Source organism: Oceanidesulfovibrio marinus, from assembly GCF_013085545.1.
GTDB lineage: Bacteria > Desulfobacterota > Desulfovibrionia > Desulfovibrionales > Desulfovibrionaceae > Oceanidesulfovibrio > Oceanidesulfovibrio marinus.
This window is the reverse complement of the sequence record NZ_CP039543.1, coordinates 3,208,008-3,264,234: the sequence shown is the minus strand read 5'-3', so window position 1 is coordinate 3,264,234 and position 56,227 is coordinate 3,208,008. Positions and strand designations below refer to the sequence as shown.

The window sequence follows — 56,227 nt, the reverse complement described above, 5'->3', positions numbered from 1 at the left end:
TCCGAGCGTCGGCTCTTCAAGTTCGCGTTCCTTCTGTACGCCGTGGCCTGCGCACTCATGGCGCATATGGACGGACTCTGGTGGTTCGTGCTGCCCATTGCGCTCTTTGGCCTGGGCCAGGGGCTCAACCTGCCCTCGGTCCAGTCCCTGCTCACCTCTTACGCGCCCATGGAGCAGCGCGGCGCGTTCATGGCGGTCAACGGCATGGCCCTGCGTCTCGGCCAGACTCTCGGCCCGCTTGTCATGGGGGGGCTCTACGCGTTTTTTGGCATAAACGGTGTCTTCTATGGCGGCTCCGTCGTGGCGGTGGTCATGTTCGTCACCGCCGTCATCCTCGTACGGTGAGGGGAGGACGGAGCGCCGTCTTGATTTGGCCTGTTTGGCGGTTGGATGAAGACTTCTCCCTATCGAGTACACCAGAGTAGAAACGAACGAGCAGTTATAGTATTAATACATTAGGAAGGTTTATTATTCTTATTAGGGCGGTGCGAATGTTCATAATCAGGATAACATAGTGATTCAAAAAGATAATTTATGAACATTGCCGGTCATCAATAACGAACACGACGCACACGTTTCTGACGTCGGGCATCACTCTGCCACGTTATGAACATTCTGCGAACATGCTCAGGAACACCAAAGCGACATCGCCTGATGGAGGAAGCGAACAGGCGGCAGAGTGGATGCTATCCAAGCTTTCTTTTCCGGAGCTACGCGTCAGAATCCTTGAGTTGTCATATACAACAATGCCGGGGGTGCGATCCACGCGGTTTCCAATGAGCCTTTTCAAGACGCAACGCTTCCTATATGTTGGTCTGCTCGTAAAACGAGTTTCACCTATCACTTCAGCATATCTTACTATTTAAGTGAGCCCCATGAGTATGACAGCCATTCCTGCTCCCGCGGACCTGAAGCAACCAACACTCAATCCCAACGCCGAGACCGTTCTGGTCAAGCGTTACCTGCGAAAAGACGAGGAGGGCCTCGTCAAGGAGTCGCCCACCGACATGTTCTGGCGTGTGGCGTCCTCCATCGCCGCGGAGGAGGAGAAGTACGAGAAGAGCCCCTGGGAGCCGGAAGAACTGGCCAGGACGTTCTACGATCTGATGATCGAGGGCGTGTTCCTGCCCAACTCGCCCACCCTGATGAACGCCGGCACGCCCCTTGGGCAGCTTGCCGCGTGCTTCGTGCTCCCGGTGCCGGACTCCATCGAGGAGATTTTCGACGCCCTGAAGCACGCCGCGCTCATCCACAAGTCTGGCGGCGGCACGGGCTTTTCCTTTTCCCGGTTGCGCCCTGCCGGTGCGCGCGTGGGCACCACGGGCGGCATCGCTTCGGGTCCGCTCTCGTTCATGCGCATATTCAACACCGCCACCGAGCAGATCAAGCAGGGCGGCGTGCGCCGCGGCGCCAACATGGGCATCCTGCGGGTGGACCATCCGGACATCATCGAGTTCATCCGCGCCAAGGAGACGGAAGGGGAGTTCAACAACTTCAACCTTTCCGTGGCCCTGACCCAGGAGTTCATGGAGCAGGTGGAGGCCGGCGAGTCCTATGATCTCTTCGATCCCCGCGACGGCAGGATCCGCGGCAGGCTGGAGGCGGCACAGGTCTTCGATCTGCTGGTGAACAAGGCCTGGGCCAGCGGCGATCCCGGCATCATCTTCCTGGACCGCATCAATCGCGACAACCCCACGCCGACACAAGGGGAGATCGAGGCCACCAACCCCTGTGGCGAGCAACCGCTGCTGCCGTATGAGGCGTGCAACCTGGGCTCCATCAACCTTTCTAGGTTCGTCGAGATTGGTGACGATGGCGTTCGCACTCTGAACACGAAGCGCCTCGGTGAGATCATCCACCTCGCTGTCCGTTTCCTGGACGACGTCATCGACGCGTCCATCTACCCCCTGGACGAGATCGCGGACATGGTGCGCACCAACCGCAAGATCGGCCTGGGCGTAATGGGTTGGGCCGACGCCCTGTATGCGCTCGGCATTCCGTATGATTCCGATGAGGCGCTGGCTCTGGGCAAAGAGGTCATGAAGATGGTGCAGGATGAGAGCCGAGCCGCATCCGCCGCCCTGGCCAAGGAGCGCGGCCCTTTCCCGGCGTACGAGGAAAGCGTGTTCGGCAGAACCGGCGAGGGCCCGTACCGCAACGCCACTACCACGACGATTGCCCCCACCGGCTCCTTGTCCATCATCGCCGGCTGCTCCTCTGGCATCGAGCCGTGCTTCGCCCTCTCGTTCACCCGCAACGTGCTGGACGGCGAGAAGCTGGTGGAGGTCAACCCGGTGTTCGAGCTGGTTGTCAGCGAAACCGTGACCGACGAGGCCGAGAAGATAACCATCCTGGACCACGTGCGCCGCATTGGCCGCCTGCACAACTGCCCCAATGCGCCGGAGGAGCTTCTGCGCGTCTTCCGCACGGCCATGGATGTTTCGGCCAAGTCCCACCTGGCCATGCAGGCCGCCTTCCAGAAATACACGGACAACGCCGTGTCCAAGACCGTGAACCTGCCCAACGAGGCTACCGAGGACGACATCCGCGAGATTTATCTGGAGGCGTACCGCCAGGGCGTGAAGGGCGTCACCGTGTATCGCGATGGCAGCAAGACCGGCCAGGTGCTCTGCACGGGCGACGGCGCTGAAAAGAAGGAATCTGCCGCAAAAACAGCGAAGGAACGGGGCGTGCGCTCCAGGCCGGACATGGTCTTCGGCTTTACGCAGAAGATCCAGACCGGTCTCGGCGTGCTGTACCTGACCATCAACGAAGTGGACGGCAAGCCCTTCGAGGTCTTCGCGACCATCGGGAAGTCCGGGCGCTCGGTCACGGCCAAGGCGGAGGCCATCGGCCGGCTAGTCTCCCTGGCCCTGCGCTCCGGCATCGACGTGGAAGACATAGTGGTCCAGCTTGAGGGTATCGGTGGCGAGCGGCCCGTGTTCCGCGAGAAGGGCTTGCTGCTGTCCCTGCCGGACGCCATTGCCTGGGCGCTGCGCAACCGCTACATGGGCGGAGAGGCCAATCGTCCGCACGACGACAACGCTTTGGACGAGCAGCGCTGCCCGGACTGCGGCGGCGAGCTCACGTTCCAGGAAGGGTGCCTGCTCTGCCAAGCCTGCGGCTTCACCAAATGCGGTTAGAAATGCGGGCAGGGACCTGCATTGACGGCCCCCGACGCAACCTGCCGGGGGGACTGCTCTTATGCTTTGACGTGCGGAGCAGCCGCCGTTAGATTGGCCGTCGGCATACACTACCGCCAGCCGGCTGCGGCAACTCGTGGAGCAAGACGTGTCTATCCTCAAGGTCAACAGGCTGTCCTACAACTTTGGCTCCAACTGGGCGCTCAAGGACGTCTCCTTTTCCGTGGAGAAGGGCGACTTTCTGTATGTGACCGGCCCGTCCGGCGCAGGAAAGACCACGTTGCTGCGGCTGCTCTTCGGCCTTCTGCCGGTCACGAGGGGCAAGGTGGAGGTCTGCGGCTTCACCATGAACGGCATTGGCCGATCCGCCATGCCGCTGCTGCGGCGCAACGTGAGCTTTGTGTTCCAGGACTTCAAGATTCTTCCGTACCGCACGGTGGCGGAGAACGTGGCCCTGGCGCTGCAGGCGCGGCTTATGCCGGAGCAGCAGATTCGCAAGCGCGTACGCGCCGTGCTGCGCGGGCTGGACATGGAGCGCAAGGCCGACACCCGCTGCGAGGTGCTTTCAGGCGGCGAGCAGCAACGCGTGGCCGTGGCGCGCGCCGTGGTCACCAATCCGCAGCTCCTCCTGGCCGATGAACCCTCCGGCAACCTGGACCCCGAGCTCTCCTTGCGCTTGATGGACGTGTTCAAGCATTTCAACAGCTTCGGCACGACGGTCATTCTCGCCACCCACTCGCGCGAGCTGCTGTGCCACCACCGCGGCGCCAAGCTGATGCATCTGGAGAGCGGTCAGATCGTCGATACGCATGTGACCGATGGCGGCCCGCTGGACGGCTGCTCGCAATCTGCGCCGGGAGGCCGGATATGATTGTCCTGCGCCGGCTTCTCCAGGGGGTGAAGGATCTCAGGATCAACCTGTGGGCCCAGCTGCTCACGCTGGCCGCGGTCACGCTCATAGCTTTTCTGGGCGGGCTGTTCCTGCTGCTGCTGCACAACTTCAACGCAGAGCTTATGCGGGTACGTGGCGACGTGCTCTTTCAGGTCTACTGGGAGCCCGGCCATAATCTGAGCGAGATAAAGAAGCAGTGGGAAGGCTTCACCTCTCTACCAAATCTTATGGATGTGCAGACGTATACGCCGTCTGAAGCCATCGACGCCTTGTCCAAAAGTCTGGACAACGATCTGCATCTGAACTGGAAGCAGAGCGAGAGCCCGCTGCCGGCCACGGCGCTGCTCTCCTTTGCGCCGCCGTCCGCCCGGGAGGGCAAGAACGGTGAGGCCGAGACCATGGTCTGGACCAAGGAGATGCTCGACTATCTCCAGGCCCTGCCCGGCGTGCAGTCCGTCCGCTACAACCCCATGCGCACGGAGCTTTCCGGCGCGTGGTCCAAGCTTTCGCGCAACCTTCTCTGGCCGCTTGTGGGCTTTTTGCTCATTGTGCTGGCCCTGGTGGTGGGCAACACCATCAAGCTGTCGCAGCTTTTCCGCCGCGACGAGATCGAGATATTGCGCATCGTGGGCGCGCGCGAGTGGTACATCAACCTGCCGCTCATTGCAGGCGGCACGGCGCAGGGCTTCCTGGGCGCCGTGCTGGCCCTCGGCATGCTCAAGATCGTTCAGATTTCACTGGAAAATGTTTTGAACTTCCCTCCCTACTTTTTCCGCCTCGCCTTCCTGCCGTTTTCGCAGGTATTGCTCCTGGCAGGCGTGCTCACCGGCGTGGGTATGCTGGCCAGCTTCGTGGCGGTAAAGCGTTAACATTCTGATGCCAGGGGCTTGCGCCCCGGCGTCCCCTGAAGAAGGAGTCCTTTCCATGCGCAGCAAAACCATGACCGGCGGTATCGAAAAAGCGCCGCACCGTTCCCTGCTCTATGCCCTGGGCCTGACCCGGGAGGAGCTGAACCGTCCTCTCATCGGCGTGGCCAACTCGGCCAACGAAATCGTGCCCGGCCATGTACACCTGGACACCATCGCCAAAGCCGTGAAGGACGGTGTCCGCACGGCAGGCGGCATTCCCATTGAGTTTCCGGCCATCGCCGTGTGCGACGGTCTGGCCATGAACCACGAAGGCATGCGCATGAGCCTGCCCAGCCGCGAGGCCATTGCCGACTCCATCGAGATTATGGCCACGGCCCACCCCTTTGACGCGCTGGTGCTCATTCCCAACTGCGACAAGTGCGTGCCCGGCATGCTCATGGCCATGCTGCGCCTCGATATCCCGGCCATTCTCGTGTCCGGCGGCCCCATGATGGTGGGCTCCTACGAGGGCAAGAACGCCGACCTCATCACCGTGTTCGAGGCTGTGGGCCGGGTGAAGCGCGGCGAGATGGACGAGGAGCAGCTCGAAGAGCTGACCAGCTGCGCCTGCCCTGGCTGCGGCTCCTGCTCCGGCATGTTCACGGCCAACTCCATGAACTGCCTGTCCGAGACCATTGGCCTGGCCCTGCCCGGCAACGGCACCATTCCGGCCGTCACGGCCGAGCGCGTCCGCCTGGCCAAACACGCCGGCATGCAGGTCATGGAGCTTCTGGAGAAAAACATCACCCCGCGCACCATTGTGACGGAAAAGAGCGTGCGCAACGCCGTGGCTATGGATATGGCCCTGGGCGGTTCGTCCAACACGGTGCTGCATCTGCCATCCGTGTTTTACGAGGCCGGCCTGAACATTGGTCTGGACGTTTTTGACGAGCTTTCGCGCACCACGCCGAACCTCTGCCGCCTCTCTCCGGCCGGACCGCACCCCATGCAGGAGCTTCATGCGGCCGGCGGCGTGCCCGCCGTGATGGCCGAGCTGGCCAAGAAGGACATGCTGCACCTGGACGCGCTGACCGCCACCGGCCTCACCGTGGGCGAGAACCTTGAGGCGCTCAAGGCCGCGTCCCGCAACCCCGAGGTTATCCGGCCCATCGACAACCCCTATGCTAAGGAAGGCGGCATCGCCATACTCAAGGGCAACCTGGCTCCGGATGGCGCCGTGGTGAAGCAGTCCGCAGTGGCGGAATCCATGCTGCGCCACACTGGCCCGGCGCGTGTCTACGATTCCGAGGAGGAGGCCTCCGTGGCCATCCTTTCCGGCAAGATCAACCCTGGCGACATCGTGGTTATCCGCTACGAAGGCCCTAAGGGCGGCCCCGGCATGCGCGAGATGCTTTCGCCCACGTCCTCCATTGCCGGCATGGGCCTGGGCGGCCAGGTGGCGCTCATTACGGACGGCCGGTTCAGCGGCGGCACCCGCGGCGCAGCCGTGGGTCACGTCTCGCCGGAAGCAGCTGAGGGCGGCCTTATCGGTCTGGTGGAGGAGGGCGACGAGATCGCCATCGACATCCCGGCCCGCTCCATCGAGCTGAAGGTGGACGAGGCAACGTTGGAAGCCCGCCGCGCCAACTGGAAGCCCAAGCAGCGCGAGCTGAAATCGTCATTCCTCAAGCGTTACCGCGCCCATGTCCGTTCCGCAGCCTATGGCGCGCGTCTTGACGACGCCGCCACGGACTGACGGGTCAGAGAGGTATTGCATGCGATGGGAAGCAGCAGACGTCCGCCGGTATCTGGCCTGGTTTGAGACGCCGCGCGGCCGTTTTGCTGTTTCCCAGGAAATGCGGCTGCTCGACTACCTGGTATCAGGCTGGCCGCGGCGCAATCAGAAGCTCCTGGAAGTGGGCTGCGGACCGGGCGTGTTTCTCGAACGGTTCTGGCATCTCGGCTTCGACATCTCCGGCCTGGACATCTCGCCGGCCATGATCGACGCGGCCAGGACGCGTCTGGGCAAGCACACCGATCTCCACGTGGGCAATGCCGAGCATCTGCCCTTTGGAGACAACGACTTCGACTTCGTGCTGGTCATCACGCTGCTGGAGCTGGCCGACGATCCGGAAGCAGTGCTCCGCGAGGCGGTTCGCGTGGCTCGCAAGGGTATCCTCGTGGCCTATCTGAACCGCTATTCTTTGTATCATCTTGAGGTCTTGCGGAAAAAGCGGTTCGCTAAAAACAAGCCTGACGGCAAGTCTTCGCATACAACGCTTGGCGATGTGCGTTGGCTGGATTCGTGCACGGTGCGGAGTATGCTGTACAATGCAGCCGGCAGCAGAACCATGCAGCGCGGCTCCTGCCTTTTCGGGCCGCCGGCCACATGGCGCAGCGCCTTTCCCTGGACCAGGCTGAACGGCATCCTGCCCAACAGTCTGGGCAGCTTCGCCGCCGTGCGGCTTGATCTTCTCGACGATCCGCCGCTCACGCCCCTGTTGTCGTTCAGCGCGAAATCCGCCGGCCCCGCCGCCTGATGCAGCAACGTTGCGCCTGCTGCTTTGACAATCGCCAATCATTGGTTTACGCAAACTTTCTTTTCACTTTTTCCTGCGCGTTTCGCGCCTGCACTCATAATTTGGACCAATGAGCAAGATCACCCGAATCAAGGGCTTTGCCGACTATTTTCCGCCGGAGAGCGAAGCGTTCACCTTTATGGAGAACGCGGCGCGCGACGTCTTTTCCCGCTACGGATACCGCGAGCTGCGCACGCCGGTGCTGGAGAAGACCGAACTTTTCGCCCGTTCCATCGGCGAGGAGACCGACGTGGTCAAGAAGGAGATGTATACATTTCCTGACCGCAAGGACCGCTCCCTGACGCTCCGGCCGGAAGCCACGGCCGGCGTCATGCGCTCGTACATCGAATCCGGCCTGGCCACGCGCGAGCCGTACTCCAAGCTGTTCACCTTCGGCCCCATGTTCCGCTACGAGCGGCCGCAGAAGGGCCGCATGCGCCAGTTCCACCAGATCAACGCCGAGTGCCTGGGGCTGACCGAGCCGGCTGTGGACGCCGAGGTGGTGGCCATGCTTTGGCAGTTCCTCTCCAGCATCAGGATTCCCAATCTTTCCCTGGAGATAAACACCCTGGGCTGCCGCGAGTGCCGTCCCGCCTACAATGAGGCGCTCAAGGCGTATCTGGACTCCGTGCCCGAGGACGGCTGGTGCGAGGACTGCCTGCGCCGCAAATCCACCAACCCCCTGCGCGTGCTGGACTGCAAGGTTCCCGGCTGCAAGGCGCTGGTGGACGATGCCCCGGCCCTGGTGGACTCCGTGTGCGAAGAGTGCTCCGACCACTTCGGCCAGGTGCTGGCCCACCTCGATGCCATCGAGATTCCCTACACCGTGAACAAGCGGCTGGTGCGCGGCCTGGACTACTACAACCGCACCACCTTCGAGGTCACCTCCGGCGAGATCGGCTCCCAATCCGCTGTGGCCGGCGGCGGCCGTTACGACGGCCTCATCCGCGACCTGGGCGGTCCGGACCAGCCGGGCATCGGTTTTGCCTGCGGCATGGAGCGTCTGCTGCTGCTTCTTCCGGAAGAGGAGGCTCCCAGGCCGGACGCTTACCTCGCCATTCTCGACGAGGCCGGGATGGCGCGCGGATTCCTTATTCTTCAGGCTATGCGCGCCCGTGGCGTAATCGCCGAGATGAGCCCTACGCCCAAGAGCGTGAAGGCCATGATGCGACAGGCCAACCGGCTGCGCTCTCGTTTCTGCCTGCTCATGGGGCCGGACGAGATCGCCCGCGACGTGGTTCAGGTCAAGAACCTGGACTCCGGTGATCAGAACGATTTTTCAGTGACGAGCGAGTCCGACCTGGACGCCCTCGCCGACTTTCTTCGCTAGGAGCGATATTTCATGACCGACGAGCAATCTTTCGAGCAATCCGCCGATATTCAGCGCGAGCACGCCAAGTATATTGTCCCGCTGGGCGACTGGCAGCGCACCCACACCAACGAGGCCATGCGCAAGGCCAACGTGGGCGACGAGGTCTGCCTGGTGGGCTGGGTGCAGTTCCGCCGCGACCACGGCGGCCTCATTTTTGTGGACCTGCGCGACCGCCGCGGCCTGACCCAGATTGTGTTCAGCCCGGAGGAAAATTCCGACGCTCACGAAAGCGCGCACATTCTGCGCACCGAGTACGTGCTGGCCATCAAGGGCCGGGTTCGCGAACGGCCCGACGGCATGGTCAACCCGAACCTGCCCACCGGCGAGATCGAGGTTGTGGTTACGGACTGGAAGCTCCTGAACACGGCCAAGACCACGCCGTTCCTCATCGAGGACCGTGTGGACATCAACGAGAACCTGCGCCTCACGTACCGCTATCTGGACCTGCGCCGGCCCTCCATGGCCAAGAACTTCCAACTGCGGCACCGTGCTTCCCAGGCCACGCGCAACTTCCTGGACGAGCAGGGCTTCCTGGAGATCGAGACGCCCGTGCTGACCAAGTCCACGCCGGAAGGCGCACGCGACTTCCTGGTGCCCAGCCGCGTGAACCCCGGTGAGTTCTTCGCCCTGCCGCAGTCGCCGCAGCTGTTCAAGCAGCTCTGCATGGTCGCCGGTATGGACCGCTACTACCAGATCGTGCGCTGTTTCCGCGACGAGGACTTGCGCGCAGACCGCCAGCCCGAGTTCACGCAGATCGACATCGAGATGAGCTTTGTGGACGAGGAGCGCGTCATGGAGCTGGCCGAGGGTCTGGTGGAGCGCATGTTCGCCGAGACCCTGGACGTCACGCTGCAGCGTCCCTTCCCGCGCATGACCTACGACCGCGCCATGGAGCTCTATGGTGTCGACAAGCCGGACACCCGTTTCGAACTCTTCCTCACCGACGTGACCGACGTTGTCCGCGGCTCCGAGTTCCGCGTTTTCGGCCAGGCCGAGCTGGTCAAGGGCCTGCGCGTGCCCGGCGGCATGGAGCTGACCCGCAAGGAGATCGACGACTACACCGAGTTTGTGAAGATCTACGGCGCCCAGGGCCTGGCCTGGATCAAGGTCAAGGAGGACGGCTGGCAGTCTCCGTTCGCCAAGTTCCTGAGCGATGCTGAGAAGGAGGGCCTCAAGGAGCGCCTGGGCATGCAGCCCGGCGACATCGTCTTCTTCCAGGCCGGCGCTTCGGAGATGGTCAACGCCGCTCTCGGCGCGTTGCGTCTCAAGCTGGGCGAGCGCTTCGAGCTTATCGACCACTCCGTTTTCTCTCTCACCTGGGTCACGGACTTCCCGCTTTTCGAGTACGACGAAGAGGACAAGCGCTTTGTGGCGCGGCACCACCCCTTTACCTCGGCGCAGGAAGCTTCCAAGGACAAGATCCTTTCCGATCCCGAGAACGCCAAGGCCCGCGCCTACGACCTGGTCATCAACGGCTACGAGGTCGGCGGCGGCTCCATCCGCAACCACACGCCCCAGGCGCAGATGGAGATGCTCAACGCCCTGGGCATGGACCCGGAGGAAGCGCGCCTGCGCTTCGGCTTCCTGCTGGACGCCCTGGAGTACGGTGCGCCGCCCCACGGCGGCATCGCCTTTGGTCTGGACCGCCTCGTGATGCTGTTGGCCAAGGCCAGCTCCATCCGCGACGTCATTGCCTTCCCCAAGACGCAGAAGGCCACCTGCCTGATGACCGAGGCGCCCAGCCGTGTTTCGGCCAAGCAGCTTCGCGAGCTTCATATCCGTCTGCGCGAGCAGGCCAAGGAAGAAAAGTAGCTATTTGAAGACAAGAGGCACATCGGCCCTTCACGTTCCTATTCACCGTGTTTATTTTAGGTGAATCCGATCAACACGAGACCGATGGAAGAGATCATGACTTTGGAAATTTGCACATATCCTCACCCGGTGCTTTCGCAGACTGCGCAGACCATCGAGGAAATCACACCCGAGCTCGTGCAGCTGGCCAGGGACATGGCCGACTGCATGTACATGAATGACGGCGTTGGCCTTGCCGCGCCCCAGGTGGGCGAGTCCATCCGTATGATTGTGGTGGACATAACCGGCCCGGAGAAGCGCGAGGAGCTCATCACCCTCATCAATCCCACCATTGTTTCCTGCGAGGGTGAGGTTGAGAGCGAGGAGGGGTGTCTGTCCCTGCCGCTGTTCCGAGGCATGATCGACCGTTCCGAAAAGGTGCACGTCCGCGGGCTGGACCTGGACGGCAACGAGATCGCTATCGACGCCGAGGGTCTGCTGGCGATATGCCTGCAACACGAGATCGACCACCTGGAGGGCACCTTGCTGCTCAACAGGGTGGGACGGCTCAAGAAATCGCTGTACGACAAGAAGGTCAAGAAGCGCGAAAAGCGCCGGCAGGTTGAGGGAGAATAACTGGTGCGTATTGTATTCATGGGTACGCCGGATTTTGCGGCCACGATTCTTGAAGCATTGCTTACGTTCGAAGGCGGCGAAGTCGTTGGCGTGTACACTCAGCCGGACCGGCCGGCCGGACGGGGCAAGAAGGTTCGCTTTTCCGCGGTGAAGAATCTCGCCATGGCCCGGCGTCTGCCCGTGTATCAGCCCGTTAACTTCAAGAAGCCCATCGCCATAACCGAGCTCTCCACGCTCCGGCCCGATGTCTGCGTTGTTGCCGCCTACGGCCTCATTTTGCCGCAGGCCGTGCTGGACGTGCCGCGCTACGGCTGCCTCAACGCCCACGCCTCCCTTCTGCCCAAGTACCGCGGCGCCGCGCCCATCCAGCGCGCAATCATCGACGGCGAGCCTGTCACGGGCATGACCATCATGCAGATGAACGCCGGCATGGACACGGGCGACATCCTGTTGCAGCGCGCCTTGGGCATCGGCATTGACGACACGGCCGCGACCATCCACGACGAGCTGGCGAAGATGGGCGGGCAGCTCATGCTGGAGACCCTGTCCAAGCTCGAATCCGGCGGCTTGACCGCAATCCCGCAGGAAGAATCCAAGGCCACCTACGCAGCCAAGCTGACCAAGGCGGATGGCGAGATCGATTGGCGCCAGCCCGCTCTGGACGTGCACAACCGCATCCGGGGCGTCCACCCCTGGCCCGGCGCATTCTTCATGTGGGGCGGCCTTGATCCAGAAAATCCCCTGCGACTGACCGTGCAGCCGGGCAAGGTGGGGCCGCTCAACGAAGATCATGTCGAGCCCGGCACCATCGTCGGCATGGTGGACGGCCACCTGGCCGTGGCCTGCGCGGACCGGCTCTACCTCACGCCGAACCTCTGCCCGGAAGGCCGCTGTCTCATGGACGCCCGGGCCTTCTGCAATGGCTATCTCAACCGCTGCCCGGCACCCAATCCATAGCTATGACCAGGCTCCGGTGACCCTACACATCGGAGCTGATTTGAGTTAGTAAGGAGGGAATTCAACCAGTTTTTTCCCTCTTTTGTGCAGTGGTTCGAACTCCTCATGAACCAGAACCTACACGAAATCCAACCGGAAAGAGTTACGCGCAAGCGGCTCTTCATCGGTCTCATCTCCGCCACGAGTCTCGTGGTCATTATCGTCTGCATTCTGCTGTGGATTGTTCCGTACGTTGGTTTCCGCTCGCTCCATCCGGCAGCCCCCACCATCTTCGGCGTCATCTTCTGCGCCGCCATTCTGTTCACGCTGTGGGCGTGGTTGTCCTTGCTGGCGAACATCTTTCTTGGCCGGCCCGTGCTCTTTTCGCAGCGCATGCGCGGCCTGACCATCAAATTTTTCCTGCCCCTCATGACTCTGCTCGGCCGGCTCGTGGGTATCTCCAAGGAGGATGTGCGCAACTCCTTTATCAAGGTGAACAACGAGCTGGTGCGGGCCGAGAATGTGCGCTATCCGGCCGACAGAATTCTGCTTCTCATGCCGCATTGCCTGCAGTCCAGCCGCTGCGACATGCGCCTGACGTACGACATCGACAACTGCAAACGCTGCGGCAAGTGCCCTATCAAAAGCTTGCTGGAGATCCGCGACGAGTTCGGCGTCCATCTGGCCATCGCTACCGGCGGCACCATTGCCCGGCGCATTGTGGTGCAGGCCCGGCCCAAGCTGATCATTGCCGTGGCCTGCGAGCGCGATCTGTCCAGCGGCATTCAGGACACCTATCCCATCCCGGTGTACGGCATCCTCAACGAGCGTCCAAACGGGCCGTGCCTGGACACGACGGTGCAGCGCAGCGCCGTAGAGGCCGCCTTGTGCCTCTTCCTGCAATCGCCGCCAATCTCATGCTGTGTGCAGAGCGCAGTCGCTGATACTGCAGCTCCTTCCTCGCACCACGCCGCTATCCAGAATTGATAAGTATGGGATCGAACCCCAGACGTTCCAGCAAGCCGCGTGCGCGGGCTGTGCCTCCGGCGCGGCGCCTGGCGCTTGAAGTGCTGCGCAGCAGCTTGCAGCATCATCTGCCGCTGCAGGAGGCATTGGACAGCGCCATTGCCAGGCACGGGGCATCACTTGATCCACGCGATGTGGGCCTGGCCACGGAGTCCGTGTACGGCGTGTTCCGCTATCTGGGCCGGCTCAACTTCCTGCTGCACCACCGGCTGGCCAGACCCGGCTCCATACCGCAGGGCGTAATGCGCATCCTGCTTCTTGCAACCTACGAGCTGCTCTTTCTGGAGCGCGTGCCGGCCTACGCCACGGTGAACTGGGCTGTGGATGCGGTGAAGGCCGAGTCCCCCAAGCTGGCCAAAGTGGCCAACGGGGTGCTGCGCGGGTTGGATCGCATGCGAGACGAGATTGCGGAGCGAGATTTCTATCTGGATGCGGCGACGGATCGCGACGCCGGCATGGCTGCCTGGTACGGCGTGCCGCAATGGCTCTTCACCCATGTGCGCAAGGCCGTTCCTGAGCTTGCCCACACGGTGTTCCAGGAGCGGCTCAGCCAGCCACCCCTTGGCCTGCGCGCTAATCCAAGATCAGTCAGTGCAGGGCAGGGCGGTGCCTCGCTCGACCAGCTTATCTCCATGGACGGCGTTGTCGCGCATTGCGCCAGTGGCGTGGCCTTTGCGGCCGGTTCCGGACCGGAAGCGTCGGAGCTGGGCGAGTGGATCAGGGAGGGTCGCGTTTCACGTCAGAGCCTGGCCTCACAGGAGGCGTTGCTCGCGCTCAAGCCGGAGACATGGACCGGACCCATTCTGGACTGCTGCGCTGGGCGCGGCGGTAAGACTTTGCTCTACATGGAGCGATGGGACGAAGAAATCTGGGCGAGCGATTTCAATGCGAGACGGCTCTCCGGCATCCCAGTCGAGTGCGCTCGGCTCAATCTGAAAGTGCCGCCCATTTTTCGAGCCGACGCCAGACATGTGCCTCTTGTCTCACGGAATGAGACCGGCAGACATCCGCAGACCATTCTCATCGACGCTCCATGCAGCGGATTGGGGGTGATGAGCCGCCGTCCGGACCTAGCGTGGCGTCTCAAGCCGCATGACCTTGCCAACCTGCGGAAAATGCAGGCAGAAATCCTCGACGCCACAGCAGCCCTTCTCAGCCGTGGGAGCAAGCTTTTGTACCTGACGTGTACGATTGACCCTTTGGAGAACGAGAGGACCATTTCCGGCTTTCTGGAGCGAAATGGACGTTTCGAGCAGCTAGGGGAATTCCGGACCGCAAACTCCGATGTGCTGAAGGAACGATTCTACGCCGCGTCGCTACGCGCGGTCCGATAATTATTTGGTAACTGTACGATCTTCTCAGCGGTCCTTGTCGGGTCGCTTGCCGTACAGTCGAACCCGCTCCACGATCTTCTCGTAGTAGGCGTCTTCCACATCCACTCGGACGGGCGTGGCGCGCGACGCATTGACGCGCGTGACCATAGCGTTGAGCTTGCGCATCTGGCGGTACCGCTCCTGCTCGTCTTCGCAGTTCTCCAGCGCCTCCACCAGATTATTGAGCTCTTTGCGCTCCTCCACCTCTTTGGGGACATGGCCTGAGTTCTTCAGAATCTTGTAGGCCATGCGCAGCTCTTCCGGCACCCAGGAGGTGTCCTCCATCTCCAAGGGCTTGCCCATGCCGGGCAGCTTTTCGAACTGGCCTTCATCGATGGCGCGCTGAATCTTGTCTTCGGCGACCTTTTCCAGGATCCACCAAACTGACTCTGACATTGCTGCTTCCTTCCGGGAACGTCTCGTACGGCGTTATGGCGTGACCAGTCCGCGGTTGGCGTCCAGCCATTCACTGATGGCCAAGGTTGCCTTGGACACAGCCTTGCTCGCAGCACTGGCCGTGGCCTGGGGAGTGATGGCGTCGACAGGCTCGCTGGCCGTGAACGTATTGATGGCGAGCATGCGCGTGTGGCGTGGCCCCCACAGCTCCACGGACAGTCGGATTCGGAACTCGGGCAGGCTGGTATTCACCAGCTGGAACTCACGGACACGGCCGCGCAGTACGGCGGCGTGCTCAAGCTCGCCGAAGTAGGGCCAGGAGACGCGATACGGCCCGGCGCATTCAAGACGGTCGCTCACGGCCTGGGTCATGATCTCCGCCGGGTTGCCCTCCCAGTACCAGACAGTCGAAGGCTGGATGACGTTGTCCTGGGCAATGAACACAGCGGTGCGATCCATGCCGGGCAGGGTGGTGAAGTCGTCGAGCATCAGCACCGGGTCTTCCAGAGTGTGACCGCCGTCCGCGCATTCCGGTGGAGCAAGCTGCAGCAGGTAGCGCTGGTTCGGCGTGCCGCAGGAAGAGAGCATGAGGGCCAGCGTGGCAAGAAGGAGTACGCCCATGACGGGACGGCGAGCGCACGGAAGCTGGCGAGTGGTCATCTGGCGGGCAGAACGATTGTGCTGTGTCATAGTCTTGGGCACCGGCTCAGGGTTTGGGCTTCGGTGGGTAGATCACTTCATAGGGGCGCTCGCGCAGGGATCGGGACAGCATGCGGATGTCGCGAGCCATGGCGTAGACCTCGTCCAGCAGACGTTCCAGTTTCGGTTGATCCACATTGAGGCTTTGCTGCAGTTGCCCGCTCAGTGTGTTGATCGAGTCGCTGACGGATTCGATCTGGGCGCGGAGATCACGGGAGAGCAGGGCGAAATTTTTGTCGACGTTGTCCAGAACCACGCCGCCCTTGTCCAGGGTGTTGGAGGCGACCTTCAGGGTGCTCTTGGCCTCCGGGCCGACGCCTTGGAACTCGGTGCGCAGCATGGTGATGAGCTCGTTCCCCTGGTTCATCAGCCGATCCGCCTTGAACAGCACCTCGCGCACGTTCTCCGTGTTCTGCTCGGAGACCAATCGCTCCAGACCGTCCGCCACGCGGTTGAATTTGGGACGTATTTCTTCGATGAACTCGCCGATGGTCGCGCCGAGCTCATTGAGCGTGGGCGTGGCCTTTGTGGGCAAGGTTGCACCAGGTTCGAGCTTTCCTCCGGCATCGCCGTTCAGGGTCAGCAGCAGGTAGTTGTCACCCACAAGGCCTTTCTGCGTGATGGAGGCCTTTGTCCCTTGGTACAGCGTAAAATCCTTCTGGATACCGAAGCCCACCACGATGATTTCCGGATGCTCGGAGTCCACGCGTATCTCCGTGACCTTGCCTACGCTCAGGCCCTCATACTTTACGGTGCGGCCCGTATCGAGATCGCGGATATTGTCGAACCGGGCGTAGTAGGTATCAAGATTTTCCCAGAACCAGTAGCCGCCGAGGGCGACGACGAAGCTGCCCAGGATGATAAGCCCGAGGACAATGGTGAAGAGCGCCTTGAGGAAGTCGTATGTGGACTGCTTTTTCGATTGCATGCGCAGGACCCCGACCAGCTGTGCAGAAGAGTATCACAGGAAATCAGGCGAATGCCGCTCGCCCGGTTCCCGCCCCAGGAACTGTTTGATGAACTCGTGTTTGGATTTTTTCAGCGCGTCGAGCCCTCCCTGAAAAAGCACGTTGCCATTGTGCAGCATTACCACGAAATCGGCGATGGCGAACAGGCTGTCCAGGTCATGGGTTACAACGACAATAGTCATATTGAATGTATCGTGCAAATCGAGGATCAGCTGGTCCAGCTCTGCGGCCGTAATGGGATCAAGCCCGGAGGTCGGCTCATCGCACAGGAGGATGTTCGGATCGAGCACAAGGGCCCGGGCCAGGCCGGCGCGTTTGCGCATGCCTCCGGAAAGCTGGCTGGGGTAGTAGTCCATGAACTTGTCCAGCCCAACCAGATTGAGCTTGATCCGGACCAGGGTCTCTATGGTTTCCTCATCCAGCTCCGTATGCTCGCGGAGCGGCAGGGCCACGTTCTCGCCCAGGGTGAGCGAGCCGAGCAGGGCGCCGTTCTGAAAAAGCACGCCCATCTCGCCGCGGAGATCGTGCCCCTGTTTCTCGTCCAGATCGAAGATGTTTCTGTCGTTGATCATGATCCGGCCGCGCATGGGGTGCTCCAGCCCCAGGATATGGCGGAGCAGGGTGGACTTGCCACCGCCGGAGCCGCCGAGGATGACCGAGATCTTGCTGGCAGGCAGAACAACATCCACGTGCTCGAGCACGATGTTATCGCCGTAGCCGAGCTTGAGATTGTCCAGAACAATGTCCGGCGCCCGGTTGAGATATGTGGTGGTTTCTTCAGAAGGCATAGCTCAGGGTCGTGAAGTAGAGGTCGAGAAGGATGATGATGAAGATGGATTGGACCACGGACTTGGTGGTCCGTCGGCCCACATCGGCAGCGCCTTCTTTTGCCAGGAATCCCTGCCAGCAGCAGATAATGGTAATGGCCAGACCGAAGCCCAGGCTTTTGACCAGACCAGCGGTGAGATCGCTGAACCGCAGGAAGCTCGCTGTCTGCGCAAAATAGGTTTTGTAGCTGATGCTGAGGAAGGTGCCGGAGTAGAGCATGCCGGAGTTGATGCCCACGAAGTCGGCCCAGACGGTGAGCACAGGCAGCATGATGATCATGGCCAGAAGCTTCGGCACCACGAGAAAGAGAACAGGGTCGATACCGATGACGTTGAGCGCGTCGATCTCTTCCGATATCTGCATGGTGGCGATTTCGGCCGTGAAGGCGGCTCCGGATCTGCCAGTAATGACCACGGCGGTGAGGAGGGGGCCCAGCTCGCTGATGATGATGACGCCGACAAGGTTGGCCACATAGCTGGTCGCACCAAACCGTTCCAGCTGATTGGCGGCGTGCAGGGCGAGGATGACGCCGACGCAGAAGGCGATGATGGTGACGATGGCGATGGAGCCCGCACCCACCTGCGCCATATTTCGCCACACCTGCCACAGGTAGAACCGTTTCTTCTGGGTCAGCAGTCGCGGCGTGCTCTTGAGCAGGCAGTTGATGAGCCAGGAAAGTGTGTGCAGCTCCTCTCGTATGCGGGTCATACGCCGAACAGCCTCGCTACCTGGGTCAGGTCGAAAACTTTTTTCACATCCGGAGTAATCTCTGAGATGATCATCTTCCTGCCTTTTTCGTGGAGCTTCCTGTTGATCTCGATAAGCAGGGCAAGACCGGAGCTGTCGAGGTAGGTAAGCCGGCTCAGGTTGAAGGCAACATCATCGCTGGTGGCTTCCAGGCGGGGAAAGAGCTCTTTTCTGAGCTTAGACGCGATCGTGTAGTCGATCTCGCCAATGATCCAGATGACACCGCTCTTGTCCACTTCCAGGTTCCAGATCTCTTTGCCCTCTGCCGACATTTCCGAGTTCTCCTCTAAAAATGTTTCACGGGAAACATTACCGTCGCCAAATCTCCAGCACCGTCACGTCGTCATTCTGCGTTCCATCGCATGCCCACTCCTCGATGTGGGTCATGACAGCGTGCCCGCGAGGACAGCTCCCCATGCAGCGCAGCGATTCATGAAGCCGATTCGATCCAAAGAACGAACCGTCCGTCTGCCTGGCTTCTGTTACGCCATCCGTGACAAAGACCAGCGATGATTCAGCACCAAGGGTAACGGCCACCTTGGTAAAGCTCGTGTCCTCCTCGATGCCGATGGGGAGACCTCTCAGCCCTTCGATCTCGCGCAGGCCTGTACCATCAACATATATGGGCGGGAGGTGCCCGCCGGAAGACATTATGACGTTTCCGCTATCGGGCCAGAATCTGGCCAGGGCGATGGTTGCGAACAGCTCGCCGTGGAATACGTCTATCATGCGCATATTGAGTTGCGAGAGAATATCCTGGGGTGCATCCACACGTGAGCAGATAGTCCTGAGATGCGTCCACAAGGATGTGGCGACAAGGGCCGCGGGAAGCCCCTTGCCCGAGACATCGACCACGGCGAGAATGAAGCTGCCGTCCTCCATGGGCACGCAGTCGTAGAAATCTCCGCCTACATGGATGGCCGGTCTGGTCTTGGCCCAGATGCCGGTATTTGCACCCAGGTCCGGCAGGCGCGGCAGGAAGTTTTCCTGGATACTGGCGGCCACATCGAGCTGTGCGCGCAGGCGTTCCTCGCGCAGCATGGCCTCCAGCATCTGCGCACGGAGCAGAGCCACAGCGGCCAGGTCGGCAAAGCTCTGCAGCACGTCCAGGTCATCCTGATCAAAGTTATCCCGGTTCTTGGCGTTCACCACCTGCACCACGCCTAGGAGATCGTCTTTGTTGGTAATAGGCACGCAGATCAGGGAGCGGGTGGTAAAGCCGGATGTTGTATCCGACTGCTTGAAAAAGCGATCGTCGCGGTAGGCGTTGTCGATGATTAGCGGCTTGCGCGTTTCGGCCACAACGCCGGCGATTCCCTGGCCCAGCTTGAACTCCATACCACTCTGCATGAGCTCGCGCGCCGTGTCCTGGGAGTCGTTGAGGGCCAGGGTAAACTCCAGCACGCCTTTTTCCGGCTTGTAGAGCAGGATGGAGGCGCCTTCGGCGCAGGTGACGTCCTGTGCCAGGCGGAGCAGGGTGGGCAGCAACTCCTCAAGAGACTCGATATGCGCAAGGGCAGTGTTCGCCTCAATCAGGCCCTTGAGCCTGTCGGCGCGTGTATAGTCGTGAGGAGTCGAAGCCCGGGTCATGACGAAGCGCCTTCCTTCTCGCTCAGCCAGGTAACAATCTCCGGTGCATGGCCGTAGCGGATGGCGTTGATCAGCGCTTCCTGCGTGGTGGTTGCCGTGCCGACCTCGCCGATGACGTTGCCGGCGGCGTAGTTGGCCAGCAAGGCTGCGGTGAGCAGATCGTGCCCGGCCGCGAGGCTGACGCCCAGCGTCGCGATCACGGTATCGCCTGCGCCTGTCACATCGAACACACGCTTTGCCACGGTTGGGAAGTGGAAGACCTCCGAGGGCGTGTCAAACAGCGCCATGCCGTTGGGGCCCAGGGTGATAAGCACGTGCTCGCAGGCAAGCTGGCGGAAGATGGATGCGCCGGTGCGGAGAACATCCACACGGCTTTCGAACTGCAGCCTGTGGGCTGCCTCCAGAGCTTCCTTGGAGTTGGGAGTAACGCAGTAGGCGCCTTTGTAAAGGTTGAAGTTCTTGAGCTTGGGATCGACAAGGACCTTGGGAGGGCGATCCTGCGCCAGCACCAGCGCGCGGAAGGCGTCCATGAACTCCATGGTCACGAGGCCCTTGCCGTAATCCGAAAGAACGATGACCTCGAACTCGTCGATGATCTCGGCGATGGCGTTGAGCACGCCCCTGGTCTGCTCGAGGGTCAGCGGTTTGGATATCTCCTTGTCCACACGGGCCACCTGCTGGTTCTGAGCAATGATACGCGTCTTGATGGTGGTAGGGCGGTCGTCCACGCTGACAAGGCTGCCTTCAAGCTCCTCCATGGCCACAAGCTGGCGCAGGTTCTCGGCGTTGTCATCAGAACCGGTCACCCCGATAAGGTAGGGATCGCCGCCGAGACGCGCGATATTAAGCGCCACGTTGCCGGCGCCGCCCAGGAGCAGATGTTCGGATTTGACAGTAACAACAGGGACCGGAGCCTCGGGAGAGATGCGCTCCACGTTGCCCACCAGGTAGTGATCGAGCATGAGATCGCCGACCACGAGAACCTGACTCCCGTTGAGGCTGCCCAGAGACGCGATAAGAGCATCACGATCGACGTTTTTGCGAGACATCAGGATACTCCAAGTTTTTTCAGGAAGATATCGAGCTGGTCACGGCTGGAGTAACGAATGGAGATACGGCCGGTGTCCTCCGAACCGGATATGGAGACTTTGAACTGGTATTCCTCTGAGATACGGCTGGCGTAGGAGTGCAGCTCTCGCGGTGTTTCTGCTGCTTTCATGGGCTTTTTCTTCTTGCGGGCAGGGGCATGGCCGCCGCCGTCCAGACTGGGCAGCTCGCCGTTCTCCTTCCAATAGGAGACGGCTTCTTCCACCTGGCGAACAGAGACGCCGTACTCGAGAATCCAGGCCAGCAACGCCTCCTGGCTGTCGCTATCCGTGACGCCAAGCAGTGAGCGGGCATGGCCGCCGCTGACCTGGCCTTCCATCACAAGGTTGATGATGTGGTCCGGCAGCTGAAGGAGCCGGAGCGTGTTCGCCACGGCAGGGCGGCTTTTTCCAACCTTGCGCGCAAGGTCTTCTTGCGACAGATTGAGCCTGTCCTGGAGCTGCTTGAGTCCGAGCGCCTCTTCGATGATGTTCAGATCCTCCCGCTGGAGGTTCTCCACAATGGCTATGGTCAGGCTCTGCTCGTCATCAAGCTCGCGGACAAGGCAGGGAATGTCCTGAAGGCCGGCCATCTTGGCTGCACGCAGACGGCGTTCGCCGGCCACGAGCTCGAAGTGTCCGGGGCTGGAGTCCGGTGCGGTTCGCACCAGTATAGGCTGCAGAACGCCCTGGTTACGGATGGATTCTGCAAGCTCTGCAAGCGCTTCCTCGGAGAACTCCTTGCGCGGCTGGAACGGGTTCGGAACAATGGAAGCGACAGGAATAGTTTTAACCTCGACATCAGTGGGTTGCTCGTTGAAACCTTTGAGCAGGGCATCCAGTCCTTTGCCGAGGCCACGTGAAGTATGAGCCATACGGTGCTCCTTGACAGACGAAGTCGAAAGACTACTTGTCAGACATCAGTGAACATAAACCGGAGACTTTCATGAACACAAAGACGACTCCGTTGACCAAGTTATATGATGAAAAAAAACAATTCCTCGGTGTGCTTCTGAGCCCGGAGTTTTGGGAAGAAGCGAAGTCCGTGATACAGCCGCTCCTGGACAAGCAGGACGAGGCGCAGGAATCGGAAGCTCCCGAACCCATTGGCGACTGGAAAATGTTGCTGGATTACTGGGACTTCCAGTATCCGCCGGATACGCGTGTAGAGTGCGAAGCGTGCGGCAATACAACCGAGGATTGGACCAAGCCGGAAGGGAAAACGTTCCGGCTCAAGGCGGCGAATCTTGGCGGGCTGGTGAACTTCCAATGCATGAACTGCCGTGCGCGTGTGATCAAACGTCACTTCAAGGATCATTATCGATTCGAGTGCCATCCGTACGCGCCTGCCAAAGTTAAGCCGTAACCGTCCTCACGCTGCAATCGCGGGCGCCTTGCGCGTTACCACTTCCTTGGCCAGGGAGAGGTACGCCTCGGCGCCTTTTGATTTGATATCGTACGAAAGGATGGTCATTCCGTAGCTGGGGGCTTCGGAAAGCCGGACGTTCCTGGGAATGATCGTCTCGAACATCTTGTCCGGGAAGCATTTCCGCACTTCCTTTTTCACCTGCCGCGAGAGCTTGTTACGCACATCGTACATGGTGAGCAGCACGCCGAGGATGGTGAGTCTCGGGTTCAGTCGTGCGCGGACCTGTTCGTAGGTGTTAAGCAGCTTGGCGATGCCTTCCAGGGCGTAGTACTCGCACTGGAGCGGTATGAGCAGCTCCCGCGCGGCGCACAAGGCATTCAATGTCAGCAGGCCCAGGGAAGGGGGGCAGTCGAGGATGATGAAATCGTACTCATCCTCGATGCTCCGGAGAACGTCCTGCAGAAAGTACTCGCGGCCTATTTTGTCGATGAGTTCGATCTCCGCACCGACGAGGTCCTGCGAGGCGGGAATGAGCCAAACAAACGGCGAGGATGTTTCCATAACAGCTTCAGACGCCTTGTCCGGCTCAAAGAATACCGAGTAGAGTGAGAGCGGCGCGTTATCGCCATCGACACCGAGTCCGCTGCTGGCATTGGCCTGCGGATCGCAGTCGATTACGAGAACTTTTTTTTCCATCACGGCAAGCGAAGCGGCAAGATTGACAGAGGACGTGGTCTTGCCCACTCCGCCTTTTTGGTTTGCTACAACAATTTTACGCGCCACAGAGGCCTCCCTCGTTGTCATGTTTCACATGAAACATGGGTGTGCAGATCAGTACCTGTGCGACTGATGGCAGTAGGTCTGCGCATCGTTCAGGGATTCGACGATCTGTATGGCGTTGCCCAGCTCGCCCTTGTTGACTGCGTGGTGAAGTTGGTTCGCCATGTAGTTGAAGTCTTCAAAATCGTCCGCCCAGTCTTCCCTCGTAAATGTCGACATCCGCTTCACAAGGCGGATAAACTCGTTCACGTCGTCCAAAGAGGGCATCTCGCCGGACTTGGCGCTTTCTTCAATGCTCTGAAAGCATTGATCCATCAAAACTTTAACTTGCTTGAAATTCATACGAGCGGATCTCCGGAATGAAATCGTAGGGCTGTTCGTACATTCACTAGCTAGTTGATGGTTGATAGACGTGTCAACTGCCGGGGCTTATTTGCCGTAGTATTCTCGAAACCACGAAACAAAATTCGAGACCCCGAGGGTCAAGTCCGTATGCGGCCGGAAGCCGACATGGTTGAACAAATCATCAATGTCCGCATACGTCTCGGGAACATCGCCTGGCTGCAGCGGCAGATAGTTCTTTTGCGCCTGCATGCCAAGACATTCTTCGATGGTTGCGATGAAATCTTCCAGGCTGACGCTGTTGTTGTTGCCGATGTTGAAAATCTTGAACGGCGCAGGGCTGGAAGCAGGATCGGGGCTCCGGCCGTTCCAATCCGGGTTGGGCGTTGCCGGCTTTTTGGTGACCCGGGCCACACCCTCCACAATGTCATCGATATACGTAAAGTCGCGGCGCATCTTGCCGTGGTTGAAAACGTCGATGGGATCGCCACGTAATATCTTGTCCACAAAGAGAAAAATAGCCATATCCGGCCGGCCCCACGGTCCGTACACCGTAAAGAAACGAAGCCCGGTGGAAGGAATGCCGTACAGGTAGCTGTACGTGTGCGCCATCAGCTCGTTGGATTTCTTGGACGCCGCGTACAGGCTGATGGGGTGGTCCACATTGTGGCGCACGCTGTACGGCATGAGCGTGTTCAGCCCATAGACCGAGCTGGACGAGGCGAATACGAGATGTTTCAGCTCCTTGGAGTTGCGGCAGCCTTCCAGAATGTAGAAAAAGCCATCCAGGTTGGAGCGAACATAGTCCTCCGGATGGGTGATGCTGTGGCGTACGCCGGCCTGGGCAGCGAGGTTTATGACATGGGTAAACGAAAACTCCTGGAACAGGGCGAGCACATCACCACCGTTGGCCATGTCGATTTTGCGAAAGATAAAGGAATCGTAGAGAGCGAGGCGTTCGAGACGGGCCTGCTTCAAGGCGACATCGTAGTAATCGTTGAGGTTATCTATGCCGACCACTTCGGCGCCTTCACGCAGAAAGTATTCGCAGACGTGGTAGCCGATGAAACCGGCGGCGCCGGTGACGAGAATGCGCATGGCCTATCCTTTGGGAAAAAGCGTGTGGGATAAATATACGTACAGCAGACACCAGAGTTTTTAGAAAAAAAAAGTAAAGAAAGAAAGTAACGGGCGGTCGCAAATGTCGCAAACCGCCCGTTCCAAAGAAAGAAAAAGATCTATTCCGGTTTTTTTACCAGGCTGAGCAGGTCGAGTGGTAGCGGAATAATGGTGGTGCTGCCCTCGGAGCTCATCTCGACCAGGGTTTGCAGGTATCGCAACTGCAACGCCTGGGGATGGGCGGAGATAATCTCGGCCGCCTCGGAAAGCCGCTTGGACGCCTGGAACTCGCCTTCGGCGTTGATGACCTTGGCGCGGCGGTCGCGTTCCGCCTCGGCCTGCCGGGCCATGGCGCGCTGCATTTCCTGCGGCAGGTCGATGTGTTTGACCTCAACGCTGATGACCTTGATGCCCCACGGATCGGTTTGTTCGTCCAGAATGGTCTGGATCTCATTGTTGATCTTGTCGCGATGGGCAAGGATCGTATCAAGCTCCACACCGCCGCAGACTGAACGCAGGGTGGTCTGGGCAAGCTGCGACGTGGCGTAGAGGAAGTCCTCGACCTCTATAATGGCTTTCACCGGATCGATCACCCGGAAGTAGACGACCGCATTCACCTTGATGGAGACGTTATCGTAGGTGATGACGTCCTGATTGGGCACGTCGAGCACAAGCACGCGCAGGCTGGTCTTCACCATACGGTCGATGATGGGAATCAGGATGATGAGCCCGGGACCTTTCGCGCCGATAACGCGTCCCAACCGGAAGACGACGCCGCGTTCATACTCTCGAAGGATCTTGAGCGCAGCGACAAGGAACAGCACGACGATGGCAATGATGATGCCGACACCTGAAAAAGGCATGACGGACTCCTATGGCTTCGGTTCGACAGTGAGCGTGAGGCCATCCACGCGTATAATCTGAACAATATCACCAGTTGAGACGAATATGGGCTCCTTGGAGACGGCGTTCCATATCTCGCCGCGCAGGAAGACCTTGCCTTGTGCTCCGTTCCAGGACCGCACAGTGGCGGCGGTGCCGATAAGCACCTTGTCCCCCTGGCGTGGTTTTCTGAGCTGTGCCTTGCCCACCAGGTACAGCACCACGCTTACAAAGCCAGCCAGCAGCAGTACGGTGGTCAGGATGGAGGAAAGGGGCAAAACAAAGCCCGTGCCCTCCTTGAAGAGGATTGTGGAGCCGATAAACAGGCTGAGGAGGGCGGCGATGCTCAGCAGTCCGTAACTCGTTATGAAGACTTCGAGCACAAGCAGGATGAGCGAGAAAAGGATGAGCAGAATGCCGGCAGCGTTGGTTGGCAGGATGGACAACGCATAGAGCGCCAACAGCAGGAAAAGGCCGCCCACCACGCCGGGGAAGACAGCGCCTGGGTGCGAGACCTCGAAGAACAGGCCGGCGATGCCGCCGAGAAAAAGGAAGTAGGCAATTTGCGGATGCAAGAGCCAGGCAAGGAATGAGTAGCGGAAGCCGGGTTCGTATGGAATGAGGTCGATAGACTCGGCGGTAAAGCGGAGATCGCCTTGATTAGTGCTGATTCCGCGCGCTCCAGCCTGTTGCAGGAAGTCCAGAGGGCTGTCGGCCAGAATCTCCACGACGTGGTCCATCACCGCTTCCGTGGCCGTGATGGAGTCCGCCTCCTCGACAGCCTTGGCGTACCACTCGTAATTGCGGTCCTTGCGCCGGGCCAGGCTGCGCAGCAGGCTGAGTATGTCGTTCTGGACCTTGCGCGCCATGGTGCCGTTGATGTCGCCGCCGCTCATGGAAACAGGTGAGGCGGCGCCGATAGTGGACTGCGGGCTCATGCCGGCGAGATCGGATGCGGCCACGATAAAGACGCCGGCGCTGGCGGCATGGGCTCCGGCCGGTCCTACCCAGACCAGGAAAGGCACCGGCGAGCCGAGCATGCACTTGATCATCGTCCGGGTGGAGCTTACCAGACCGCCAGGCGTGTCCAGACGCACCAGAATCAGCTCGTAGTTGTCGTCTCTGGCGGTTTCGATGGCCTGATCAAAGAGATCGGCCTGGATGGGGCTGATGCCGCCGTCGAGCTCGACGTAGAGGACGCGAGTCTGCGATATGGTTTGGTTAGCAGCGGTGGAGGCGTTTGCCCAAGCGAGCAGCAACACGCACATGCCGAGTAGCGAAGCGCACCAGAAGCATTTTTTGAAGGCGGCGTGACTGCAGTTGGCCATGCTGGAGCCCCGAGCTATGTTCGATGGTGGAAGGGGCTTCAGTATAGCAAATACGGCTCAGGATTCAATGCGTAAGGCGTAACGAACGCGCTGGATCAGAGCGTTGAGGGCGTCGCGGTCCTCCACAAGGCTCTCGCGCAGCGGTGGCAAAAAGTGGAACGTGTAGCCGTGGTACTCTCGAGGTGAAGGGGCATAGACCTCGCCGGGGAACAGTCGTCCGAAAAGCTCCGGTCCGAAGCAGAGCACAGTGGAGACGCCTGCCTGTGCAAGGCCGCGGAGGAACTGCGTCTCGTCGTACACGAGTTGATCGCCCTGCAGGGCGGCAGCCGGCCAGAAGGCCACGGCGCCGGAAGGCATGTTCACCTTGAGCCGCAGCTTCTGCAGAATGGTCCGGCGGTGTCCGGACGACTTGCCGGCCATGTCCAGGCCGAGCTCCCAATAGGTCCAAATGCACTGGGGCGAGGCAGGAAGCTTCTCGGCATAGCAGTCCCAGGGGTGGGGCCACGCCTGGCCGGAGGCCGATGCAGAGCCGGAGGCAGGGGGCGTATTGGGATGAGGGGCAGGCTGCGGTTGTGATTGTGTAGATGCCTGCGGTGATGCCGAACAAGAATCTTGAGTTGAAGAAGCTCGGTTGGTTGTATACTGCGGTTGATCTGCAACCGTATCGTTCACCGCAATATTCTGCGAGCTGTGCGACTGGGCATCCAGGCCGCTGCTCGAAGCCGGAGAAGGTGCGGATTCAGCCCCTCGGCCGGGCTCTGGCTGAAGCTCTGACGCAGGCGCGCACTCGGGTCGGAGCAGGTACTCCAGGCCGGCGTCGTGCCAGGTGCGGTAGCGCTCGGCAAGGGTCAGAGAAGAGAAAGCCAATCGAGCAGCCTCCAGGCAACCTCTGTTTTCGGAAGCGTGGGCCAGCTTTCCTCGCGGCCGTTGGCATCGATGACGGTGACCTCATTGGTGGGCGCGGCAAAGCCTGCCCCGGGCGTCAGAACATGGTTGGCCACGATAATGTCCATGCCCTTGCGCTCGCGCTTCTCACGCGCAAGCTGGGCCAGGTCACCGGTTTCGGCCGCAAAGCCGATAATGCGCTGCCGTACGTGCCGGGTGTTGGACAACGCGGCTATAATGTCCGGATTGGCGGAGAACTCCACCTGCAATGGCTCACCGGTCTTCTTGAACTTCGTCTCGCCGTATGGTTTGGGGGCGAAGTCAGCCACGGCGGCCGTACAGACGGCCACGTCGGCGCTGGGCCAAATGTCCGTTGCGGCCTCGTGCATCTCGACGGCAGAGGTCACGGAGATGCGGTGGATGCCCGGCGGCAGCCACAGGGATACAGGGCCGCAGATGGCCGTGACATCCGCGCCGCGCAGCCAGGCGGCCACGGCAATGGACGCGCCCATGGTGCCGGAGGACGGGTTGGACCAGAAGCGGACAGGGTCGAAGTACTCCCGCGTGGGCCCCAGCGTGACAAGGACGCGCGTGCCGGAAAGGTCCTGCGGGCTCAATGCCTTGAGGCCGTGCAGGAAGATGAGCTCGTGCCGGGCAAGCCGGCCCGTGCCCATGTCGCCGCAGGCGACCTCCCCACTGTCGGGCGCCAGGCAGATCATGAAGCGCTCCTGGAGCTTCTGCCAATTCTCCTGCACCGCCGGGTTCAGCCACATGTTGGGGTTCATGGCCGGTGCGACGATGATGGGACCGGGATGAGCCAGGACCTGGCAGCTCACCACATCATCAGCCAGGCCGTAAGCCAGCTTGGCCAGGATGTTTGCGGTTGCCGGCGCTATGGCGTAGCAATGGGCTCCCTGCCCGGGGGCGAGGTGCGCGTAGACGTTGTCGCCCGCGGGGAAGAGCTTCGTATCGACGGGGTCGGCGCCCAGGGCCTGCATGGACAGGGGCGTGACGAACTCCTGCGCGCTCTCGGTCAGGCTCGCGCCCACCTGGATTCCGGCGCGCTTCCAGTCACGCAGCAGATCAAGCGCTTTGAAGGCGGCTATGCTTCCGGTCACGCCCAGGTGGATGCGGCGGTCACGGAAACCGGTGAAAGTGAGATGGCTGTCCACGATAGTCGCGCCGTTACGGGGTCAGGGGCTGCTCGGAAAAGGACGAGGACGACGGGGAGCCCATGGGGTCGGAGTAGCCGTTGGCGCGGGGCGTAACCCAGATTTCCATCTGCGTGGAGAACTGACCGTCGGTCATGGTGACTATGCAGTAGCGGCCCGGCTTCTCGAAGACCAGGATGGTCCGGGAGCTCTTGATGGCGCTGCGCATGGTCCAGTTTTCGCGGGCCATGTTGTTGATGTAGTAGTTGCGCAGCGACTGGATCTCGACCTTGCCCTTGAAAACCATGACGCCGCTGCGTTCGGTGGGCGTTTCCAGGATAAAGGATTCGTCGCCCTGGAGCGACATCTCCTGCGGGACCGGAATGTCGTCGAAATCGTAGTAGTTATCCATGGTCTGCGGCTGGGGAGCCACCTCGGAAGGTTCGCTAGTAGTAGAGGACGAGCCGGATTTCTGGAAATACGAGCAAGCCGGCAGGGAGAGAAGCAGACCGGCGAGCAACGCGACGAGCAATGGTCCGAAATGGCGATGGTTCATGAAGACCTCCATGGAATCTGCGGGCATGAAAACGACGCATGCGCACGAGAAAAGCGTTTGATTTTTGGACTATATAGTATGGACAACGCTGGTTGGCAACACTCTGACACAGGGCAGATGCTTAAGCGGAGTCTGAAAACGGCTTCAATGAATCAATGTTAATTTGGCGATTATATATGATTTGTATCAGGTTTGGGAATCTGGAGTTTCGAGACAAATGAACGAGTTTGATTTGGATGCGTACGATTTCGAGCTGCCCCAGGAGTGCATAGCCACGCACCCCACGGCAGAACGAAGCGCATCGCGTTTATTGGTTGTGGACCGCGCGAGCAAAGTCCTTACAGATGAGCAAACGAAAGACGTGGCCTCGCTGCTGCCCAAGGGCGCACTGCTGGTGGTCAACGATACCCGCGTGGTGCCGGCGCGTTTGCACGGCCGGCGGGATACCGGCGGCAAGGTGGAGTTCCTGCTGCTCACGCCCATTCCGTGCATGGACGTGCGCGCTATCCATGACGGCTGGTCGGCCGCGGACGTCGAAGGGCTGGTGAAGTCCAGCAAGGGTCCCAAGCCTGGCGAGCGCATCCCGCTGGGCACGGGCGTGGCCATGGTCATGGGCGAGAAGGGCGAGTTCGGCCGAAGCCATGTAACCATGGAGTGGCAGGGCGATCTGGCGGCCAGACTGGAAGAGAATGGGGAGATGCCGCTGCCGCCGTATCTGGGTCGCGCTCCGGAGGACTCGGACAGCCGGCGCTACCAGACCGAGTTCGCCAGGGCGGAGAAGGCCGGGTCCGTGGCCGCGCCTACGGCCGGTCTGCATTTTGACGCCGGCATCCGCGCCAGCCTGGAGGATGCGGGCATCGAGATCGCCACGGTAAGCCTGTACGTGGGCTACGGCACCTTCAGCCCGGTGCGGGCGCAGGATATCCGCGAGCATGTGATGCACGCCGAGTTCGCCGAGCTCACGGCCGAGACGGCCGAGCAGATTCGTCGGGCCAAGGAACAGGGCCGGCCGGTTATCCCTGTGGGCACCACCAGCCTGCGCACACTGGAGGGGGCCTACGCCGCCACCGGCGATATCGCGCCGTTCAGGGGTTGGATAGACATCTTCATCAAGCCGCCGTACACACCCATGGTGGCGGACGGTTTGTTTACAAACTTTCACCTGCCCAAATCATCGCTGTTCATCCTGGTGAGCGCGCTTGCCGGAAGGGAGTTTATGCAACGCGCCTATGCGCATGCCCGCGACAGCGGGTACCGTTTTTTCTCCTATGGCGACGCTATGCTTATTCTGTAACAAAACCGGATGGATAGGCGTGCAGATATGAAAAACTTTGCCGCATGAGTGTTTTTAACGTAATGTTGCGGCCCCGTAAGAATTGGGAATCAACGACCAATGCATGGAGGTAGCATGGCCCGCGTGACCATACTCGATGAACGGTGCAAGGGTTGTATGCTCTGCACCACGGTCTGCCCCAAGGATGTCCTGGCGCAGTCCGATCGCTTCAACCAGCAGGGGTACAAGGTCGTGGAGGTCGTGGACGAGGAATCGTGCACGGGTTGCACAGCTTGCGCCATGATCTGTCCGGATTACGCAATCCGGGTCTACAAGCCGGTCAAGCCCAAGGCGAAAGCCGAATCCAAGGAGGCAGGACAATGAGCTCCGCGCGAGACGGCGAACGTATATTCATCAAAGGCAACGAGGCCGTGGCGCACGGCGCCCTGGCCGCCGGTTGCCGTTGCTACTTCGGCTATCCCATCACGCCGCAGAACGACATTCCGGAGCTGCTCTCCTCGCTCATCCCGGCCGCCGGCGGCCAGTTCGTCCAGGCGGAAAGCGAGGTGGCGGCGGCCAACATGCTGCTGGGCGCGGCTTCGTGCGGCGTGCGCGCGTTCACCTCGTCGTCCAGCCCGGGCATATCCCTCATGCAGGAGGCCATCTCCTACATGGCCGGCTCGCAGCTGCCCGGCGTCATCGTGAACATGGTGCGCGGCGGCCCCGGCCTGGGCGATATCGGTCCTTCCCAGGGCGACTACTTCCAGGCGGTCAAGGGCGGCGGCCACGGCGACTATCGCCTTTTTGTGCTCGCGCCGGCCACCTGCCAGGAAGCATATGATTTCATGATCGAGGCGTTCCACCTAGCTTTCAAGTACCGCAACCCGGTCATGGTGCTGGGCGATGCGATCCTCGGCCAGATGAAGGAGCCCGTGACCACGTGGACGCCGGCTGCCGGTGATCCGCTCTATCACGACGACACCGAGGGCGCCGAGTGGCGCCTGGAAGGCAAGGGCGAACGCCCGGCGCGGCTGCTCAAATCCTTGTATCTGGAGGAGGGCGCCCTGGCGACCCACAACAGGATGCTCGTGGCCAAGCACGAGTCCATGGAGCAGGACGCCCGCGCCGAGGAGTTCCTCTGCGACGACGCCGAGCTGATCGTCGCGGCCTTCGGCTCCATCGGCCGCATCGTCAAGTCCACGGTGCGCAACCTGCGCGCAAAGGGCCACAAGGTCGGCCTGTTCCGGCCCATCACCCTGTTCCCCTTCCCCACGAAGCAGATCGACGCGCTGGCCGCACAGGGCAAGCGCTTCCTGACCATCGAGCACAACACGGGCCAGATGGTCGACGACGTGCGGCTGGCCGTACGTCACCACGCCGACTCCGCGTTCTTCGGCTGCATGCCCGGCGATCTGCCGAGCCCCGAGGACTTCGTGGAACCCATCCTCAACGTTTTGGAGGGCAAGTAGCCATGGCTGAAGTGCTTGAAAAAGAAGCCTTTGTCCTTCCCGAGAATATTGTCGACCGCGGCAGCCACTACTGCCCCGGCTGCCATCACGGCATCGCGCATCGACTGGTGGCGGAGTGCCTGAGCGAGCTCGGCCTGGTGGACGAGACCATCTGCGTCAGCTCCATCGGCTGCTCGGTCTTCATCTACAACTACATCGACATGGACACCATCGAGGCGCCGCACGGCCGCGCGCCTGCAGTGGTCACCGGCGTGAAGCGCGCCCGGCCCGACAAGTTCGTCTTCTCTTACCAGGGCGATGGCGACCTCGCGTCCATCGGCCTTGCCGAGTCCGTGCACTGCGCCAACCGCGGCGAGAAGGTCTCCATCGTGTTCGTGAACAACACGGTGTACGGCATGACCGGCGGCCAGATGGCCCCGACCACCATGATCGGCCAGAAGACCACCACCTGCCCCGGCGGCCGCTGCGAGGACAGGGAAGGTTCGCCCATGAAGATGGCCGAGCTGATGGCCTCTCTGGGCGGCACGGCTTTCTCCGCGCGGGTAGCCACCAACAATATGAAGAACATCGTGAGCGCCAAGCGCGCGATCATGAAGGCCTTCCGCTGCCAGACGGAAGGGCACGGCTTCGGCTTTGTGGAGCTGCTTTCGGCCTGCCCCACCAACTGGCGCATGACCCCGGTGGCGGCCAACGAGCGGGTGGAGAAGGAGATGATTCCCTACTTCCCCCTCGGAACCTACAAGGACTTCGAATAAGGAGCAGCCATGAGCCTTTATCAGGACGTGATCATAGCCGGCTTCGGCGGCCAGGGCGTCATGCTCATCGGCAATCTCTTGGCCTACGCCGCCATGGGAGCGGGCAAGAACGTGACGTATATGCCGGTCTACGGCCCGGAGATGCGCGGCGGCACAGCCAACTGCACCGTGGTAATCTCCGAGGATGAGATCGGCTCGCCGCTGATCCGCCGGCCCAAGAGCCTGATCATCATGAACCGGCCTTCCCTGGATAAGTTCCAACCCATGGTCCAGGACAACGGCGTTGTAGTTATCAACTCCTCGCTCATTGACGAGGATCTGGCCGACAGAATGCGCACCAAGCCGGTGTTCGTGCCGTGCAACGACATCGCGGACAAGATCGGCAACCTGCGCATGGCCAATATGGTGGCCCTGGGCGCGTATACCCAAGCCACAGGCGTGCTGCCTCTGGAGGCGGTGCAGAAAAGTCTGGAGAAGGTCATTGCCAAGCATTACGCGCACCTGATTCCCAAGAACGCTGATGCACTGGCCGCCGGCGCCGAGCATGCGGCCAGGCAGATGGAGACGGCGTAATAGGAGGCATTTACAATGCCCAAAGACGATGGTGACGTTCTTGTTCCGGAACGGGTGTGCGGGCTCATCGGGCACCCGGTGCGCCACAGCATGGGCCCGGCGCTGCACAACTGGGCGCTGCAACGCGCGGACCTGCCATGGGTCTACATGGCCTGGGACGTGGCCCCGGACGACCTGGGCCGGATGATGGACGCCGTGCGCCTGCTGCCGATCGCCGGCCTGTCCGTGACCATCCCGCACAAGGTGGCGGTGATGGAGTATCTGGACGGCGTGAGCGAGCGTGCGCGCAAGGTGGGCGCCGTGAACACCCTGCACTGGCATGGCACCAAGCTGTTGGGCGAGAACACGGATGTAGACGGCTTCCTGGCTCCGCTGGAGGCCATGGGCAAGGCGTTCGACTCAGCCATGGTGCTGGGAGCCGGCGGCGCAGCCCGCGCCGCCCTTACCGCGCTACAACATCTGGGCATCCCGGACATTCGTATTACGAATCGTACACGGAGCAAGGCGGAGGCTCTGGCCGCCGACTTCGGCGTGGATGTCGTGGATTGGGAAGCACGCACCAAGAGCCCGGCGGCCCTGCTCGTGAACACGACATCTTTGGGCATGAGCGGAGACCACGTCGAGGATACGCCGTGGCCGGCCGAGGCGTTTCCGGCGGAGTGCACGGCCTATGACATCGTGTACAACCCGTTGCGCACTCGCTTCCTGCGTGAGGCGCGCGACGCCGGCTGCGCGGTGGTGGACGGCCTCAACATGTTCGTCCACCAGGGCCTTGCCCAGTTCAGACTGTGGACAGGGCAGAGCTTCCCCGCGGACCTGGCCCGGACCCTGCTTCTGGAGCAGCTTCGCGGTTGATCCGGCCGGCAGAATCCGTGGTTTGACCAGCGCGGCGTTAGTGCGGCGCACTACTGAGAGTAAAAACAAAGGGCCGTCGGAAATCCGGCGGCCTTTTATTGTGTCTGGAAGTCGGGATGAATCAATCGGATGTAAGCTGGATGGAGTCTCCGGGCATGAGCGTGGAGCTGCGGTCCAGATTGTTCCAGGCGAGCAGGTCCTTGGGCGAGAGCTTGAAGCGCCGTGCAATGGACCAGATGGTGTCTCCGGAAGACACGGTGTAGGTTGAGCCGGACGAGTTGGTGGCTACGCGGGTGGCGTGCTCTTTCTTGGCCTGGCCGGGAATCACGATCTCCTGGCCGGCGCGCAACGAACGGGCCGACTTCAGGTTGTTGGCGGCCATCAAAGTCTTGACCGGCACGCCGAAGTGGCGCGACAGGGAGTAGAGCGTGTCGCGATGCTGCACGCGATAGGTGCCGCCGCTGCCCGTAGTAACCTTGTTGTCGGAGTCGTTGGAGGCCACCGCGGTGTGGGAGCCCTTGGTGCGCGGCACCCAGAGCTTCTGGCCTATGCGCAGGCGCGCGGAACGGGTCTTGTTGATGCGCATGAGTTCGCGCGTGCTGATGGGATAGCGGGAAGCAATCTGCGAGTAGGTGTCGCCCCTGCGGACCGTGTATCTGGTGTACTTCACGGCGCTGGCCAGCACAGGCTTGCCGCCAAGATAGGCGCTGCAGGCCTGGGCCTTCTGGCCGGGCACGTACACGGTGCAGACGCGGTCCGGCGGGGTCTGGTCGGAGATGAGGGCGGGATTGAGCTTCTTGAACTCGCTCCAGGAGAGGCCGGAGCCTTTGGCCAGGGACTCCAGGTCGAGGTCGGACTTGGCGACCACGGGCTTGCAGTCCAGGGAGCGGTCCATCATGGGGTCGTAGCCCAGGGCCGTGTGGTTGTTGAGGATCTTGACCATGGCCAGGAAGCGGGGGACATAGTGCATGGTCTCCTCGCGCAGACGGTCACTGGCCGGGAGAGTGTCGTTCACGGCGGCTATGTCGAAGAAGTTCTTGGCGCCGGTGGCCTGGACAAGCCGGCCCACGCGGCCTTCGCCGGCGTTGTAGGCGGCCAGGGCCAGGGTCCAGTCGTTGAACGTGCCGTGCAGGAAGCTCAGGTAGTCGGCCGCGGCCTTGGTGGCCTTGAAGACGTCGAGCCGCTCGTCCATGTATTTGTCGCATGAAAGGCCGAACTTGCGGCCGGTGGAGCGGATGAACTGCCAGGAGCCAGCAGCCCCGGCGTGGGACTTGGCCAGGGGGTTGTAGCCGGACTCGATAAAGGGCAGGTAGGCAAGCTCTGTGGGCAGGCCGCGGCTGCGGAAGTAGTCCTTGGCCGCCGGCAGATAGAGCTCGGCGCGGTCCATCCAGGTGACGATGGTGCCGCGGCGCTCCCGGTTGAGGAACAGGAACTGCCGGGTTATGAGCAGCCGCGCCTCGGGCGTTTCAGGATGCTTGATCTCGCCCTCGGAGAGGATGGCGATCTTTTCCTCCTGGGTGAGGTCCACGTTCTCCGGTCCGGCCGCTTCCAGGTCCTGGTCAAAGTCCTCAAGCCCTTCTATGCCGTGGGTTGGATAGGGTTCTATGGCCGGAGCATCGGCCACGTTCATATCCTGTTTGGCGGCGCAGGCGGAGAGGACGAGCAGAGTACCGAGAAGAAGAGGGAGAAGGACGGAACGGGGATGTATCCAGGGGGCGAAGCCGCGCTTTTGGCTGATGCGGCAAATAACTTGGCGGGTCATGATAAAAACGCTCCTTATGGCGGGGTAAGAACACCATATCTCGGTCGCGGAGTTGGAAAACAGACACGTACCGAAGGCGTCGGTTGAGTCATAACTGCATGGACAAGTATCCGCAAGTCGTGCGAAAAAGCACGCATCTGGTGCATCTGTCCATAGTTTTCAATGCGACGCGCGCATCTACTACCATGTAACAAAGCAATTGTACAGTAGTTACAATGCTGTAAAAAGGATACGCATGGCCGTGAAACATACTCAGAAAACCAGCCCGGAAGAAGGCCTGGTTCCTGGCCGGAAACCTGTCCACGAGTACGTGAAACAGCATCCGGAGCGCATCGAGCAAGTGCTTGTGCAGAAGGATAAAAGCACAAAGGAGTTGGCGCCGCTTCTGTACCAGTGCAGGCAGCGCTCCGTACGGTACGTGCTGGTTCCGAGAAACAAGCTGGACGCACTCTATCCGGGCAACCATCAGGGCGTTATCGCCCGTGTCTTCATGTCCGGATTCATGGATGTGAAGGAGTTTCTGCAGAGCGTGGGCGACGCGCCCTTGCGCATGGCCGTGGCCCTGGACCAGGTGCAGGACCCGCACAACGTGGGTGCGCTGGCCAGAACGCTCTACGCCATGGGCGGAGCCGGCATTCTGGTGACCAAGCACAACTCCGCGGCCCTGGGCGCAGGCGCCGTCAAATCCTCGGCGGGCACGTTGCTTGATCTGCCTGTAGGGCGGTGCGTCAACCTGTCGCAGACCCTGGAGACGGCCAAGGAGATGGGGCTGTTCGTGTACGGTCTGGCACGCGGGGAGGGCGCCTTGGACCTCTTTGATGCCGACCCGGCCTTTCCGGCCGTGTTCGTGCTCGGCAACGAGGAGAAGGGGCTGCGTCCGGGCGTTGCCAAGGCGTGCGACGCCATCTACGAAATCCCGTTTGCCAGAAAGGCGGACTCTCTCAACGTGGCTCAGACCGGTGCGCTGGTCGTGGGTCGGATGCATGCGATCACTCGTACGTCCAAAGGGTGATCCCTGCCAGGGCTGCTATCGTATATAGTTGGGAATGTTGATGATGATGTCCTGCGCAAAGGTGATGAGCTTGTCCAGAATCCAGGGGAAGGCGATGAGCAGTGCGAGGAAAGTGGAGACGATCTTGGGGATGAAGGTCAAGGTCATTTCCTGAACCTGGGTGGCGGCCTGGAGAATGGAGACGACAACGCCCACCACCAGACCGACCAGCAGCATGGGCATGGAAACCATGAGCGCCAGCTCGATGGCCTGCCTGGCAAAGCCAATGACGAAATCCTGGGTCATAATCCTGGTCCTTTTCCGGTCATGATAGAAAACTGTTCACCAGAGATCCCGTGAGCAGGCCCCACCCGTCGATCATCACGAACAGCAGAATCTTGAAGGGCAGCGAGACCATCACCGGCGGCAGCATCATCATGCCCATGGAGAGCAGGATGGACGCGACCACCATGTCCAGCACGAGGAAGGGAATGTAGATGAGGAAGCCGATGGTGAAGCCCGTCTTGAGCTCGCTGATGACGTAGCCGGCGGCCAGCATGATGGTCGGAACGTCCTCCTTGGACTCCGGCCGATCCATCTTGGTGATCGAATAGAAAATGGAGAGGTCCTTCTCGCGGGTGTGCTTGAACATGAACTCGCGCAGGGGCACCTGCGCCTTGTTCAGCGCGTCGGTAAAGCCGATCTCCTCGTTGAGGTACGGCTGCAGGGCCTCGTCGTTTATCCGCGTGCCCACCGGCATCATGATGGCGATGGTCATGAAAATGGCGAGGCTGGCGAGCACCTGGCTGGGCGGGAGCTGTTGCGTGCCCAGGGCCTGCCGCAGGAAGTGGAAGACGATGATGATCCTGGTGAACGAGGTCACCGTGAGCATGATGGCCGGAGCCAGGGAGAGGACCGTGAGCAGGAAGAGGATTTCGAGGAGGACGGAGATCTTCTCGGGCTCCGTGGCCCCGCCGGAAAGCCGGAGCTGCAGGTCCGGCATGACAATGTCCTCGGCGGCGTGGCCAAGGTGCGGCAGCAGCAGGATGAAAAGCAGGCTAAGAGCGGGAACTACGAGCTTTGGCCAGCATTTTCGAGAAAGCAGTGCCGCTTTGAGTGGATGGAGTATGTTCAGGAACCTCGTCGTCATCATCGGTCTCCGTCTCGGTAAGCAAAGTGATGTTGGAGTCCGTGACTCCCAACACCAGCCGCTTATTCAAGAACCGGACCACTGCGACGGAACGTCGAGGTCCCAGAGGAAGTTGCGCTTCGAGCTGAAGGGTTCCCCGGCCGAAGACGCCACCTCCAACTGCGCGGGGTCCAAAGCGTTTGAGCAGATAGAAGCCACCGCCGAGCACGGCGAGAATGAGGAAAATGGAGCCGATGGCCTGGAAGTAACCGGACCATCCCAGGGTGGAACCGGGCAGGGGGGGCTCCTTCTTTTCGGCTTCGGCCGCCGGTTTTCCGGCACCTGGCTCGGACGCGGGTTTGGATGCAGATTCGGAAGCGGATTTGGATGGCTCGACAGCGCCGCGCGACTCGGTCTTGCCCACGGCCTGCGACTGCGTCGCGGTCGTGTTGACGGCCTCGCTCTCTTCCGACCCATTACCGGAAACGCCGGCAGGGGCGTTCTGGCGGGCGGCCTCGGTCTCGCCGGCGGCCGTGGCTTCGGCAGGAGCCGCTTGGGATGCATTGTCTGCGGCAGGAATGCTGGCCTGGGCCGCCTCCCCGCTCGTCTCGTTGGCGGATGCCGCCTGTGCGGCGGATTCAGCAGCTGTCTTGTTTGCGGACTCGGCCTGTGCTGCGATCTTTTCGGCAATGGACGCGGTTGCGGTGGCGTTGCCGGTCTGCGCCAGGGCCGGACGCGGCGCTACGCAGGACCACGTCAGCACGAGGAGCAGCGCAAGGGCCGGAACGAGAGCGCAATGAAGCGCCGCACAGGACGTGCGTTCGTACCCGGCCGTGTGCCACTGCGAATAGCCGCGCCTAGCCAAGCTGCTTGACCCGCTCGATGGGGCTGATGATGTCCGTCAGCCGGACGCCGAACTTCTCGTTGATGACCACGGCCTCGCCGCGGGCCACGAGCTTGCCGTTGACGTAGATTTCGAGCGGTTCGCCGGCGAGCTTGTTGAGCTCCACGACAGATCCCTGGCCAAGCTGCAACAGCTCGTTGATGAGCAGCCTGGTGCGTCCCAGCTCGGCGGAAACGTCGAGGGGGATGTCCAGAATGAAGTCGAGTTCGTGCTTGGTGCCGTCCGTTCGGGGGCTCTTGGCCTCTTCTGTCAAATCTTTGAACTGAGCAGTGGAAGCCTGATTGGAAAGCGATTGCTGCTCGGTCTTTTTCTTGGAGAGCTGCGCGCTTTCATCTTCCGCAAGAGCCTTGGCCCACTCGTCAGCAAGGGCTTCGTCCTCGCTCACGTCGGAGCCCGGCGACTCCACGCCGCCGCCTCCTGTGTCCTGGGCGGCCTGCTCCGTGCCGAGATCCTCGCCGAAATCCTCGGGGATGTCCTCGGAGTCCTGCTCGGCGAGCGCTGCGGCCCATTCGGCTGCCAATTTTTCTTGATCTTCGTCAGCCATAACAACCTCTCGTTATTGGATAACCATTTCGGTGAAATAGACCTGCTCTACCTTGGGGCCGCCGAGAACGAGGTTCAGCCGCTCCACAATCTCCTTCTTGAGCAGGATCTTGCTTTCCATGGAGGAAAGATCCGAGAAGGTCTTGCTGGAAAGCAGCATGATGAGCGCGTCGCGCACCTTGGGCTCGTTCTTGGTCAACTGCTCCGTGGCGTCCTTGCTGTTTACTTCCACGTCCAGAGTGAGCTTGAGATACCGTCTGCCCAGCGGATCGGCAAGGTTCACCAGGAACGGCTGCAGCGAGACGACCTGGGAGTCGCCGGATGGAGCGGCCTGCTCCTGCGCCTGTGTGGCGTTCTCCTCCTGTGCGGACGTGTCCTTTTTGCCGGCGATGAACTTGGTATAGGCAAAGTAGCCGCCGCCACCAAGGACGAGAAGCAGCACGAGGAGCAGAATCCACTTCAGCATGGATTTCTTTTTTTTCGGGGGGGCTTCCCCGCCTTCAATAGCGTCTGGCACGTGTCGACTCCTTGGCGTTCAGGGGCGATGGATCAGTATCCGCCCAGGAAAGGTTTGGTCTTGAGCATGATCTCCACACGGCGGTCGGGCACCGGCTCTTCCCCCGGGGCCGCATCGTACGGCGAGTTGGGGCCGTAGCCCGAAATGGAGAAGCGCTTCTGGGGCACGCCGTTATGCACGAAGTAGGCGAGTACGGCCATGGCCCTGTCCATTGAAAGATCATACGGGTCGATAGGTTTCTGTTCAACCGGATTCCAGAGGTCGGCCCCGCCGGCCGTGTGACCGGCCACGTTGATGTCCGCGGTCATGAACAGAATAAGCTCCGTGAGCTGCTGCAGGAGCTGCCGCGCGTCGTCGGTCAACTCCGAGCTGGCCGGCGCGAACAGAAGCTTGTCGGAAAGCACCAGGGCCAGGCCCTCCGGTCGCTCCAGCACCTGGATGTTCTCGAACACCGTGGAGCGGTTCATGTCCGGCGGCAGCACGTAGTCCGGAAAGAGCAGATCCTTGATCCGGTTGGGCTTTTCCACGACTGAAAACGGCTCCTCCAGAAGATCGAGGAGCAGCTGGATTTTTTGCGGTACGCGTCCGGCCGACTGCGGCGAGATGAAGCCCAGATTCTGAGTAAAGACGTTCACCTTCGTGAGAATGGTGTGGTCCATGGACGACATGGACAACAGCAGCACGAAGAACGTGAGCAGCAGGGTGGTCAGGTCGGAGAAGGTGATGAGCCATGACGGATCGCCCCCGCCGCCCGAGCTTTTCTTGCGCTTGCGGGCCATCTCAGGGGACCTCCGTCTGGTTGTTGTCGCCGGGGCGGCTCACGTTGAAACGGAAATCCTTGTAGATGAAGACGTTGCCGTCGTCCTTCTCGCCTCGGCCGTACTTGCGCAGCATGCTGATCCAGTGCTCGTTGCGGCGGTCCAACACGATGTCCACACGGCGGTTGGCCTTGCGGCCCTCCGGAGTGTCGTTGCTGTCCCTGGGCTTGAACCGGCCGAAGGCCTCCACAAAGAGCTTCTCGGGGTCCATGCCGCGCGAGAGCAGATACTTGTACATGCTCATGACGCGGTGGAAAGAGAGCTTCCAGGAGAAGTCCAGGGTCGAGTCGTCGCTCAGGGTGATGTCGTAGCTCGCCTCTTCCTCGCGGCGGATAGAGGTGTGGCCGGCCAGCAGCAGTGGAAAGTCGATGTCCAGGAGCGCGGGCAGCATCCGGTCCAGGACATGCTTGCCCTTTGTCGAAAGATGGGTAGAACCTGGTTCGAAGAGCACGTCGTCGTTGATGGAGAGGATTTCCACATACTTGTTGTGCTGGAAATCGATATCGTCCTCGAAATCCTCCCAGAGCATGTCCTTGAGGGGCTCCAAGTCGTCGGCGCTATCCAGCTCCAGGGGGCCGGGTTCCATGGTCAGCCGGCGGTTGTCCACGGAGCGGGGATCGAAGCCCTGCTGGCCAATGCCGAAGGTGCCCAGGATGGAGCCGAGCACCACGAGCTTGCGTCGCTCATCGATGACCGACATGGAGACCAGAAGCACGAAAAAGGTCAGCATCAGGGTCATCATGTCCGAGAACGTGATGAGCCAGGTCGAGCCTTCTTCTTCCTTCTGTTTCTTCTCTTTGCGTGCCACGAGGCGGCTCCGTCCCTGCTAGGTTTCCTTGCGCCTGTCCTTGGGCGGCAGGAAGCTGGTCAGCTTTTCCTCGATGATGCGCGGGTTCTCGCCCTTGGAGATGGCGAGGATGCCTTCCATGACCATTTCCTTGATCACGACCTCGTCCTTGCTGCGCTGCTTGAGCTTGCCGGCCATGGGCAGGAAGACCAAGTTGGCGAAGACGGCGCCGTAGAACGTGGTGATGAGCGCCACGGCCATGGACGGGCCGATGGTGGAAGGGTCGTCCATGGTCTGGAGCATCAGGATGAGGCCGATGACGGTGCCGATCATGCCCATGGCCGGAGCGTATGCTCCGAAGGTGGAGAGAATCTCGGCGCCGGTCTCGTGGCGGCCTTCGAGGTAGGTGATTTCCTTTTCCAGAATCTCCTGGATGGCCTGGGGCTCCAGACCGTCCACAGTGAGCTGCAACCCTTTCTTCAGGTACAGGTCCTCAATATCCTTGATGATCGGCTCCAGGGAAAGGATGCCTTCGCGGCGGGCGCGGTTGGCGTACTCCATGAACTGCTCGATGATCTGGGAGGGCGATTCGACTTTGGACATGAAGGTGTGCTTGATCACGCCCATAACGCCGAGCACGCTGCGCAACGGATAGTTGACCAGCGTGGCGCCGATGGTTCCCCCGACCACGATGAGCAGCGATGGCACGGAGATGAAAATAAGGATGCTGCCATTGAAAACAATGGATGAGATCACCAGCCCGAAGGACAGAATGATGCCGATGATTGTGGCCAGATCCATTGAACGCTCCTCAATACTCTCGGGGGCCGAAAATAGCCGTGCCGATGCGGACGCACGTTGCGCCTTCAGCGATTGCTTGTTGAAAGTCCCCGGTCATGCCCATTGATAGCGTCGGTAGCGTGACGCCCAGGCGACGTTCCAGATCGTCACGTAATTTTCGCAGCTTGGCGAAAAAGGGCTGCGCGCCGTCAGGATCGTCAAAGAAGGGCGGCAGGCACATAAGCCCCTGCAGCGACAGCTCCGGCATGCCGAGAACGGCCTCGGCCAGCTCCGGGAGCTTCTCTTCCATGACGCCGGACTTCTGTTCTTCGCGGCCGACGTTTACCTGAATGAGCACGGACTGGGTAACACCTTGATCCACTGCCGCATTATGCAACTTGTGGGCCAGCTTCTCGGAGTCGAGAGAGTGGAGCAGGTGGAACCGGCCCACGATTTCCTTGGCTTTCCGGCTTTGCAGACCGCCCACAAAGTGCCAGCGCACACGCGGATCGGCTATTTCTTCCTGCTTGGCCAAAGCCTCCTGAACATAGGACTCGCCTATGTCGAGCTGCATCGCGGCAATGGCGCGGCGGACCGCCTCGGCGGGATGCTTCTTGGCGATGGCGATGATCGCGACGTCTTCCATGGAACGCCCGGCCCGAATGCAGGCCGAGGCAACACTCTCGCGGACGTGCGCGAGATTCGCTTCGATTGGTGCGCACTCGTGTGCCATATTTTTGGAGGTGATCGAAAACGAGGTGATACCCTACCGGGAATGCGTCGATCGGCTACATTCCGGGAGTAGCGGGAAAAGATATGAGGGCCATCAACTGCGTGGAAACATAGCAGCGAGGCGGGCAGGGTACAAGGCGGCCGGCGGGGAAGACGCAGACCGCCTTGTGATGGCGTTGTCCAGGAAGCTTTAGAAAAGTCCTCTCACTGCAGGCTGATCAAAAATCACGCGGGCAAGGCGCAGGAAAAGCTCAAGGTTGACGCATTCATAAGATGCGCCAGGGTTTGAGCTTTGTATAGCAACGCAGCCAGCTGAAGATGTTCAACGACTAACCCAAGCCGAGCTGGCGCAGCATGGCCGGGTTCTCGGGCCAGTTCTCCTTCACCTTCACCCAGACCTCCAGGTGGACTTTCCTGCCGAGCATGTCCATGAGCTCGTGCCGGGTCTTGGTGGCGGCCTCCTTCAGTACGCGGCCGTCCTTTCCGATCACGATGCGCTTGTGCGCCTGCCGCGCCACGTAGACCACGGCGCTGATGGAGATGCGGCCCGTGTCCGGGTCCTCGAACCACTCTTCGATGTCCACGGCCAGAGAGTACGGCACCTCCTGCCGCGTGGCGTCGAACAACTTCTCGCGCAGCAGCTCCGAGGCCATGAAGCGCATGGGCGCCGTAGAAACCTGGTCCGGCGGGAAGAGCGGCGGCGATTCCGGCAGGTGCTCGATCATGCCGTCCAGCAGCGGGGGCAGCCCCTCGGTGCGCAAGGCCGAGATGGGGTAGAGCGATGCGCCGGGGAACGCATCGGCAAGCTCTTCCATGATCGGCAGCAGGGCGTCCTTGGGCTTGACGATGTCCACCTTGTTCAGGGCCAGGAGCAAAGGCCTGTCGGACTCCAACAGGGGTTCGGCCAGGTCGCGCACCTCGTCCATGAAGGCGGCGGTGCGGCTGGCGGCAAAGGCCATGTCCAGTACCAGCACCACCACGTCCGCGCCGGAGAGAGCCTGCCAGGCGGACTGGAGCAGGGCGCGGTTCATCTTGCCGCCGCGGTTGTGCAGCCCGGGCGTGTCGAAGAACACGAGCTGCTCCATCTCGCGGGACAGGATGCCCGTCACCTGGGTGCGCGTGGTCTGCGGCTTGGAGGTGACGATGGCCACCTTCTGGCCCACCAGGGCGTTGAGCAGGGTGGACTTGCCGGCGTTGGGCGGTCCGAGCAGGGCGACCCAGCCGGCGCGAAAGCCCTCGGGCACCTCGATGTCCAGAGGCATGGCGATCTCGCGGCCGGGCAGGGCCTCGGGATCGAAGTTCTCCGGGTCGAACTCCAGATCGTCCGGCGAGAAGCCGTCCTCGTCCTCAGAATATTCGTCGTTGGGGTAAGTATCGTCGTTCATCTGACGGGAAGTGTCTCAGCAATCTCGGTTAGTCAAGGCCCAAAGGCAAAGAATACCCGGGAATCGTGAGCTGCGCTTGTGTAAACGCATGGTAAACGATATGAAAACAGGAACAGGGAGGTACGGGGATGGCCAAGAAAGTCAAGTCTGTACGTGTTCCTGCGGAGCTGGAAGAGCTCGATCTGACCCGGCTGGTGCATGAGTGCGAGGGCTATTTGCGCGATCTGGAATCAGCCAGCCTGCTCAAGGCACAGGGGGACGATGCGGCGTCCAAGGCATTGCTCGATGCACGGCGGGACGACCTGGGCCGCAAGGTGGCGCGCATCGTACTCCAGGCCAGGGCTCGCTACGGCCTGCTGAAACACCTGGACAAGGATGAGGTGGAGGGCTCGACCAAGGAGTAATCCTTTCTTTTTCGTAGATTATTGAGGGGCAGCTATTTGGGCTGCACCGTCAGGAGGTAATCCCTGCCCGCATTCAAATTATTTCTAGTTGAAAGTCTTTGGAAAGGGGGTCGGGGGAATAACCTTTCTACCAGAAAGGTTATTCCCCCAGCACAAGCCTTTCACAAATCATTTTTCGCACCGCTCCTGCGGAGCAACGGGCAGGCAGTGCTCCAGAACCACGCCGGTTTCATCCACGCGGGCGACGTATGGCCAGACCTCCACGCCGGCGGCCATGGCCTGGTAGAAGACGTCGGCGAACTGCGGGTCGATAAAGTCGGCCGGCGCGAAGCAGGCGCCGTCGCTGCGTTGCACCAGGCAGAGAATGCCGGCGCGCATGCCGGCGACGGCCAGGGCGGCGAGCTCGGCCAGGTGCTTGCGGCCGCGCTCTGTGGCCGCGTCCGGAAAGTAGGCCACCTCTTCTTCCACCAGCGTCACATTCTTGGCTTCCAGCCAGCAGGTCGGCAGGTTCGGGCCGTCGAGTCGGCCGTCGAAGCGCGAGTCCCCGGACCGTTTCTCGGCGGCAAAGGTTTCGTAGCCGGAGAGATCCAGCTCCTGCCGCATGTCGGCCGAGCGCATGATGGCCGCGAGCATGCGGTTGGGCGTGGATGTGTTCACGCCGACCCACATGCCGTCCAGCTGCACGGCCTCCAGGGTGTAGGGCAGCTTGCGCTTGGGGTTGGCGGCAGGGGAAAAAAGGGCGGGCATGCCGTCGCGGATGAGGCCGAGCATGGAGCCGGAGTTGTTGGTGTGCGCGCAGAAGGGCCGGCCTGCGTTGTCGAGGGCGTGAATGGTAAACCTTTTTTCACGCGAAACGAGCCGCGCCTGGAACGTCCCCGGTGGATGAGGAATTACAGGACGCTTTGGGGGAGACATGGGATGGGCTCCTGAACGAATGCGGCCGGACGCGGGCAGCGGCCAGACAAAAAGGTGCGGGTATTCATCAATAAAAATACTGGCGTGTGAAAGCTCGAAGGGGTATGGGGCCGGGAAGGCCACGAGGACACGAAAACATACTATAAAAAGGCATCCATATCATTCGAGGTGGATTCATGCGTATTGCAAAGCGTCTCCAGGAAATCAAGCCGTCAGCAACACTGGCCGTATCGTCCAAGGCCATGGAGCTCCGGGCCCAGGGTAAGGAAATCATCAGCCTCTCGGTGGGCGAAACCGACTTCCCCACGCCGGAGCACATCCGCACCGCCGCAAAAAAGGCGATCGATGAAGGCTACGCCCGGTATACCCAGGTCCCCGGGCTCCCGGAAGTGCGCGAGGCCGTGGCCGGCTACTTCAACAAAACCACCGGCGTCAGCGCCGAGGGCAAGCATACCATTGTCACCAACGGCGGCAAGCAGGCGCTCTTCAACCTCTTCCAGTGTCTGCTGGATCCGGGCGACGAGGTTCTGGTGCCTGCGCCGTACTGGGTGTCCTACCCGGCCATGATCCAGCTGGCCCAGGGCGTCACCGTTGCGGTGCCCACCACGTCGGAGAATGGGTTCAAGGCCCAGGTGGAGGATATCAAAGCCGCGATAACCGACAAGACCCGGGCAATCATCATCAGCTCGCCGTCCAACCCCACGGGAGCCACCTACTCCCGCGAGGAATTGGACGCGATCATGGAGCTCGTTCTGGAGAAGGGGCTCTTCGTTATCTCCGACGAGATCTACGACCAGTTGGTGTATCCCCCTGCAGAGCACGCCTCCGTGGCGCCGTGGTGGGAGAAGGCCCCGGAGCAGGTGGCCGTGCTGAACGGGCTGTCCAAGTCCTTCTGCATGACCGGCTGGCGCGTGGGCTACTGTCTGACGCACGAGGACATGATCAAGGCGATGAGCAAGATCCAGAGCCAGTCCACGTCGAACGTCAACGTTATCGCCCAGAAGGCGGCCATCGCCGCGCTCACCGGCCCGCTGGATGAGCTCAAGACCATGCGCGACGTGTTCATGCGGCGCAGGGACCTGCTGCTGGAGCGGTTGAACGGCTGGTCCGGCGTGACATGCCCCAAGCCGGACGGTGCGTTTTACGTGTTCCCGGACGTCTCGGCGCTGTACGACGCTAAACGGCCCGACTCCACCACCATGTGCACCTCGCTGCTGGAGGAGGCTGGCGTGGCCACGGTTCCCGGCGCGGCTTTCGGCGAGGACCGCTGCATCCGGATTTCCTACGCCTTGGACGACGCCGTGATGAGCGACGCGCTGGATCGCATCGCCAAAGCGCTTGGCCTGTCCTGAACCGGGTGCTGGAACTCTTCAGAATGTTCCCGTATCGTCTCGGGAAATTTTGATTGCCATGGGAGGCCCGGAGGCGGACACGCCGGGCCTTCCTGATTCATGCCGAAGCGTCCGCCAGGCCCCATGCAGAACAACACGAACCACACCGACCCGGGCGACTCCTTTAGCACAACGTTTGGATTCACGAAGATCCTCTCGATCTCCTCGCTCGTGCTCATCCTGGCCACGGGGCTCGTGCTTTCCGTGGTCATCGCCAACTCCGCGCGCCAGACACTGCTCGACAAGCAGGAGCAGTTCGCCACCCTGGTGGCCGAAAACCTGAACCACCAGATCTACCGGCGGTTCATTCTGCCTACGCTCATTGGCTTCGGTTCCATCGAGCTTTCGCAGGAGGCGCAGTACGACAGGCTGGAGCGCACCATCGAGTCCTCCACCCGCGGCCTGAACATCCGTTCGCTGCGTATCTACGATCTGGAAGGCGCGGTGAGCTACTCCATAGACCGCAAGGAGGTGGGCAACAAGGAGATGGCCGACGACAAGGTGCAGCGGAGCATCAAGTCGCTGGACAAGAGCTTCGAGATACACTCTACCATCTCCAAGTGGTGGGGCATTTTCATGCTGGACGTGGAGGACGACTCCGTGGTGCTGCGCACCGTGTACCCTCTGCGCATGGAGGACGACCTGGTGGGCCCGGAGCGCAAGCGCGGTCCGCTTATCGGAGTGCTGGAGCTACGCCAGGACATCTCCGGTGACTATACGACTGTTTTGCGGTTCCAGCGCGTTATCATTGCGGCGTCTTTGCTAAGCTCCCTTGGTCTTTTTCTTATGCTGCTTGCGATTATCCGCAAGGTGGACCGCGCCAACGCAGAGCGCATCAAGGAGCGCAACCGCCTGGAGCGCGAGCTGCACCAGAGCGAGAAGCTCGCCTCCATGGGCCGGATGGTGGCCGGCATCGCCCATGAGATCCGCAACCCCCTGGGCATCATCCGCTCCAGCGCCGAGCTTCTGCTCAAGAAGACGAGCTCGAAGGAAGACCTCCAGGCGCGCATGCTCAAAGCCATCTATGACGAGTCCAAGCGGCTCTCCCAGACGGTGAACGACTTCCTGGACTACGCCCGGCCCAGGGAGAGCAAGCGCGAGCCTGTGGACGTGGGCAAGCTCCTCGAACAGGCGCTTGTGTTTTTGGAGCCCGAGTGCGAGAAGAACAAGGTGGAGGTCAAGAAGGACTACCACCTGGAGCCGGGAAGCCTGATGGTGAGCGGAGACAAGGACCTGTTGTACCGCGCCTTCTACAACATCCTGACCAACGCCATGCAGGCCATGGAAGGACCCGGCACCATCTACGTCCATGCCGAAAAGAATGAAGGCCAGCTCAACATCGCCTTCACGGATACGGGGCCAGGCTTTGACGAGGACTCCCTGGACAAGCTCACTGACCCGTTCTTCACCACCAAGGACAACGGCACGGGGCTCGGGTTGACCATCCTCAAGAACATCGTGGAAAGCCACGGCGGCGCACTCATCCTGGCGAACGGGCCCGAAGGCGGCGCCCACGTCCAGATCCGCCTGCCCCTGGCCTGAACCAGCTAGTACGCACCATATGTCTACGCATATCCTTTGTCTCGACGACGAACCCAACTACGTGCTCATCCTCGAAGCGCTGCTGAGTGAGGAGGGGTACTCCGTCACTGCGCTCTCCGACCCCGAGACCGCTCTCGCCTATCTCGATGAGTCCGAGGTGGACGTGGTCATCACCGACATGAAGATGCCCAAGCTCACCGGGCAGCAGGTGCTCGACCACATCAAAAAGAACTTCCCCTACATCCCGGTGATGATCATGACCGCGTACGGCTCCATCGAAGGCGCCGTGGAGGCCATGAAGCTGGGCGCCTTCGACTACATCACCAAGCCCTTCGCCAACGAGGAGCTGCTGCTCTCCGTACGCAAGGCTTCGCAGATGGCCGAGACCCAGCGCCAGTACCGCGTGCTGCAGGAAAGCCTGAGCCTGCGCTACGGCAAGCACCAGATCATCGGCAACTCCAAGGTCATGCAGACCGTCCTGGCCATGATCGACCGCGCCGGCCCCTCCAAGGCCACGGTGCTCATCACGGGCGAGTCCGGCACGGGCAAGGAGCTGGTAGCCAAGGCTATCCACTTCTCCTCGACGCGCGATAGCGGGCCGTTCATCTCGGTCAACTGCGCCGCGCTCAACCCAGGCGTGCTGGAGAGCGAGCTCTTCGGCCACGAGAAGGGCTCCTTCACCGGGGCCGTGGCGCGAAAGCGCGGCCGGTTCGAGCTGGCCCACGGCGGCACGCTCTTTCTCGACGAGATCGGCGAGCTCTCCCAGGACATGCAGGTCAAGCTCCTGCGCGTGCTCCAGGAGCGCAGCTTCGAGCGCGTGGGCGGCACCGAGCAGATCAGCGTGGACATCCGCCTGGTGGCCGCCACCAACAAGGACCTGCCCGAGGCCGTGAAGAACGGCACGTTCCGCGAGGATCTGTACTACCGCCTCAACGTCATCCAGATCGAGATGCCCGCCCTGCGGGAACGGCGCGAGGACATTCCACTGCTGGCCGCCCACTTTGCCCAGAAATACGCCAAGGAGAACGAGATCGAGCCCAAGGTCTTCTCTCCGGAGGCCGTGGGTTACCTTATGGGCTACGAGTGGCCCGGCAACGTGCGCCAGCTGGAGAACGTGGTGGAGCGCTGCATGGTGCTCGCCGGCTCCGACACCATCGGCGTGGACGACCTGCCGCCCGAGATCAAGGACGAGGAAGCGCAGTTCAAATCCGCCGTGGACCTGCTGCCGGTCAAGCTCGACCTGTCCGACACTCTGGAGAAGATCGAGGCCGCCCTGGTGCGCCGCGCCCTGGTCCGCAGCGACTTTGTCCAGGTCAAGGCCGCGGAGCTCCTGGGCGTTTCCAAGAGCCTGCTCCAGTATAAGCTCAAAAAGTACAAGATCTCGGCCCATCCGTAAGACATGGCCGGACGACGAATACTTGACCAGGTCATGGCGCCGCTCCTCGGTGCCGGCGATCCGCAGGACGAACTGCCCAGCGGCTCTGTGGACGAGTATGTGGACGCCCTCAAGTCTTCGCCGCGGCTCGGCTCCCAGGTGGTTTACCACCGCATCCTCTCTGGCCGGGAGCCCGAGTTCGCCCAGCCGGTGCGGCCGTGGCCTCGCGCCGTGGAGAACCTGCTCGCAGCGCGCTCCATACCCGCGCTCTACGCCCACCAGGTGCACGCCACGGACCTGATCCGCGCCGGCCGCCATGTGGTGGTGGCCACGCCCACGGCCAGCGGCAAGACCCTGGTCTACAACCTGCCGGTGCTGGAGCGCTTTCTCCACGATCCGGACGCCCGCGCCCTGTACATGTTCCCGCTCAAGGCCCTGGCCCAGGACCAGCTCAAGGCCTTCAACGAGTTGACCTCCAGCTGGCCGGAGTCGGCCCGCCCGCGCGCCGCCATCTACGACGGCGACGTGAGCGACTACGCGCGCCGCAAGATACGCGAGAACCCGCCGCATGCGCTGCTCACCAACCCGGAGATGCTGCACCTGGCGCTGCTGCCGTATCACGAGAAGTGGTCCACCTTCCTGGCCGGGCTCTCCTTTGTGGTGGTGGATGAGGTGCACACCTACCGCGGGGTGATGGGCTCGCACATGGCGCAGGTCTTCCGCCGGCTGAATCGCGTGGCCGCGCGGTTCGGGGCATCGCCCACCTTCATCTTCTGCTCCGCCACGGTGGCCAACCCCGGGGAGCTGGCTCAGAGCCTGACCGGCCACGATGTCGCGACCATTACGGAATCCGGCGCACCGCAAGGGAAACGCCACTTCGTATTTCTGGACCCGTTGGAGGGCGCGGCCCACGCCGCGATCATGCTCCTGAAGTCCGCCCTGGCCCGCAACCTGCGCACCATCGTCTATTGCCAGTCGCGCAAGCTCACGGAGCTCGTCTCTCTCTGGGCGCAGGACAAGGCCGGCCCGTACAAGGATCGCATCAGCGCCTACCGCGCGGGCTTTTTGCCCGAGGAGCGGCGCGAGATCGAGGCGCGCATGACCTCCGGCGAGCTGCTTGCGGTTATTTCCACCTCGGCCCTGGAGCTGGGCATCGACATCGGCGCCCTCGACCTGTGCATTCTCGTGGGCTATCCGGGCACCATCATGTCCACCCTGCAGCGCGGCGGCCGCGTGGGCCGCAGCCTCAAGGAGTCGGCCGTGGTCCTGGTGGCTCAGGAAGACGCCCTGGATCAATATTTCATGCGCCACCCCGAGGACTTCTTCGAGCGGCCGCCCGAATCGGCCGTGCTCAACCCGTACAACGAGGTCCTGCTGGCCCGGCACCTGGACTGCGCCGCGGCCGAGTTGCCCCTAACCGAGGGCGAGCCCTGGCTGCAGGTGCCCGAGGTGCGACAGGTGGCCGCGGCCATGGAGGCCGAGGGGCGGCTGCTGCGCTCCAAAGAAGGCGACCGCATCCTCTCCCGCCGCAAGCAACCGCATCGGGAGGTGGACCTGCGCGGGGCCGGGGCCTCCTACCGCATCGAAGCGCTGCCGGACGGCAAGTCCGTGGGCTTGGTGGATGAGCACCGCGCCTTCCGCGAGACCCACAAAGGGGCCGTGTACCTGCATCGCGGCAAGACCTATCTGGTCAAGGAGCTGGATCTCGGTGCGCGAACCGTAACCGTTACACCGGCTCGCGTGGACTATTACACTCGTGTGCGCGGCTCAAAAAATACCGAAATACTCGAAGTCTACGACTACGGGAAGGTCTGGGGAACGCGCATCTTCCGGGGCAAGCTGCGGGTTACGGAGTTTGTTACGGGGTACGAGAAACGCAAGGTGAAGGGCGGCACGCTCATGACCATCGTGCCCCTGGACCTGCCGCCTATGGTCTTTGAAACGGAAGGGGTCTGGATCGAAATTCCCACGTCCGTGCAGCGGCTTGCCGAAGATCAGTTCTACCACTTCATGGGCGGCATTCATGCTCTGGAGCACGCGATGATCGGCATCCTGCCCCTCATCGTCATGACGGACCGCAACGACCTGGGCGGCATCTCCACGCCCATGCACCCGCAGGTGGGGTTGCCGGCCGTGTTCGTGTACGACGCTGCACCCGGCGGCGTGGGCCTCACGCGGCTGGCATTCGCCAAGGCCGAGGAGCTCATGGAGCGGACCCTGGACGTCGTCGCCTCCTGCCCGTGCGATCTGGGCTGCCCGTCCTGCGTGCACTCGCCCAAGTGCGGCTCCGGCAACCGACCCATCGACAAGGCCGCGGCCCTGTTTCTGCTCGGCGCGCTTCAGGATGCACCGCCGCCAGAGATTGGACCGCAATATTTGCCGCAACTGCCGGACCAGAAGGAAGAGACCTCTATCGACGGCGTCGCCGTCACAGCGGACATTCCCAAAGCGCAATTACGGTACGCTGTTTTAGACGTGGAAACGCAGCTTTCAGCCCAGGAGGTGGGCGGCTGGCACAAAGCCAAGGACATGCGCGTCTCCTGCTGCGTGGTCTACTACTCGGACACGGACGAGTACGTCGCCTACCGCGAGGACGAGCTGCCCGCCATGTTCGACCGGCTCCAGGAGCTCGACCTCATCATCGGCTTCAACATCCTGCGCTTCGACTACGCGGTGCTCGGCCCCTACGCCGGTGGGCTCGATCTCCACTCCCTGCCCACCCTGGACATGCTCCAGGAGGTGCGCCGCCGGCTCGGCTACCGGCTCTCCCTCGACGCCCTCGGCGCCGCCACTCTGGACGCGCAGAAAACCGCCGACGGCCTCCAGGCCCTGGCCTGGTGGAAGGAAGGCCGCCTTGACGAGATCATCGAATACTGCACCAAAGACGTCGAGCTCACCCGCGACCTCTACCTCCACGGCCGCGAGCACGGCTACCTTCTTTTTACCAACAAAGCCAAGCAGACCGTCCGCCTGCCTGTCGAGTGGTAGCTCTGTAGGACTAGGCTACGAGGGGCGCTGCCCTCAAATCTACTAGGTATCGATAAGCTCAAACGCAGGAGCCGCTCCGATGATGCCGTGGCGGCTGCGAGCGCCAGGATGTGCGGGGCAGGGCAGAAGAGCCCTTGCGGATCAATCGTCCGGATAGAAGATGCGTTGTAATGTGAGACCCTGTGCCGGCGCGGTCATGGGAGCCCGGGTGCGATCCTTGCCGTCCAGGATGTGTTGGACGTCTGCCGGGCGCAGCTTGCCCCGGCCCACGGCCACGAGGCAGCCCATCAGGTTGCGCACCATCTGCTTGAGGAATCCGGTGGCCTCGAACCGCCAAGTCTCCTCCGGCCATTCCGGCGCGCCGGGCACGTGGCCGGCCTGGATGCAGGCAACCGGCTCGATGCCCAGGACCTCGCGCACGGTCGTCTTGGTCACGCTGCCCACGTTGGTGAAGGCGGCAAAGTCATGCTTGCCTGTCAGCAGGGCGGCGGCTTCCAGCATGGCGTCCCTGTCCAGGCTGTCCACCATCCAGACAAAGCCCCGGCGGTGCGGCAGCACGAAGCGCCGCGAGAGCCACAGCCCGTATGTGTAGATTTTGCGTTTGGAGTAGAAGCGGGCGTGGAACTCGTCGTCCACGTGCTCCACGCGTACAACGCTGACGTCGCGGGGGAGCACGCCGTTCAGTGCGAGCTGCCAGTCCATGGGTTTGGCGCGCTCCGGTACGTCCACATGCGCCACCTGGCCCACGGCGTGGACCCCGGAGTCCGTACGGCTGGCGCCGTGCACGCGGGGCATGTGCTCCGGACCGCCCAGGATGGTTGCAAAGGCTTCCTCCACAACGCCCTGAACCGTGCGGGGGTTGGTGCCGGTGCCTGCGCCGGGCACGCGCTCCTGAATCTGCCAGCCCTGAAAGCGCTTGCCTGTGTAGGCCAGTGTCAGCTTGAGTCGTTCCACGCGTTTTGCCTGTTCGGCGATTTATTGGAAAGTTCCCTGCATGCGGGTCAGCTTTTCGGACAGTCGCGCCGCTTTCTTGGCCTCCACGTAGGTGAGAATCTCGCCGGCCTGGCGTCCGCGCATGCCTGCCAAAATCTTGACCGCGATGCTTTCGTCCAGAGTCTGCAGGACCTGGGCGGCCTGCTTGGCCTTCATGTTCGAGTACACGTCGATGAGGTGGCGCAGCTTCTGGTCGCTGACCTTGTTGGCGTCTTCCAGCATCCGGGCGAGCTTGGCCTCCAACTCTTGCATACGTTTGAGCTTGGCGTCCAGATCCTGCTCCAACTGCTTGAGCTGCAGCTCCTTCTGCTCCAGCTGGGCCTGCTTTTCCATGAGCGCCTTGCGGTCCGGCGCTTCAGCCGCCGCCTGGGTGGCGTTGCCGGTCGAGGTGGGGGCTGTCTGTGCAAACGCCGGCGTGGCCGCGTAGGCATAGCTGGCAAAAAGGGAGTCGCGGGTGATGCAGCCTTTGACCCACTTCTGGCCCCCGCCTTCCACGCGCTGGTCGGCCGGAACCTCCTCGCACAAGGAGGCCTTGCCCTGAACCATGAGCGAAGCATACTGCACCGCGTGATCCAGGTTGACCATGGGCACATCCACGACCATAGCCGCCATAATCATGACCTTGATGAAGACGGTCAGCAGGATGAGCGTCAAGAGTTTAGAGATCTTGAGGCCGGTAACGAAGCGTGGCCGCTTCGTCGAATTCCTTTTGCTCACGGAGTTCTTCTTCCTCGTCATGGCGTATCTTCTGCTTAGTCTTTAGTTTTTCCAGGAGCTTACGATCCTTGGAGCGGAACACGGCCTCGCGCCGACAGCGGTTTACCATCTGGGCCAGCTCCAGCAGCCTGCGGTCCGCTTCCTGGAGCTCTTGCACGAGCCGTGCCTTGTAGTTGCGCCACAGCCACATCTCTTGCGGGCTGGGCTCGTTGTCGTACAAGGACTCCTCGTGCCGCTCCAGGGCATCGCGCATTTCCTGCACAAGCTCCACCTGTTTGGTGTAGGCGTGCTGCGCCTTGGCCAGAGCCATTTTGGCCTGTTCCTCAAGCTGTCCGCGATAATCAAGGACGCGCTGCAAGGCAAATGTAAAGGGTCGTGTCATGGCAATGGTCCGCTGTTCCTTCGGCAATTGCATGGCATCAAAGCAAATTGCGGGCCGAAGAAGGCCGCGGCCCTCCAAGATCCTGCTGCCGGGTATTGCCAAACGCAGCGGAAGCGCTTCGGAGCAACGCTTAAAACCGATGTGGGTGCGCCGGATCGCGGATCAATTGCGGGGAAAATCGGCAACCATACGTTGTCAGCGGCGGCGTTTCCCTGTACCTGCACGAGAGTCCGGCGGCTGCGACCGCCAAGAGTTCGACTCCGTTCCACAGACCACGATCCGCCAAACGAACCATGAGCATCTTTCTCGTCTGTATTCTCGTTCTTGCCCTGCTCCTGTTGGGAGCCATCGCCCTGCTGGGGCGCCCGCATATCCGCATGGCCAACCAGGGGCCGCGTCCGGCCGACCATCCGGCCTTTGCCAGCCTGCAGGGGAAATGGCCCAGCGCCGGCCTCATCATCCCCATGCACGGCGACAGGCCCACCATGCGCCAGGCCGTGGCCACACTGCTGGACCAGGACTACCCGGACCTCACCGTCGCTCTGGTGACAGCCGATGCGAGCGACCCGGCCACGCGCATCGCCAAAGACTTTGCCGCCGAGCTGACCAACGTGCACCACGTGGTTGCCGGCGAGGCCGAGACCAACGCCCAGAAGCTGCACAACCAGCTTGCCGGCATCGCCCTGCTGGAGAGCATGGACTCGCCACCCGAGGTGCTCGCCTTCAGCGACTCCACGCACATTGCACCACAGGGCCACCTGCGCGAGCTCGTCGCCCCCCTGGTCAAGGCCGAGGCCTTTGCCGTGACCGGCTACCACCGCGTTGCGCCGCAGGATTCGAAGCTGCCCACGCTCATGTACGCCTTTGCCGTGCTGGGGCTCCACCTCATGCAGGGCATCCCCATGCTCTCTCAGGCGTGGGGCGGG

At 61.6% G+C, this 56,227-nt stretch carries 58 protein-coding genes (2 of these 58 only partly in view); 26 read left to right on the top strand and 32 right to left on the bottom strand.

What is annotated here, in order from left to right; all coding sequences use genetic code 11:
• From E8L03_RS14480 to E8L03_RS14425, 12 genes are all read left to right on the top strand, one after another.
• Positions 1-345 carry the end of an MFS transporter gene (locus E8L03_RS14480; RefSeq protein WP_244963536.1) on the top strand. 861 nt of this gene lie to the left of the window's left edge, so 345 of the gene's 1,206 nt are visible here — the last part of the coding sequence; its start codon lies beyond the left edge, outside the window; the stop codon is at positions 343-345.
• 536 nt (positions 346-881) lie between these two features.
• Positions 882-3,143 (top strand): vitamin B12-dependent ribonucleotide reductase, encoded by a 2,262-nt coding sequence (locus tag E8L03_RS14475; protein WP_171268500.1) that lies wholly within the window; start codon positions 882-884, stop codon positions 3,141-3,143.
• Between the two features lie 154 nt (positions 3,144-3,297).
• On the top strand, positions 3,298-4,014 hold the full coding sequence (locus E8L03_RS14470) for a cell division ATP-binding protein FtsE (protein WP_167512359.1): 717 nt from the start codon (positions 3,298-3,300) through the stop codon (positions 4,012-4,014).
• Positions 4,011-4,904 carry a cell division protein FtsX gene (locus E8L03_RS14465; RefSeq protein ID WP_171267714.1) on the top strand — a complete coding sequence of 298 codons (894 nt, stop codon included), beginning with the start codon at positions 4,011-4,013 and terminating at the stop codon, positions 4,902-4,904. Before E8L03_RS14470 ends, E8L03_RS14465 begins: the two co-directional genes overlap by 4 nt.
• 55 nt (positions 4,905-4,959) lie before the next feature.
• Complete coding sequence (gene ilvD, locus E8L03_RS14460; RefSeq protein WP_144234174.1) at positions 4,960-6,639, top strand: dihydroxy-acid dehydratase; 1,680 nt, start codon at positions 4,960-4,962, stop codon at positions 6,637-6,639.
• 19 nt (positions 6,640-6,658) lie between these two features.
• Positions 6,659-7,423: a class I SAM-dependent methyltransferase gene (locus tag E8L03_RS14455; protein WP_171267713.1), complete on the top strand. Its 765-nt coding sequence runs from the start codon at positions 6,659-6,661 to the stop codon at positions 7,421-7,423.
• 109 nt (positions 7,424-7,532) lie between these two features.
• Positions 7,533-8,792 carry a histidine--tRNA ligase gene (gene hisS, locus E8L03_RS14450; RefSeq protein ID WP_171267712.1) on the top strand — a complete coding sequence of 420 codons (1,260 nt, stop codon included), beginning with the start codon at positions 7,533-7,535 and terminating at the stop codon, positions 8,790-8,792.
• Positions 8,793-8,804: 12 nt separating this feature from the next.
• Entirely contained in the window at positions 8,805-10,646 is a 1,842-nt protein-coding gene (gene aspS, locus E8L03_RS14445; protein ID WP_144234177.1) for an aspartate--tRNA ligase, read from the top strand.
• A 96-nt stretch (positions 10,647-10,742) separates the two neighbouring features.
• On the top strand, positions 10,743-11,261 hold the full coding sequence (gene def, locus E8L03_RS14440; protein ID WP_171267711.1) for a peptide deformylase: 519 nt from the start codon (positions 10,743-10,745) through the stop codon (positions 11,259-11,261).
• A gap of 3 nt (positions 11,262-11,264) precedes the next feature.
• Positions 11,265-12,218 (top strand): methionyl-tRNA formyltransferase, encoded by a 954-nt coding sequence (fmt, locus tag E8L03_RS14435; RefSeq protein ID WP_235896510.1) that lies wholly within the window; start codon positions 11,265-11,267, stop codon positions 12,216-12,218.
• 105 nt (positions 12,219-12,323) lie between these two features.
• Complete coding sequence (locus E8L03_RS14430) at positions 12,324-13,184, top strand: DUF116 domain-containing protein (RefSeq protein ID WP_144234179.1); 861 nt, start codon at positions 12,324-12,326, stop codon at positions 13,182-13,184.
• Positions 13,185-13,189: 5 nt separating this feature from the next.
• Positions 13,190-14,557: a transcription antitermination factor NusB gene (locus tag E8L03_RS14425; RefSeq protein WP_171267710.1), complete on the top strand. Its 1,368-nt coding sequence runs from the start codon at positions 13,190-13,192 to the stop codon at positions 14,555-14,557.
• Between the two features lie 24 nt (positions 14,558-14,581).
• Here the strand turns inward: E8L03_RS14425 and E8L03_RS14420 are convergent, their stop codons facing one another.
• From E8L03_RS14420 to E8L03_RS14380, 9 genes are all read right to left on the bottom strand, one after another.
• A complete protein-coding gene (locus tag E8L03_RS14420) occupies positions 14,582-14,992 on the bottom strand; it encodes a DnaJ family domain-containing protein (RefSeq protein WP_171267709.1) in 411 nt (136 codons plus the stop codon).
• A 33-nt stretch (positions 14,993-15,025) separates the two neighbouring features.
• Complete coding sequence (locus E8L03_RS14415) at positions 15,026-15,613, bottom strand: ABC-type transport auxiliary lipoprotein family protein (protein WP_171267708.1); 588 nt, start codon at positions 15,611-15,613, stop codon at positions 15,026-15,028.
• Between the two features lie 85 nt (positions 15,614-15,698).
• Entirely contained in the window at positions 15,699-16,619 is a 921-nt protein-coding gene (locus E8L03_RS14410) for an MlaD family protein (RefSeq protein ID WP_171267707.1), read from the bottom strand.
• A 33-nt stretch (positions 16,620-16,652) separates the two neighbouring features.
• Positions 16,653-17,447, bottom strand: coding sequence for an ABC transporter ATP-binding protein (locus E8L03_RS14405; RefSeq protein WP_171267706.1), 795 nt, complete (start codon positions 17,445-17,447; stop codon positions 16,653-16,655).
• Complete coding sequence (locus E8L03_RS14400) at positions 17,437-18,195, bottom strand: MlaE family ABC transporter permease (protein ID WP_144234185.1); 759 nt, start codon at positions 18,193-18,195, stop codon at positions 17,437-17,439. The genes E8L03_RS14405 and E8L03_RS14400 overlap by 11 nt, the downstream gene beginning before the upstream one ends.
• Positions 18,192-18,506, bottom strand: coding sequence for an STAS domain-containing protein (locus E8L03_RS14395; protein WP_144234186.1), 315 nt, complete (start codon positions 18,504-18,506; stop codon positions 18,192-18,194). Before E8L03_RS14395 ends, E8L03_RS14400 begins: the two co-directional genes overlap by 4 nt.
• 37 nt (positions 18,507-18,543) lie before the next feature.
• Positions 18,544-19,824, bottom strand: coding sequence for a PP2C family protein-serine/threonine phosphatase (locus tag E8L03_RS14390; RefSeq protein ID WP_171267705.1), 1,281 nt, complete (start codon positions 19,822-19,824; stop codon positions 18,544-18,546).
• Positions 19,821-20,873 carry a D-glycero-beta-D-manno-heptose-7-phosphate kinase gene (gene rfaE1, locus E8L03_RS14385; protein ID WP_171267704.1) on the bottom strand — a complete coding sequence of 351 codons (1,053 nt, stop codon included), beginning with the start codon at positions 20,871-20,873 and terminating at the stop codon, positions 19,821-19,823. Before rfaE1 ends, E8L03_RS14390 begins: the two co-directional genes overlap by 4 nt.
• Positions 20,873-21,784, bottom strand: a complete 912-nt coding sequence (locus E8L03_RS14380; RefSeq protein ID WP_144234189.1) for a ParB/RepB/Spo0J family partition protein — start codon at positions 21,782-21,784, stop codon at positions 20,873-20,875. The genes rfaE1 and E8L03_RS14380 overlap by 1 nt, the downstream gene beginning before the upstream one ends.
• Before the next feature lie 71 nt (positions 21,785-21,855).
• On the opposite strand from E8L03_RS14380, the gene E8L03_RS14375 reads away from it, so the two are divergent.
• Positions 21,856-22,275 (top strand): hypothetical protein, encoded by a 420-nt coding sequence (locus tag E8L03_RS14375; RefSeq protein ID WP_144234190.1) that lies wholly within the window; start codon positions 21,856-21,858, stop codon positions 22,273-22,275.
• 6 nt (positions 22,276-22,281) lie between these two features.
• On the opposite strand, the gene E8L03_RS14370 is transcribed toward E8L03_RS14375, so the two are convergent.
• From E8L03_RS14370 to E8L03_RS14335, 8 genes are all read right to left on the bottom strand, one after another.
• Complete coding sequence (locus E8L03_RS14370; protein ID WP_144234191.1) at positions 22,282-23,061, bottom strand: ParA family protein; 780 nt, start codon at positions 23,059-23,061, stop codon at positions 22,282-22,284.
• Positions 23,062-23,109: 48 nt separating this feature from the next.
• Complete coding sequence (locus tag E8L03_RS14365) at positions 23,110-23,400, bottom strand: GAK system XXXCH domain-containing protein (RefSeq protein ID WP_144234192.1); 291 nt, start codon at positions 23,398-23,400, stop codon at positions 23,110-23,112.
• A gap of 87 nt (positions 23,401-23,487) precedes the next feature.
• Positions 23,488-24,498 carry an NAD-dependent epimerase gene (locus E8L03_RS14360; RefSeq protein ID WP_171267703.1) on the bottom strand — a complete coding sequence of 337 codons (1,011 nt, stop codon included), beginning with the start codon at positions 24,496-24,498 and terminating at the stop codon, positions 23,488-23,490.
• 140 nt (positions 24,499-24,638) lie between these two features.
• Positions 24,639-25,382: a slipin family protein gene (locus E8L03_RS14355; protein WP_144234194.1), complete on the bottom strand. Its 744-nt coding sequence runs from the start codon at positions 25,380-25,382 to the stop codon at positions 24,639-24,641.
• 9 nt (positions 25,383-25,391) lie between these two features.
• The gene (locus E8L03_RS14350; protein WP_244963535.1) at positions 25,392-26,729 is read right to left on the bottom strand and encodes an NfeD family protein; all 1,338 of its coding nucleotides are present in this window, start codon (positions 26,727-26,729) and stop codon (positions 25,392-25,394) included.
• Positions 26,730-26,786: 57 nt separating this feature from the next.
• Entirely contained in the window at positions 26,787-27,149 is a 363-nt protein-coding gene (locus E8L03_RS14345) for a hypothetical protein (protein WP_144234195.1), read from the bottom strand.
• A gap of 428 nt (positions 27,150-27,577) precedes the next feature.
• The gene (gene coaBC, locus E8L03_RS14340; protein ID WP_171267702.1) at positions 27,578-28,786 is read right to left on the bottom strand and encodes a bifunctional phosphopantothenoylcysteine decarboxylase/phosphopantothenate--cysteine ligase CoaBC; all 1,209 of its coding nucleotides are present in this window, start codon (positions 28,784-28,786) and stop codon (positions 27,578-27,580) included.
• 13 nt (positions 28,787-28,799) lie between these two features.
• Positions 28,800-29,321 carry a hypothetical protein gene (locus E8L03_RS14335; RefSeq protein WP_144234197.1) on the bottom strand — a complete coding sequence of 174 codons (522 nt, stop codon included), beginning with the start codon at positions 29,319-29,321 and terminating at the stop codon, positions 28,800-28,802.
• 217 nt (positions 29,322-29,538) lie between these two features.
• On the opposite strand from E8L03_RS14335, the gene queA reads away from it, so the two are divergent.
• The 6 genes from queA (at position 29,539) to aroE (ending at position 34,246) form a co-directional block, all read left to right on the top strand.
• The gene (gene queA / locus E8L03_RS14330; RefSeq protein ID WP_171267701.1) at positions 29,539-30,615 is read left to right on the top strand and encodes a tRNA preQ1(34) S-adenosylmethionine ribosyltransferase-isomerase QueA; all 1,077 of its coding nucleotides are present in this window, start codon (positions 29,539-29,541) and stop codon (positions 30,613-30,615) included.
• 114 nt (positions 30,616-30,729) lie between these two features.
• On the top strand, positions 30,730-30,978 hold the full coding sequence (locus E8L03_RS14325) for a 4Fe-4S dicluster domain-containing protein (protein ID WP_144234199.1): 249 nt from the start codon (positions 30,730-30,732) through the stop codon (positions 30,976-30,978).
• The gene (locus E8L03_RS14320) at positions 30,975-32,063 is read left to right on the top strand and encodes a 3-methyl-2-oxobutanoate dehydrogenase subunit VorB (protein ID WP_144234200.1); all 1,089 of its coding nucleotides are present in this window, start codon (positions 30,975-30,977) and stop codon (positions 32,061-32,063) included. The genes E8L03_RS14325 and E8L03_RS14320 overlap by 4 nt, the downstream gene beginning before the upstream one ends.
• A gap of 2 nt (positions 32,064-32,065) precedes the next feature.
• Positions 32,066-32,818 (top strand): thiamine pyrophosphate-dependent enzyme, encoded by a 753-nt coding sequence (locus E8L03_RS14315; RefSeq protein ID WP_144234201.1) that lies wholly within the window; start codon positions 32,066-32,068, stop codon positions 32,816-32,818.
• 9 nt (positions 32,819-32,827) lie between these two features.
• Complete coding sequence (locus E8L03_RS14310; RefSeq protein WP_144234202.1) at positions 32,828-33,391, top strand: 2-oxoacid:ferredoxin oxidoreductase subunit gamma family protein; 564 nt, start codon at positions 32,828-32,830, stop codon at positions 33,389-33,391.
• A 15-nt stretch (positions 33,392-33,406) separates the two neighbouring features.
• Complete coding sequence (aroE, locus tag E8L03_RS14305; protein WP_171267700.1) at positions 33,407-34,246, top strand: shikimate dehydrogenase; 840 nt, start codon at positions 33,407-33,409, stop codon at positions 34,244-34,246.
• A 121-nt stretch (positions 34,247-34,367) separates the two neighbouring features.
• Here aroE and E8L03_RS14300 read toward each other — a convergent pair whose 3' ends face one another.
• Positions 34,368-36,008 (bottom strand): lytic transglycosylase, encoded by a 1,641-nt coding sequence (locus E8L03_RS14300; RefSeq protein WP_144234204.1) that lies wholly within the window; start codon positions 36,006-36,008, stop codon positions 34,368-34,370.
• A 241-nt stretch (positions 36,009-36,249) separates the two neighbouring features.
• Here E8L03_RS14300 and E8L03_RS14295 point away from each other — a divergent pair, with 241 nt between their 5' ends.
• Entirely contained in the window at positions 36,250-37,020 is a 771-nt protein-coding gene (locus tag E8L03_RS14295) for a TrmH family RNA methyltransferase (RefSeq protein ID WP_244963534.1), read from the top strand.
• Between the two features lie 15 nt (positions 37,021-37,035).
• Here E8L03_RS14295 and fliQ read toward each other — a convergent pair whose 3' ends face one another.
• The 10 genes from fliQ to era form a co-directional block, all read right to left on the bottom strand.
• Positions 37,036-37,305 (bottom strand): flagellar biosynthesis protein FliQ, encoded by a 270-nt coding sequence (gene fliQ / locus E8L03_RS14290; protein ID WP_144234206.1) that lies wholly within the window; start codon positions 37,303-37,305, stop codon positions 37,036-37,038.
• Positions 37,306-37,324: 19 nt separating this feature from the next.
• On the bottom strand, positions 37,325-38,002 hold the full coding sequence (fliP, locus tag E8L03_RS14285) for a flagellar type III secretion system pore protein FliP (protein ID WP_144234448.1): 678 nt from the start codon (positions 38,000-38,002) through the stop codon (positions 37,325-37,327).
• A 55-nt stretch (positions 38,003-38,057) separates the two neighbouring features.
• Positions 38,058-38,993: a flagellar biosynthetic protein FliO gene (gene fliO / locus E8L03_RS21015; protein ID WP_244963533.1), complete on the bottom strand. Its 936-nt coding sequence runs from the start codon at positions 38,991-38,993 to the stop codon at positions 38,058-38,060.
• Positions 38,986-39,576 (bottom strand): flagellar motor switch protein FliN, encoded by a 591-nt coding sequence (fliN, locus tag E8L03_RS14275; RefSeq protein ID WP_144234207.1) that lies wholly within the window; start codon positions 39,574-39,576, stop codon positions 38,986-38,988. Before fliN ends, fliO begins: the two co-directional genes overlap by 8 nt.
• A 12-nt stretch (positions 39,577-39,588) precedes the next feature.
• Positions 39,589-40,092: a flagellar basal body-associated FliL family protein gene (locus tag E8L03_RS14270; protein ID WP_342356072.1), complete on the bottom strand. Its 504-nt coding sequence runs from the start codon at positions 40,090-40,092 to the stop codon at positions 39,589-39,591.
• A 32-nt stretch (positions 40,093-40,124) separates the two neighbouring features.
• Positions 40,125-40,871: an OmpA/MotB family protein gene (locus tag E8L03_RS14265; RefSeq protein ID WP_144234208.1), complete on the bottom strand. Its 747-nt coding sequence runs from the start codon at positions 40,869-40,871 to the stop codon at positions 40,125-40,127.
• A gap of 1 nt (position 40,872) precedes the next feature.
• Entirely contained in the window at positions 40,873-41,718 is an 846-nt protein-coding gene (locus E8L03_RS14260; protein ID WP_171267698.1) for an OmpA/MotB family protein, read from the bottom strand.
• 18 nt (positions 41,719-41,736) lie between these two features.
• Positions 41,737-42,498: a motility protein A gene (locus tag E8L03_RS14255; protein WP_144234210.1), complete on the bottom strand. Its 762-nt coding sequence runs from the start codon at positions 42,496-42,498 to the stop codon at positions 41,737-41,739.
• 10 nt (positions 42,499-42,508) lie between these two features.
• A complete protein-coding gene (locus E8L03_RS14250; RefSeq protein WP_144234211.1) occupies positions 42,509-43,210 on the bottom strand; it encodes a YggS family pyridoxal phosphate-dependent enzyme in 702 nt (233 codons plus the stop codon).
• A 328-nt stretch (positions 43,211-43,538) separates the two neighbouring features.
• A complete protein-coding gene (gene era, locus E8L03_RS14245) occupies positions 43,539-44,594 on the bottom strand; it encodes a GTPase Era (protein ID WP_235896514.1) in 1,056 nt (351 codons plus the stop codon).
• Between the two features lie 128 nt (positions 44,595-44,722).
• On the opposite strand from era, the gene E8L03_RS14240 reads away from it, so the two are divergent.
• A complete protein-coding gene (locus E8L03_RS14240) occupies positions 44,723-44,998 on the top strand; it encodes a hypothetical protein (protein ID WP_144234212.1) in 276 nt (91 codons plus the stop codon).
• A gap of 168 nt (positions 44,999-45,166) precedes the next feature.
• On the opposite strand, the gene sfsA is transcribed toward E8L03_RS14240, so the two are convergent.
• Positions 45,167-45,913 carry a DNA/RNA nuclease SfsA gene (gene sfsA / locus E8L03_RS14235; RefSeq protein WP_171267697.1) on the bottom strand — a complete coding sequence of 249 codons (747 nt, stop codon included), beginning with the start codon at positions 45,911-45,913 and terminating at the stop codon, positions 45,167-45,169.
• A gap of 176 nt (positions 45,914-46,089) precedes the next feature.
• On the opposite strand from sfsA, the gene E8L03_RS14230 reads away from it, so the two are divergent.
• The 4 genes from E8L03_RS14230 (at position 46,090) to E8L03_RS14215 (ending at position 53,209) form a co-directional block, all read left to right on the top strand.
• Positions 46,090-47,265: a pyridoxal phosphate-dependent aminotransferase gene (locus E8L03_RS14230; RefSeq protein ID WP_171267696.1), complete on the top strand. Its 1,176-nt coding sequence runs from the start codon at positions 46,090-46,092 to the stop codon at positions 47,263-47,265.
• 123 nt (positions 47,266-47,388) lie between these two features.
• On the top strand, positions 47,389-48,846 hold the full coding sequence (locus E8L03_RS14225) for a sensor histidine kinase (RefSeq protein WP_144234215.1): 1,458 nt from the start codon (positions 47,389-47,391) through the stop codon (positions 48,844-48,846).
• A 19-nt stretch (positions 48,847-48,865) separates the two neighbouring features.
• On the top strand, positions 48,866-50,242 hold the full coding sequence (locus E8L03_RS14220) for a sigma-54-dependent transcriptional regulator (RefSeq protein WP_144234216.1): 1,377 nt from the start codon (positions 48,866-48,868) through the stop codon (positions 50,240-50,242).
• Between the two features lie 3 nt (positions 50,243-50,245).
• Positions 50,246-53,209 (top strand): DEAD/DEAH box helicase, encoded by a 2,964-nt coding sequence (locus tag E8L03_RS14215; protein WP_244963532.1) that lies wholly within the window; start codon positions 50,246-50,248, stop codon positions 53,207-53,209.
• A gap of 141 nt (positions 53,210-53,350) precedes the next feature.
• Here E8L03_RS14215 and truA read toward each other — a convergent pair whose 3' ends face one another.
• Genes truA through fliJ form a run of 3 tightly spaced genes read right to left on the bottom strand, consistent with a single transcriptional unit; the run spans position 53,351 to position 55,301 of the window.
• On the bottom strand, positions 53,351-54,163 hold the full coding sequence (gene truA, locus E8L03_RS14210; protein WP_144234217.1) for a tRNA pseudouridine(38-40) synthase TruA: 813 nt from the start codon (positions 54,161-54,163) through the stop codon (positions 53,351-53,353).
• Positions 54,164-54,184: 21 nt separating this feature from the next.
• Entirely contained in the window at positions 54,185-54,919 is a 735-nt protein-coding gene (locus E8L03_RS14205; protein WP_171267695.1) for a MotE family protein, read from the bottom strand.
• On the bottom strand, positions 54,861-55,301 hold the full coding sequence (gene fliJ / locus E8L03_RS14200; RefSeq protein WP_144234219.1) for a flagellar export protein FliJ: 441 nt from the start codon (positions 55,299-55,301) through the stop codon (positions 54,861-54,863). Before fliJ ends, E8L03_RS14205 begins: the two co-directional genes overlap by 59 nt.
• 293 nt (positions 55,302-55,594) lie before the next feature.
• Here fliJ and E8L03_RS14195 point away from each other — a divergent pair, with 293 nt between their 5' ends.
• A protein-coding gene (locus E8L03_RS14195) for a glycosyltransferase (protein ID WP_171267694.1) crosses the window boundary here: on the top strand, positions 55,595-56,227 show its 5' portion. Its footprint extends 567 nt past the window's final position; 633 of the gene's 1,200 nt are visible here — the first part of the coding sequence; it begins with the start codon at positions 55,595-55,597; its stop codon lies beyond the right edge, outside the window.

Bases quoted from the DNA above. Each gene is read 5' to 3' on its own strand.
- E8L03_RS14380 (WP_144234189.1), bottom strand. From the start codon at position 21,784: ATGGCTCATACTTCACGTGGCCTCGGCAAAGGACTGGATGCCCTGCTC.
- E8L03_RS14220 (WP_144234216.1), top strand. From the start codon at position 48,866: ATGTCTACGCATATCCTTTGTCTCGACGACGAACCCAACTACGTGCTC.
- E8L03_RS14345 (WP_144234195.1), bottom strand. From the start codon at position 27,149: ATGGCCGGCAAGTCGTCCGGACACCGCCGGACCATTCTGCAGAAGCTG.
- E8L03_RS14430 (WP_144234179.1), top strand. From the start codon at position 12,324: ATGAACCAGAACCTACACGAAATCCAACCGGAAAGAGTTACGCGCAAG.
- E8L03_RS14390 (WP_171267705.1), bottom strand. From the start codon at position 19,824: ATGACCCGGGCTTCGACTCCTCACGACTATACACGCGCCGACAGGCTC.
- E8L03_RS14425 (WP_171267710.1), top strand. From the start codon at position 13,190: ATGGGATCGAACCCCAGACGTTCCAGCAAGCCGCGTGCGCGGGCTGTG.
- rfaE1 (WP_171267704.1), bottom strand. From the start codon at position 20,873: ATGTCTCGCAAAAACGTCGATCGTGATGCTCTTATCGCGTCTCTGGGC.
- E8L03_RS14310 (WP_144234202.1), top strand. From the start codon at position 32,828: ATGAGCCTTTATCAGGACGTGATCATAGCCGGCTTCGGCGGCCAGGGC.
- E8L03_RS14250 (WP_144234211.1), bottom strand. From the start codon at position 43,210: ATGGCACACGAGTGCGCACCAATCGAAGCGAATCTCGCGCACGTCCGC.
- sfsA (WP_171267697.1), bottom strand. From the start codon at position 45,913: ATGTCTCCCCCAAAGCGTCCTGTAATTCCTCATCCACCGGGGACGTTC.
- fliQ (WP_144234206.1), bottom strand. From the start codon at position 37,305: ATGACCCAGGATTTCGTCATTGGCTTTGCCAGGCAGGCCATCGAGCTG.
- fliN (WP_144234207.1), bottom strand. From the start codon at position 39,576: ATGGCTGACGAAGATCAAGAAAAATTGGCAGCCGAATGGGCCGCAGCG.
- fliJ (WP_144234219.1), bottom strand. From the start codon at position 55,301: ATGACACGACCCTTTACATTTGCCTTGCAGCGCGTCCTTGATTATCGC.
- def (WP_171267711.1), top strand. From the start codon at position 10,743: ATGACTTTGGAAATTTGCACATATCCTCACCCGGTGCTTTCGCAGACT.
- E8L03_RS14335 (WP_144234197.1), bottom strand. From the start codon at position 29,321: ATGAACCATCGCCATTTCGGACCATTGCTCGTCGCGTTGCTCGCCGGT.
- aroE (WP_171267700.1), top strand. From the start codon at position 33,407: ATGCCCAAAGACGATGGTGACGTTCTTGTTCCGGAACGGGTGTGCGGG.
- fliP (WP_144234448.1), bottom strand. From the start codon at position 38,002: ATGCCGGACCTGCAGCTCCGGCTTTCCGGCGGGGCCACGGAGCCCGAG.
- E8L03_RS14265 (WP_144234208.1), bottom strand. From the start codon at position 40,871: ATGGCCCGCAAGCGCAAGAAAAGCTCGGGCGGCGGGGGCGATCCGTCA.
- E8L03_RS14365 (WP_144234192.1), bottom strand. From the start codon at position 23,400: ATGAATTTCAAGCAAGTTAAAGTTTTGATGGATCAATGCTTTCAGAGC.
- aspS (WP_144234177.1), top strand. From the start codon at position 8,805: ATGACCGACGAGCAATCTTTCGAGCAATCCGCCGATATTCAGCGCGAG.
- E8L03_RS14325 (WP_144234199.1), top strand. From the start codon at position 30,730: ATGGCCCGCGTGACCATACTCGATGAACGGTGCAAGGGTTGTATGCTC.
- E8L03_RS14415 (WP_171267708.1), bottom strand. From the start codon at position 15,613: ATGGGCGTACTCCTTCTTGCCACGCTGGCCCTCATGCTCTCTTCCTGC.
- E8L03_RS14455 (WP_171267713.1), top strand. From the start codon at position 6,659: ATGCGATGGGAAGCAGCAGACGTCCGCCGGTATCTGGCCTGGTTTGAG.
- E8L03_RS14315 (WP_144234201.1), top strand. From the start codon at position 32,066: ATGGCTGAAGTGCTTGAAAAAGAAGCCTTTGTCCTTCCCGAGAATATT.
- E8L03_RS14410 (WP_171267707.1), bottom strand. From the start codon at position 16,619: ATGCAATCGAAAAAGCAGTCCACATACGACTTCCTCAAGGCGCTCTTC.
- E8L03_RS14465 (WP_171267714.1), top strand. From the start codon at position 4,011: ATGATTGTCCTGCGCCGGCTTCTCCAGGGGGTGAAGGATCTCAGGATC.
- E8L03_RS14320 (WP_144234200.1), top strand. From the start codon at position 30,975: ATGAGCTCCGCGCGAGACGGCGAACGTATATTCATCAAAGGCAACGAG.
- ilvD (WP_144234174.1), top strand. From the start codon at position 4,960: ATGCGCAGCAAAACCATGACCGGCGGTATCGAAAAAGCGCCGCACCGT.
- hisS (WP_171267712.1), top strand. From the start codon at position 7,533: ATGAGCAAGATCACCCGAATCAAGGGCTTTGCCGACTATTTTCCGCCG.
- E8L03_RS14405 (WP_171267706.1), bottom strand. From the start codon at position 17,447: ATGCCTTCTGAAGAAACCACCACATATCTCAACCGGGCGCCGGACATT.
- E8L03_RS14300 (WP_144234204.1), bottom strand. From the start codon at position 36,008: ATGACCCGCCAAGTTATTTGCCGCATCAGCCAAAAGCGCGGCTTCGCC.
- E8L03_RS14350 (WP_244963535.1), bottom strand. From the start codon at position 26,729: ATGGCCAACTGCAGTCACGCCGCCTTCAAAAAATGCTTCTGGTGCGCT.
- E8L03_RS14475 (WP_171268500.1), top strand. From the start codon at position 882: ATGACAGCCATTCCTGCTCCCGCGGACCTGAAGCAACCAACACTCAAT.
- E8L03_RS14375 (WP_144234190.1), top strand. From the start codon at position 21,856: ATGAACACAAAGACGACTCCGTTGACCAAGTTATATGATGAAAAAAAA.
- era (WP_235896514.1), bottom strand. From the start codon at position 44,594: ATGAACGACGATACTTACCCCAACGACGAATATTCTGAGGACGAGGAC.
- E8L03_RS14225 (WP_144234215.1), top strand. From the start codon at position 47,389: ATGCAGAACAACACGAACCACACCGACCCGGGCGACTCCTTTAGCACA.
- queA (WP_171267701.1), top strand. From the start codon at position 29,539: ATGAACGAGTTTGATTTGGATGCGTACGATTTCGAGCTGCCCCAGGAG.
- E8L03_RS14230 (WP_171267696.1), top strand. From the start codon at position 46,090: ATGCGTATTGCAAAGCGTCTCCAGGAAATCAAGCCGTCAGCAACACTG.
- E8L03_RS14360 (WP_171267703.1), bottom strand. From the start codon at position 24,498: ATGCGCATTCTCGTCACCGGCGCCGCCGGTTTCATCGGCTACCACGTC.
- E8L03_RS14240 (WP_144234212.1), top strand. From the start codon at position 44,723: ATGGCCAAGAAAGTCAAGTCTGTACGTGTTCCTGCGGAGCTGGAAGAG.
- E8L03_RS14215 (WP_244963532.1), top strand. From the start codon at position 50,246: ATGGCCGGACGACGAATACTTGACCAGGTCATGGCGCCGCTCCTCGGT.
- E8L03_RS14255 (WP_144234210.1), bottom strand. From the start codon at position 42,498: ATGGATCTGGCCACAATCATCGGCATCATTCTGTCCTTCGGGCTGGTG.
- E8L03_RS14420 (WP_171267709.1), bottom strand. From the start codon at position 14,992: ATGTCAGAGTCAGTTTGGTGGATCCTGGAAAAGGTCGCCGAAGACAAG.
- E8L03_RS14395 (WP_144234186.1), bottom strand. From the start codon at position 18,506: ATGTCGGCAGAGGGCAAAGAGATCTGGAACCTGGAAGTGGACAAGAGC.
- E8L03_RS14400 (WP_144234185.1), bottom strand. From the start codon at position 18,195: ATGACCCGCATACGAGAGGAGCTGCACACACTTTCCTGGCTCATCAAC.
- E8L03_RS14355 (WP_144234194.1), bottom strand. From the start codon at position 25,382: ATGCCTTTTTCAGGTGTCGGCATCATCATTGCCATCGTCGTGCTGTTC.